Below are 55,357 nucleotides of genomic sequence, written 5' to 3' on the forward strand. Positions count from 1 at the left end.
CTTCGACCAGCGGCTCACCGTCGTCGGCGGCGCGGAGGTGCCGGCGAACGCCGTCACCAACGTCACCGTCTCGCCCACCCACCGCCGCCGCGGACTGCTGAGCCGGATGATGCGCACCGACCTGGAGGCCGCGCGGGACCGGGGCGACGTGGTGTCCACCCTGATCGCCGCCGAGTACCCGATCTACGGGCGGTACGGCTTCGGGCCCGCCACCTGGACAACCGAATGGGAAGTCGACGTCACGCGGTCCGCCCTCGACCCGCGCTGGGCCGGACCGGACGACGGCGGACGGATCGACCTCGTCGACCAGGCCGAGATCCGCAAGACCGGGCCCGAGCTGCACGACCGCTTCCGGGCGGCCCAGCCCGGCGCGATCAGCCGCGAGGAGCGCTGGTGGGAGCGGACCACCGGGGAGATCCAGGTGCCGAGCATGCCGTGGACCGAGCCGTACTGCGCGGTGTACCGGTCGGCGGCCGGCCAGGTCGAGGGCATGCTTCGCTACCGAGCGGACGAGAAGTGGGGCGACGCCAAGCAGCCCCTCAACACGGCGACGGTGAGCGAGTCGATCGCGGTGACCCCTGCCGCGCAACGCGCTCTGTGGCACTACGTGTGCGCCATCGACTGGATCGCCACGGTCCGTACCGGCGTCCGCGCTCCCGACGACCTGCTGCCGCTGCTGCTCCCCGACCCGCGTGCCGCACGGATCGTCACGCACGCCGACTTCATGTGGCTGCGTGTCCTGGACGTCGTCCGGGCCCTGGAAGCCCGTACGTACCCGGTGGCCGGCTCGCTCGTACTGGACGTGCACGACGAAGCCGGGCTGTCCGGCGGCCGTTTCCTGCTGGACGCCTCGCCTGCCGGGGTCTCGTGCACCCCGACGTCCCGCCCGGCCGACCTCACGCTCGGCGTCTCCGAGCTGGGCGCGCTGTACCTCGGTGACGAGTCGGCGGTGCGGCTGCGTGCGCTGGGTAGGCTCGACGAGGAGAGGCCGGGCGCGGCGGACGTGGCGGAGGGGCTGTTCCGCACGCCGCGGCGGCCTTGGTGCCCCGACTGGTTCTGAGGGCGGGGGCGTGGGGCGGTCGCCCCGCGGGGACGCTGCTGGCGGGGTGCCGTCGGCGGATGTGCTGCGAGCGCATGTGCCGCCGGCGGACGTGCCGTCGTCAGACGTGGAACTCCGGCGGCAGTCCCGTCCAGCGCAGGTCCTCCGTCAGATGCCGTGTGTCGTTGAAGACCAGCAGGCCCGGCGGCCGTCGCGGCTCGTAACGGATCACCGTCAGCGCTGCGTTGCCGTGGACGAGGCCCATCCAGCGCCAGGCGGGCGCCTGCATGGCCTCCCGCACCAGCCAGGTGGCGAGGAAGTTGTGGGTGACGACCAGCTCGTGCCGGGGTGCGTCACCGGCAACCGGTCCGGTGAACCGCGCGACCGCCTCCGCGGCCAGTGCGGGCCCGCGTTCCTTGTCCTCGTCCGGGAACTGCGCGAGCCGCTGCAGCATGCCGTCCGCGGCGTCCGGCGGGAGCTCCGCACGCTGCGGGACGTAGGGCACGTAGTCCCCGGCGGCCTCCGAGGCCACGAGTGGCACGTCCCCGATCTGCTCCACGGCGAGCCGTGCCGTCTCCTCGGCGCGCGCCAGCGGTCCGTGGTGCACCGAGGCCAGCGGCACGCCCTTCAGCCGCTCACCCAGCAACGCGGCCTGTCGGCGCCCGCGTTCGGTCAGCCCGCTCTCGTCGGGCGTCGCCTCGGCGTGGCGCGCGATGTAGAGGTACCGAGTGGCTGCTGAGGACATACCGGTGGGCTCCTGTGCGTCGTCCCGGGCAGATGATCACGAACGGTGGGGGAGACGGGCGGACACCTGCCCGCGGTTCCCCGGGCGGGATCAACTCCTTTGCGCGACAGGCGGGATGGTCGCCGGCACGGCCTCATGAACCTGCGTAGACATTGTCTACTCGTCCTGGTAGACAGTGTCTATGGCTCAACGAAGCGAACACGACGCCGGGTTGTGCGACCGGCTGGTCGATGCCGGTGTCGACCTGGTGACCAGGGAAGGGATGCAGGCGCTGACCCTGCGCGAGATCGCCCGCCGGGCGGGGGTCTCGCACGGGGCGCCGCGCCGCTACTTCCCCACACATCTCTCCTTGCTGTCGGCCATCGCCCGCCGGGGTTTCACCGACCTGGCGGCGAAGGCGGGTGAGGCCCTCGGCGGGACGGCCGGACGGTCCGCCGCCGAGAGCGACGGTGGTGATGAGGTCTCGCCCCGCGACCGGCTCACGGTGCTCGGGCGGGTCTACCTCGACTTCGCGTCCTCCAACCGCGGCATGTACGAACTGATGTTCCGTCATGACTTGCTGGAGAGCGGTCATCTCGGACTGCGCGACACCAGCCTGCCGCTCTTCGGCCTGTTCGTGGACCTGGTCGACCGGGCGCGGCCGGTGCGCGACCCGGCGCCGGCCGTCGTGGCGGGCGCGCTGTGGGCGAACCTCCACGGCCTCGCCCAGCTGTGGGGATGGGGCAGCCTCCAGCTGGCGACGGGAAGCGACGACGTCGAACCGCTGCTGCGGGCCGTGTTGGACGCGCACCTCGGACCGGACCGGTGAGCCGGGGACGACGGCAGCGACTCACGCTCGCGTGCAGCGTCACGGGTGCGGTGATCGTCGCGCTCGACGGGACCGTACTGACCGTCGCACAGCCCGCCCTGCAGCGGGACCTCCAGGCGTCGTTCGCGGAGGTCCAGTGGACCAGCACCGGATACCTCATCGCCGTGGCGAGCCTGCTCGTCCTCGCGGGCAGGCTCGGCGACCGGTACGGGCACCGGCGGCTCTTCGCCGTCGGCATTCTCGGATTCGGCGCCGTGTCGGCCGCGATCGGACTCGCCCCCACGGTCGGCTGGGTGATCGGCCTGCGCGTCGCCCAGGGGATCTTCGGGGCGCTCCTGCAACCGGCCACCCTCGGGATGCTGCGTGCCGCCTATCCGCCCGACCGGCTCGGTACGCCCATCGCGGTGCGCACCAGTGCCATCGGGGTCGCCGCCGCGGCCGGGCCGGTCATCGGCGGCACGCTGGTCCACCACCTCGGCTGGCGGGCCGTCTTCCTCCTCAATGTGGCGCCCGCGCTCCTGGTGGGCATGTCGGCGCTCGCCGACCGGGCGTGGTCCCGGGCCTCGCACGCCCACGGTTCCGGAGTCCCGGCCGACTCGTCTCCGGGGACGCCGGAGTCCCGGGACGCCTCCCTCCAGGGGCCCGCCGCCCGGCTCGACCTGCCCGGCGCCTTCCTGCTCGCGGTGTCCCTGGTGTCCCTGGTGCACACGCTCGTCGCCGTACCGGGGACCGGCTGGACTCCGGCGACCGTATGGGGACTCCTCGCCGTGGCCGTCGCCGGCTCGCTGTTCGTCCTGCACGAGCGACGCACTGCGGGCCCCCTGGTGCCCCCGGCGCTGCTCGGGTCGCCCGCCGTCGCCTCCGCGCTCGGCACCCTGGTGTGCGCTTCGGCCTCCCTGTTCGGCGCGCTGTTCGTCGTCACGTACTTCCTGCAGGACGTACTCGTCATGGATCCGCTCCAGAGCGCGCTGTGGGCACTGCCCCTCCCGGTGGCGATGGTCCTGAGCGCCCCCGCCACGGCCGTCGTGATGCGCCGTCACGGCCCGCGTCGCACGGCCACCGCGGCGATGGCGCTGCTCGCCCTCGGGGTGTTCCTGCTGTCCCGTCTCGACGAGGCGGCGACGGTGACCGCGATCGGCAGCGGTTTCCTCCTCCTGGGCGCGGGCTTCGGCACGGTGATGGTCACCGCCACGGCCGTCATCGTGCGCCGGGCGTCCGTCGGCCACGCCGGTGTGGCCGGCGGGCTCCAGCAGACCGCGCTCAACATCGGCCCGGCGCTCGGCGTCGCCGCGGCGACCACGCTCGTCACGTTCACCGCGCCGCGCGTCGCCGACGGCCGTGCCGGGCCGCACTGGACGGGGGAGGCCTTCACCTCGGCGATGGGCCCCACCCTCCTGGTCCTCGCCGCGGTCGCCGTGCTCGGCGTGCTGCTCGCCACCGGGCTGCCCGGCCGGCGCGACGACGCCGGCTCACCTCCGCGAGAGGCCGCCGCGCGGTCCGCCGTCGAAGCGGGCAAGCCCGGCCGCCGCTGACACCGCCGGGCCGGGCCGTCGGACGGGTCGGCCGATCTTTACGCGGTGATTCTCCCGACCTGCCCGTCGCCCGTACGGCAATCACCGGCTTGCGCAGAGCGGGATGGCGCGCTTGGCCCGCTCGTCGACCGCTACCTCGTCGGTGTCCGGAGGGACAGGGCCGTCCCGCCGAAGGCGGACATGACAGCACTCCCGTGACGCGCAACACTATTGCAAGCATGTGCTTGCAATAGTTAGCGGGAGGTTGCAGTATCGGACCATGGCATCACTCAACGTCGGCAATCTCGGTGACTACCTGCGCGAGCAGCGGCGCACGGCGCAGCTGTCGCTGCGGCAGTTGGCGGATGCCGCCGGGGTGTCCAATCCGTACCTCAGTCAGATCGAGCGCGGGCTGCGCAAGCCGAGCGCGGAGATCCTCCAGCAGCTCGCGAAGGCGCTGCGGATCTCCGCCGAGACGCTGTACGTGCAGGCCGGGATCCTCGACGAGCGGGACCGGGACGAGGTGGAGACGCGCAGCGCGATCCTCGCCGATCCCTCCATCAACGAGCGGCAGAAGCAGGTGCTGCTCCAGATCTACGAGTCCTTCCGCAAGGAGAACGGACTCGACAAGGACACTGCCGGGGAAGGCCCCGGCACTGCCGGCGGCAGTGATGCCTGAAACACCTCACACCGATCCGTACTGATCCGGGAGGACCAACAGCGATGGCGCTCAACGAAGACCTGCGGAAGACCATCACCGACCCGACCCCGCTGTACTTCGCGGCCGGCACCGCCGACCTCGCCTACCAGCAGGCGAAGAAGGTGCCCGCGCTGCTCGAGCAGATCGCGGCGGAGGCGCCGGCACGCTTCGAGGCCGTGCGCAGGACGGACCCCAAGGTCGTGCAGGAGAAGGTGGCCACGCAGGCCAAGGAGGCGCAGGCCGTCGTCCAGGCGAAGGTCGCCGAGGTGCTGGGCGGGCTGGACACCGACCTGAAGAAGCTCGGTGAGCAGGCCCAGGACCTGGCCCTGCGCGGCGTGGGCGTGGCCGCGGAGTACGCGGTGAAGGCGCGCGAGACCTACGAGCGGGTCGCCGAGCACGGCGAGCAGGCCGTGAAGACCTGGCGCGGCGAGGCCGCCGACGAGCTCGTGGAGATCGCCGCGGCCGTCGAGGGCGACGAGGAGACCAAGCAGTCGCCCGCGGAGGTTCCCGCTCAGGCCGACGCGTCGTCCGGCACCAAGCCCGCCCCGGCGAAGAAGACCACGGCGCGCAAGACCGCCGCGAAGAAGACCTCGCCCTCGGCCAAGTGAGCCGCCGGGCGACGAACGCGCGGCATACGGTGGGCCGGCCCATGTGCCGGGCACTTCACGGGTGCCCGGCACGTTGTCGGAGTACCTTGGCCGCGAGGCGCTCCATCCCTTCATGAGGCGGTGCTCACATGTTGTTCGAGGACGATCTCCTCTGGAAGCTGCTCAGCGCTGGGCTGATCGTGTTCGCCCTCGTGGCGCTCTTCATCGCCGCGATGGTGCGTGAGGACGCCTTCCGGGCCACCGACAAGAAGACCAAGCCTTTCTGGCTGGCGGTGCTCGGCGTCACGGTCGTGCTCAACCTGATCACGACGTACCTGCTGGTGATCCTCGCGAGCCTGGTGGCGGTCATCGTCTTCATGGTCGACGTGCGTCCCGCGATCCTCGGGGTGTCGGGCGGCCTCGGTCTCGGCAAGGCACGCCGACGCCGTCCGGGAGGCGGTGGCTCGAGCAGCGACGGTCCGTACGGGCCCTACAACGGCAGGCGCTGACCGGCGGGCGGGGGAGCGGTGCGGGCTCGGTGAGGGACCCGTCTCGGTGAGGGACCCGGGTGGTCCCTCCGCCGTCAGCGCCCCACTCGCGCCGCCCGGCGCTGTGGGAGGGGCTCCGTCAGGCCCGTCCCCGGTCCAGCAGCACCAGAGCCACGTCGTCCGTGAGGTCGCCGCCGTTCAGTTCGCGGGCCTCGGCGACCGCGGCCTCCAGCAGCGGCTGGCCGCGCAGGCCGGAGGCCAGACGGCGGTTGATCATCTCGGTCATGCCTTCCAGGCCGAGGCGCCGGCCGCTCTCCGGGCCCACCCGGCCCTCGATCAGACCGTCCGTGTACAGCAGCAGGCTCCAGGTGCCGCCGAGCTCGACATGGCGGCGCGGCCAGCGGGCGTTCGGTATCAGACCGAGCGCGGGGCCGCCGCTCTCGTACGGCAGCGGCTGGGCGGCCTGCCCGCCGCGGGCGATCAGCGGTGAGGGGTGACCCGCCAGGCACAGCCCGGCCCTGCGGCCGTCTGGCGCGATATCGACCGTGCACAGCGTCGCGAAGATCTCCTCGCTCTCCCGCTCGTGCTCCAGGACCCGCTGGAGCGTGGAGAGCAGCTCGTCCCCGCACAGGCCGGCGAAGGTCAGGGCGCGCCACGCGATGCGGAGCTCCACACCGAGGGCCGCCTCGTCGGGGCCGTGGCCGCAGACGTCGCCGATCATGGCGTGGACCGTGCCGTCCGGGGTGCGGACGGTGTCGTAGAAGTCCCCGCCGAGCAGTGCGCGGGAGCGGCCGGGCCGGTAGTGCGCGGCGAACCGCAGGTCGGAGCCCTCCAGCAGGGGGGTGGGCAGCAGGCCGCGTTCGAGGCGGGCGTTCTCCTGGGCGCGGAGGCGGGACTCGGCGAGTTTGTACTGGGCGATGTCGGCCCGTTTGCGTTCGACGGCGTAGCGGATGGCGCGGCTGAGGACGCGGCCGTCGAGCTCGTCGCGGGAGAGGTAGTCCTGCGCACCGACCCGTACCGCTTCTGCGGCGCGTTCTGCGTCGGCCTCGGCGGTGAGCGCGAGCACGGCGTGCCGCGGCGCGAGCTGGAGGACGTGCCGGAGTACGGCCAGCTCGTCGTCGGAGGCGGTCCGCGCGGGCAGTGCGAGGTCGACGAGTATGCAGTGCACGTCGTCGGTGAGCAGCCGCTCCGCCTCGGTGACGTTCCGGGCGGTGCGGATCCGGACCCTGGTACCCGCCGCCCCCAGAAGTTCGGGGACGGTGAAGGTGCCCATGGGGTCGTCCTCGATCACCAGCAGGGTGAGGTCGCCGCCACCGGCGTTCTCCGCGCTCGGGACGGGGCGCGGCCGCGGAACGGGTACGGACATCTCTCTCGGTTTCCTTCCCTCCCCCCGAGGGTGCGGTGGGAACCATAGCGGTGTCCTGCGCCCGAGTGGAATGACGTACACCAAACCTCGGCTGGCATATGCCGCAATCCCGTTGTGACCGACCTCACCTGAGTGCCCGACGGTTGATCCTTGCCGCGCAAGGCCCGTACGGCAGGCCGTTGCCACGTTCGTGGGGCACCTCACATGGTTCCTATGTCTTTCATATGGCCCCGTGTGTCGTCCGGCGGAAGGGCCCCATATGACATCACTAACAGCATCCGTGATGTGTTTTCTGTGGATATGTTCCGTGTGGGGGCTGCGAGTCGGCGTCGACGGGGGCGGGCTTCGCCGAACCGTGAAGGCCGAGTGCCGGCCGGTGTGATGGCCGGCGCCTCCCGGTGCCGTTCCCGTGGCGCTCCCGTGTTGCTCTCGTGCCGCCCCGTGTCGTGTCGCGTCGACCCGTGTTGCTCCCGCGCCGCCCCGTGCCGTGTCGTGTCGGCCCGCGCCGTTCGCCGCTGCCGGTGTCAGCCCGCGTCGGGCCGTACGACGCCCAGGATCGGCATCGAACCGGCGCCCGCGATGGTGACGTTGCGGCCCGGCCGTGGCGCGTGCACCATCGCGCCGTCTCCGATGTACATCCCGATGTGGCTGGCGTCCTTGAAGTAGACGATGAGGTCGCCGGGCCGCATGTCCTTGACATCCACCTTCGGCAGCAGCCGCCACTGCTCCTGCGACGTACGGGGAATGCCGCGTCCTGCCGCCGCCCACGCCTGCGAGGTGAGCCCCGAGCAGTCGAAGGAGTCGGGGCCCTCGGCGCCCCACACGTACGGCTTGCCGATCTGGGCCGTGGCGTAGGCGATGGCCGTCTTGGCGCTGCCCGTCGCCGCGCTGCCCGTGTTCTTCAGCGCACCGGAGTTCAGCCAGGCCGTCTGCGCCTTGTGCTGCGCCTCCCGCTCCAGCTGGAGGAGGCGTTCGCGCTCCTTCTCCTCCAGCCGGCTCTCCAGCTTCTCGGCGGCCGCGATCTGCTTGGTGATCTCCTTCTTGGCCTTCTCCTTGGCCACCCGGTTCGCTTCGAGCTTCTTCCAGTACGCGCTGGCGTCCGTCGAGTACACCTTCAAGTCCTGTTCGGACTTGGCGAGTTCCCCGAGCAGCCCCTTCGCGGCGTGCTGCTCCCGGCGGAACTGGCCGGCCCCCTCCAGGAATCCGTCGGGGTCGCCGCTGAGCATGAGGTGGGCGCTCGGCGGGAGGCCGCCGGTGCGGTACTGCGCGGCCGCCGCGGCGCCGGCCAGGGTCTTGAGACGGTTGATCTTCTCCTGGACCCTGACGATCTCCTTGGCCAGTCGCACGATCTCCGCCGACTGCTTCTTCGTCTGCTCCTCGGCGAGGTTGTACGCGTCGGTGGCCGCCGCGGCGTTGCGGTAGAGGCCCTCGATCTCCTTGCGGACCTCCTCCAGGCTCCTGCCCGCGGTGGGCGAGGAGGACGCGGACGGCGACGGTGATGCCGGGGGAGCGGGTGCCGCATACGCCATGGGTGACGCAACTACCGTCAGGGCGCAGACCAGGCCGATCGCAGTGGCCAAGCGGCGTCCGTTCACGGGCTCCCCCTTCAGAAATCTGATTTACCGTCAGTAACTTGTCGATGACGTGGTGATGATGCCATGACCGGAGTCAAAACGACAGGGGGCGGGCCGAGCTGACGGCATCACACCCGCCACTGGGACGAACCACAGTCCCATCGCGTTCCACGGAACCCATGCTTCCGGCCGAATAGGCCGAAGAATCCGGCCCATTCACCGGATGAAAAGGTCATATCCCCCGAAGAAGCGCTAACTCGCCGGGGCCAGTGACGCCCACTCCACCGTGACCTCGCCCTGCCGCCAGCGCGACACCCCGTCCACGACCGGCCAGTCCGCCCGCAGGTCCTTCACGGAGCGGATCCAGCGCTGCCGGGCGCCCAGGGACGCGAACGGCGCGGCAGCGGCCCAGGCCCGGTCGAAGTCGCGGAGGAACGCGTGCACCGGCTCGCCCGGCACATTGCGGTGGATCAGCGTCTTCGGCAGCCGCTCCGCCAGATCGGAGGGGCGCTCCAGCGATCCCAGGCGGGCGGCGAACGTCACCGTGCGCGGACCCTCCGGCCCGAGCGTGACCCACACATGCCGGCGGCCGATCTCGTCACAGGTCCCCTCGACCAGCAGCCCGCCGGGCGCGAGCCGTGCACACAGTCGCCCCCAGACCGCCGCCACCTGGGCCTCGTCGTACTGGCGCAGCACGTTCGCCGCGCGGATCAGCACCGGACGGCGTCCCCCGGGAAGCGGGATCTCGAAGCCGCCGTGCAGGAACGTCAGCCCGTCGCGGGCGTACGGGACGGCCGCCGCGACCCGCGCCGGCTCGATCTCGATGCCGACGACGCCCGCGCGCGGGTCCGCCGTGCGCAGTCGTCCGAGCAGCTCGACCGCCGTCCAGGGCGCCGCCCCGTACCCGAGGTCGACCGCGACCGGATCATCGCTGCGGCGCAGCGCCGCGCCGTGGACGGCGGCGATCCAGCGGTCCATACGGCGCAGCCTGTTCGGGTTGGTGGTCCCGCGGGTCACGGTGCCCACCGGGCGTCTGGGGGGTGCTGCGGCCATGCATCGAGCTTATGCGGCTCCGGAAGCGGCACCGGACGTCCTGATCCGGTGACGTAATGATTTGGCAAAGTGGAAATGTGGCGGCACCCCGTGTGGGTTGGCACCTTTGCAGGGGTGCCGAGGGCACCTTCACCGGCATGCCCTGGTCATGCCCCGCGCGAGAGGACCGTCGTCGTGACCCAGTACGTGTCCCGGCTGGGCGGCCGCCGTTCCGTGCTCCCCGGGCCGCCACGGCTGAAGTTTCCCGGTACGCATCACCGCAGGCCACGCCGGGTGGCCATGCTCAGCGTGCACACCTCTCCGCTGCACCAGCCGGGCACCGGTGACGCCGGCGGCATGAACGTGTACATCGTCGAGCTGGCCCGGCGTCTCGCGGCGCACGGCATCGAGGTGGAGATCTTCACCCGGGCCACGACCGGGGGCCTGCCGCCCGTGGTCGAACTCACACCCGGCGTACTCGTCCGGCACGTCGACGCCGGCCCGTACGAGGGCTTGGCCAAGGAGGACCTGCCCGCGCAGCTGTGCGCCTTCACCCACGGCGTGATGCAGGCCTGGGCGAGCAGGCGGCCCGGGCACTACGACCTGGTCCACTCCCACTACTGGCTGTCCGGCCAGGTCGGCTGGCTCGCCGCGGAACGCTGGGGCGTCCCCCTGGTGCACGCCATGCACACCATGGCCAAGGTCAAGAACGCCGCACTGGCCGAGGGCGACACCCCCGAGCCGGCCGCCCGGGTCATCGGCGAGACCCAGATCGTCCGCGCCGCCGACCGGCTGATCGCGAACACCGCCGAGGAGGCCGACGAGCTGGTGCGGCACTACGGAGCGGACCCCGCCAAGGTCGCCGTCGTCCACCCCGGCGTCAATCTCGAACGCTTCGGCGTCGCCGACGGCCGCGCCGCGGCGCGCGACCGGCTCGGGCTGCCGCAGAACGCCCTGATCCCGCTCTTCGCCGGCCGCATACAGCCCCTCAAGGCGCCGGACGTGCTGCTCCGCGCGGTCGCCGCGCTGCTCGACGAGGACCCCTCGCTGCGCTCCCGGCTGATCGTGCCGGTGGTCGGCGGGCCCAGCGGCAGCGGGCTGGCCAAACCGGAAGGGCTGCAGAAACTGGCCGCGCGGCTCGGCATCACCGATGTGGTGCGGTTCCGGCCGCCGGTCGGCCAGGACCGGCTGGCGGACTGGTTCCGCGCCGCGTCCGTGCTGGTCATGCCGTCGTACAGCGAGTCCTTCGGGCTGGTGGCGATCGAGGCCCAGGCCACCGGCACACCGGTCGTCGCGGCCGCGGTCGGCGGGCTGCCGGTCGCGGTGCGGGACGGGGGGACCGGATTCCTCGTCGAGGGCCACGACCCGCGCGACTACGCACGGGCGCTGCGGCGGTTCCTGGACGATCCGCGGCTGGTCGAGCGGATGGGCGCCGCGGCCGCCGCGCACGCGCAGTCGTTCGGCTGGGACACCGCCGCGTCCGCCACCGCCGACGTGTACACCGCGGCGATGCACGACCACCGCCGTCGCGTACGCTCGGCCCATGGCTGACGCGGGGCAGGTCGAGCAGGTCGTCGAACAGACGCTGGACGAGGCGGGGCTGGAGTGGGAGAGCCCCCGCGCGGGTTCGTACGTCGTGAAGCTGCCCGGTACGCGGAAGTTGTCCACGACGTGTTCGCTGATCGTCGGTCAGCACTCCCTGTCGGTCAACGCCTTCGTCATCCGGCACCCCGACGAGAACGAGGCGGGCGTGCACCGGTGGCTGCTGGAGCGCAACCTCAAGCTGTACGGCGTCGGTTACGCCGTCGACCCGCTCGGCGACATCTATCTCGTGGGCAGGATGCCGTTGTCGGTGGTGACGCCCGAGGAACTCGACCGGGTGCTCGGCACGGTTCTGGAAGCGGCCGACGGCAGCTTCAACACGCTCCTGGAGCTGGGTTTCGCGAGCGCGATCCGCAAGGAGTACGCGTGGCGGGTGTCGCGCGGCGAGCCCACGCGCAACCTCGACGCGTTCAAGCACCTGATCGAGCGGCCCACCGGGTGACGGGGCGGCGTACCGGCGGCTGACGCCCGGAACGGGCGTGGACCCGCGGGCGACGCCACGCGGGCTCGCGCAACGCGGTCGGCAAGGTGCTCATGGGCGCTGCGGCCGTACGTACCCCTGAACGTATTCACCGCTGAACCCATGCATCGCTGAACACCGCCGGACGTTTCCCCTAGCCGACCCCGTCGGACTGCGCGGCCGCGTTCGACGCCGCGACCGCTTCGGTGGCTCCCGACGACGTGGACCGTCCTGCCGGGTACTCCTCGCCCGTGGTCTTCGCCGGCCCTCCGGCAGGGGCCTCGACGACGGCCGACTCCGCCGACAGTGTGCTCATCAGCAGCCAGTAGCCGGCCGCCGCGAGGGTGCCGAGCACCGCGCAGACCCCCCACAGCCAGGCCGTGCCGTACGCGTCGATGACGAAACCGCCCATCAGCGGTGCGACCAGTGCGGCCACCGACCACGACATCGTGTACATCCCCTGGTACCGGCCGCGGCCGTGCACCGGGGACAGCCGGACGACCAGGCTCGTCTGGGTCGGCGAGTTGATGATCTCGGCCACCGTCCATACGCACACCGTCAGCGCGTACACACCGAGGGACCCCGCGAACGCGGTCAGCCCGAAGCCGTAGCCCGCGAGCAGCGCGGAGAACACCAGGAGCCGCTGCGGATCGCGGTGCTCGATCATGCGGGTGACCGGGATCTGCAGGGCGACGATCAGAACGCCGTTGACGGCGATGACGAGTCCGAAGTCGGCACTGGAGAAGCCCTCGGCACCCATGGCGACGGGCAGCGTGGTGTACGCCTGGGAGAAGACCAGGGAGACCAGGAAGGACAACGCGACCACGCCCATGAACCGGCCGTCGCGCAGCACGGTGCCCATGCCGATGCCCGCGCTGCCTTCCCCGGCGGCGGTGTCCGGGCGTTCCGGGCGGGACTCGGGGAGCTTCAGGAACACCAGCAGCGCGCAGACCAGGGTGAGCGCGGCCTCCCCGAGGAAACCGGCGAGGTAGCTGTACTCGGCGACGAATCCGGCGACCATCGAGGAGACGGCGAAGCCGAGGTTGATGGCCCAGTAGTTCAGGGAGAACGCCCGGACGCGGTCCTCGGGGCGGACGATGTCCGCCATCATCGCCTGCACCGCGGGACGTGACGCGTTCATGGCCATGCCGGTGACGAAGGCGACGGCGGCGATGGCCGACGGATCCCGCACCAGCCCGAGCACGGCGACGCTCAGAGCCGTCGAGACCTGCGCGATCAGCATCGTGGGCCGTCGGCCGAGCCGGTCCGTCATCACACCCGCGCCCAAGGAGGAGACGACCCCGCCCAGCCCGTGCAGAGCGGCGACGAGTCCCGCGTACGAGGCGGAGTAGCCGCGTTCGAGGGTCAGGTAGAGCGCCATGAACGTGGCGACGAACGCGCCGAGCCGGTTCACCAGGGTGCTGGTCCACAGCCACCAGAACTCGCGGGGAAGGCCCGAGACGCTCTCGCGTACGGCACGTCCCAGGCGCTCGACGGACATCGGATTCCCCCCACGACGTTCAGCCGCTGTAAGCGGCACTATGGCCGAACGCACGTTACAAGCGGCGTCCGGGAGAGCGCCAACGATTTACCGGCCGCCGCCCCGGACCGCCCGCATGTCCGCCCCTCGGGCGCCCCGAGCAGGCCGCCCGGCCCGTCCATTAACCTCGTACGCATGGCCGACGCACCGTACAAGCTGATCCTCCTCCGCCACGGCGAGAGCGAGTGGAACGCGAAGAACCTGTTCACCGGCTGGGTGGACGTCAACCTCACCGAGAAGGGCGAGAAGGAGGCGGTCCGCGGCGGTGAGCTGCTCAAGGACGCCGGCCTGCTCCCCGACGTGCTGCACACCTCCCTCCAGAAGCGCGCCATCCGCACCGCGCAGCTCGCCCTGGAGGCCGCCGACCGCCACTGGATCCCGGTCCACCGCACCTGGCGCCTGAACGAGCGCCACTACGGTGCCCTCCAGGGCAAGGACAAGGCGCAGACCCTCGCGGAGTTCGGCGAGGAGCAGTTCATGCTCTGGCGCCGCTCGTACGACACCCCGCCGCCGGCCCTCTCCGACGACAGCGAGTTCTCCCAGGCGAACGACCCGCGCTACGCGACGATCCCCACCGAGCTGCGCCCGCGCACCGAGTGCCTCAAGGACGTCGTCGAGCGCATGCTCCCGTACTGGTACGACGGCGTCGTCCCCGACCTGCTGGCCGGCCGCACGGTCCTGATCGCCGCCCACGGCAACAGCCTCCGCGCGCTGGTCAAGCACCTCGACGGCATCTCCGACGCCGACATCGCGGGCCTCAACATCCCCACCGGCATCCCGCTCGTCTACGAACTCGACGCCGACTTCAGGCCCGTCACCCCCGGCGGCACCTACCTCGACCCCGCAGCGGCGGCCGCGGCCATCGAGGCCGTGAAGAACCAGGGCAAGAAGAAGTAGGTTGTGTGATCATGCCCCTGAGCTGCGTGTTTGGCGCGGATCGGGGGCATGGTTGCGGTCCGGGCCTGCTGTTGTGCCCTCAGCGCCCCGAGCCCTGCGGCCGGAGTGTTTGACACGTGTACCAACAAATCTTGACCGCTCGGTCATCACCTTCCGTAGTCGGGGCTGTCGAGCGGCTGTGTCAGGGAATCGCGCCATGACAGGCAGCGTCTGCCGTGGAGCGAGCTGCAAGGTGGCGACAGAGCTTTGGGGGCGGAGTGCAGCCGGACAGCGGACCAGGTGTCGGTCTCAGCCCGAGGGAGACAGCCGCCCTCCTGCTGGGCAAGATTCGTCAGGGCAGCGGCTACGCCCGCGGCAAGAAGTTGCGCTTCAGCCGAAGCGCCTCCGTCACCAAGGTGGCGACGCTCGTACTGTCCGCTGCCTCCACCGTCATCCTAGGCCTGCAGAATCTCAACGCGTGGGCTGGTCTGGCCTTGGCATGTGTGGCGCTGGTGACGTTGCTAGGAGCCGTCGAACCGTTCTTCAACTGGCGCTCCCGATGGGTTCTGATGGAGGAAGCGCAGTACCGGTTCCAGCGGCTCGCCGATGACCTCGAGTACCTCTTGGCATCGACGCCCGCCGACGAGCTCACGTTCGATCAGCTGGGCGAGATCTTCGGCCGGTATCAGACGATCTGGGACGACCTGAGCCGCACTTGGCTGGAGCAGCGCCGGGAACCCGCGCCGTAGACCGATGCCCGGCGGCGCGCGCATCCACGGGCTGCGGCCCGGTCGGACTCATGTGACGCGCGTCTGCCGGCAGAGCCGTCGAGCGTGGACAAACGCTCCGTGGCCGCGGCGTCGGCCATGCGGATGCGGCCGGCTCGCGCGGTGGGCCGGACCGCGGTGTCGTTGACGCGGATGCCCACGGGGAGGGCAGCCGACGTCCAGGACTTCGGAGGGCAGCGGGGGCGGTCGACTGCGAAGGGACGAGGCGTGCCCATAGCCGGACACATAGTGCGTCGCACCAACCCCAGCAGTTGCATCGGGGAGCACGAGAGCCGCTACCTCGTCGACGGCACCCTCCCGTCGGCCGGGACGACGTGCCGGCAGGACAGAGCTCCCTTCTCCGCGGCCGAACCGGTCGGCGGCATCGCCACGGGCGGCGGAGGGACGGCCGGGCCGGCATCGGCCACGGACCGTCAGGTGCCCGTGGTGCGGCGGCGGTAGGTGAAGCAGGCGGAAGGGCCCGCCCGGCCGGGACGCTGTCCGGTCGGGCGGGCCCCTCGTCGTCGGCTCGGTCGTCACCTCGGCAGCGCACGCACGCGGTGCCGCGTGCGGAGCGGGGTCAGCCGCAGCAGCCTCCGCACTGGCAGGGCGAACCGGACTGGCAGCCGCAGCTGCAGCCCGAGCCGCAGCCGCAGGCGCCGAGTACGGGCAGGAAGACCACTTCGACGGAGACGTCCGCCGAAACGTCGGGAGTGGGGGAGTCGGCCATGGGGATTCCTCCTCGTCAGGGGCGAGCCGCGAACGGGCGTACCGCTTCCCATTGCATGCCCGCCCCGACGGGCGCATCAACGGCGCACCGCGGCATTCGGCGCTCGACGGGGCTTCCGGGACCGGGCAAGCGCCCCTAGGGCACCGGGCGAGCGCCCCTGGGGAACACCGGGCAAGCGCCCCTAGGGCACCGGGCGAGCGCCCCTGGGGAGCACCGGGCGAGCGCCGCTAGGGCACCGGGCGGGCGCCTCTCAGGTACCGGGCGAGCACCCCTGAGGCACCCGCCCCCCGCGTGCCTCAGGCCTCGTCGACCACCGTGGGCGCCTGCAGCTCGTCGGCGTGCTCACCGGTCACCAGGTAGACGACACGCTTGGCGACCGACACCGCGTGGTCGGCGAAGCGCTCGTAGTAGCGGCCCAGCAGGGTCACGTCGACGGCGGTCTCGATGCCGTGCTTCCAGCGGTCGTCGATCAGGTGCTGGAAGAGCGTGCGGTGCAGCAGGTCCATCTCGTCGTCGTCGGTCTCCAGCTGCATCGCCAGGTCGACGTCCTTGGTGATGATCACCTCGGCGGCCTTCGCCATCAGGCGCTGCGCGAGCTGGCCCATCTCCAGCATCGTGGCGTGCAGGTCCCGCGGCACGGCGGAGTCGGGGAAACGCAGCCGTGCGAGCTTCGCCACGTGCTGGGCGAGGTCGCCCGAGCGCTCCAGGTCGGCACTCATGCGCAGCGAGGTGACCACGATCCGCAGATCGGTCGCGACGGGCTGCTGGCGGGCCAGCAGTGCTATCGCGCGGGCCTCCAGGTCGTGCTGGAGGTCGTCGACCTTCTGGTCGGCGGCGATCACGGATTCGGCCAGTTTCAGGTCGGCGTCGAGCATGGCCGTGGTGGCGCGCCCGATCGCCGACCCGACCAGCCGGGCCATCTCCACCAGACCCTCGCCGATCGAGTCCAGTTCCTCGTGGTACGCGTCCCGCATGGGTAGTCCCTCTCTTGTGCGTCCTGGGGTTCCGACCCCACGCTCCCACGGTCGGGTGCGCGCGCGTCGGATACCGGCATCTCAAGTGAACCGCCTCCGTCACCTCGGTGAACTCTGGGCGACGACTGTCCGAGGACCGACTCCGGCGGCTGGGGGCACCTCGGCCACCATGCATAACCTGGATGCATGGACGTGAACGCGGCGGTCGCCGCAGCGGCAGCGATCGTCGGGGTGTGCACCGGCGTCATCGCCATGCTGGCGTTCCGCTGGAGCGAACGCGAACAGCGTCGCCCCACCAGGACATCGCTGCACACGGACACCGTGCTCCCGCCCGGTGTCGACACGGTGCTGTCGGTGCTCCGGTCGTCCGCCGTCGTCCTCGACGAGAGCGACAACGTGGTGAAGGCCAGCTCCGCGGCCTACGCCCTGGGCCTGGTCAGGGGCGGCAAGCTGTCCGTCGAGGCCATGCTCCAGATGGCCCGCGACACCCGGCGCGACGGCGAGATACGCCAGGTCGAACTGGACCTGCCGCGCCGCGGCACCGGCCGGGTCGAGGCGCTCGCGGTCTCCGCCCGGGTGGCGCCGCTCGGTTCCCGCCTGGTCCTGCTGCTGGTCGACGACCTGACCGAGGCGCGGCGCATAGAGGCGGTGCGCCGTGACTTCGTCGCGAACGTCAGTCATGAGCTGAAGACGCCGGTCGGCGCCCTGTCCCTGCTGTCCGAGGCCGTCATGGATGCCTCGGACGACCCCGAGGCGGTCACCCGCTTCGCGGGCCGCATGCAGATCGAGGCGACCCGGCTCACCAACCTCGTGCAGGAACTCATCGACCTCTCGCGGGTGCAGAACGACGACCCGCTGGAGGACGCCGAGCCGGTCCGTGTCGACGACCTCGTCGCGGAGGCCATCGACCGCTGCCGGCACACCGCCTCGGCCAAGCAGATCACCATGGCGGCGGGCGGCACCGCCGGTCTCCACGTCTGGGGCAACCGCAGCCAGCTCGCGGCAGCCCTGGGCAACCTCGTGGAGAACGCCGTCAACTACAGCCCGGCCCGTACCCGTGTGGGCATCGCGGGCCGCCGGGTCGCCGTGACCGGCGGCGACCTGATCGAGATAGCCGTCACCGACCAGGGCATAGGCATCTCGGAGAAGGACCGGGAACGCATCTTCGAGCGTTTCTACCGCGTCGACCCGGCCCGCTCGCGTGACACCGGCGGTACCGGCCTCGGCCTCGCCATCGTCAAGCACGTCGCGGCCTCGCACGGGGGCGAGGTCACCGTCTGGAGCTCCGAGGGCCAGGGCTCCACGTTCACCCTGCGGCTGCCGGAGGCCGGCGCCGGAAGGGACCGCAGGACCAACCCCTCCCCGGGCGGGCAGCCCGTCGGCGACCATACCGACGACGACCGTCCGTACGAGACCTTCACCGATGATCCGATCCCAGCCCCGGAGGTCCTTCCGTGACCCGAGTGCTCGTTGTCGAGGACGAGGAATCCTTCAGCGACGCCCTGTCCTACATGCTCCGTAAGGAGGGGTTCGAGGTCGCGATCGCGGCCACCGGACCCGACGGCCTGGACGAGTTCGAGCGCAACGGCGCCGACCTGGTCCTGCTCGACCTGATGCTGCCCGGCTTGCCCGGCACGGAGGTCTGCCGTCAGCTGCGCAGCCGCTCCAACGTCCCCGTCATCATGGTGACCGCCAAGGACAGCGAGATCGACAAGGTGGTCGGCCTGGAGATAGGTGCGGACGACTACGTCACCAAGCCGTTCTCCTCGCGTGAACTGGTGGCCCGTATCCGTGCGGTGCTGCGCCGCCGGGGCGAGCCGGAGGAGGTCGCGCCCGCCGCGCTGGAGGCCGGACCGGTCCGGATGGACGTCGACCGTCATGTCGTGACGGTCTCCGGCGCCAAGGTCGACCTGCCGCTGAAGGAGTTCGACCTGCTGGAGATGCTGCTCCGCAACGCGGGCCGGGTGCTGACCCGTATGCAGCTGATCGACCGGGTGTGGGGCGCGGACTACGTCGGCGACACCAAGACGCTGGACGTCCACGTGAAGCGACTGCGCGCCAAGATCGAGCCGGACCCGGGTGCCCCGCGCCACCTGGTGACGGTGCGTGGTCTCGGCTACAAGTTCGAGCCGTAGACGACGGCCGCGGGAGCCGTGGCCGTGCGGCCCCGCGGGTGAGCGGTCGAGGACAAGAGGACAAGGGGAAGACCCGCCATCCCGGCGGGCCTTCCCCTTGCGTCGTGGTGGGCCGGTTCGCCGGTCAGTGACCGGCGCTGTGCGACGCGGAGGCGTCGTCGGACGGCGTGGCCTCGCCCGACTCCTCGGCGCCGGCCGCGGGCGTGGCCGGCGTGCCGGTCGGGGAGCCCGTGGGCGAACCGGTCGGGGTGGCGGCCGGGGTCTCCGGGGCCTTGGCGGCCTCGCTGGGTCCCCAGGCGGTGAAGTAGCTGGTGGACGGGACGACGAAGGCCTCCAGCGGCACCTCGCCGGTCCGGCTGAACGAGAAGACGACGTCCTGCGCGTTGCCGTCCTCCGCGGCCTCGCTGCCGTCGGGGATCACGGCCGAGGCATTGCCCTTGCCGCCGATGACGACATAGCCGCCGGCCGGGACGACGAGCGCGCCGGAGCCGCTCGCCGGGTGGATCTCGACCTTCGCCTTGGTGCCCGGGAGGGTGATCGACTCCAGCGTCTGCGGCGCACTGGCGTTGTTGAAGACGGTCGCGGTGACGACGGCCGGTCCCTTGGCGTCGCGCTCCGGCTGCGTGACGATCGTCGCGTTCTGGACCTTGATGTCACCGACCTGGACGGCAGCGTTGTCCGGCTTGACCTGGAGGGTCTCTGCGTTGTTGCCCGCGGCGCATCCGGCGAGGGTGACGAGCGAGGATGCGAGAACGGTGGCGGCGAGGGCGCCGCGTCGAAGGCTGCGGCTCACGGCGGCGGCAACTCCTTGGACGTAAGAACGGACTAAGGGTGTGTCAGCGCGCTTAGGTTACCGATCTGTCCTGCGGGACCCGCACCCGACCCGCCCCTGGCGCCGCCGGACCGCCTCCCGCCGTGTCTCGTGCGGGCTTTTGTACGCCGTTCACATATACCGGGTGACCAATTCCCCGGGCGGCCACGCATTCCTTACCGAATATCCACCGACGGGGCGCCGAGAAGCCGGAACCCGATCACCGGTCCCGTGCCGCGGCCGATGCCGCAGGGGATCAACGGTGATCAATTACCGGTGCTCCGCACGAGGTCCCGCGCGAAAAAAAGATCGCTGGATCCGGACGGGTGACCTAGGCTCGAACGGAGTACGTGACGTTCACCGCTTTGAACCCGACAAATCGGGACTTTCCGCCCCTTCGATCAGTGTTCAGCAGTCGGCAACCTCTGCGTTTCCGTGGCCCCGCAGAGCCGCTCCGACCTGCGAATACCCCCTTCCGTTAGGCCTCCGCAGCACGTTCCAGTCGCTGTTGTCAAGCCCCGAGATATGCCCTGACCTGCGAAAACGCCATTCAGAAGAAGCCGTTCTCGTGTTACCCTGGATAGCCACGGAAGGGGTACCTGTCACATGACGTTCAAGGTTGGCGACACCGTGGTCTATCCCCATCACGGGGCCGCGCTGATCGAGGCCATCGAAACTCGCCAGATCAAAGGCGTGGACAAGACCTACTTGGTGCTCAAGGTCGCTCAGGGCGATCTGACGGTTCGCGTGCCTGCGGACAACGCGGAGTTCGTGGGTGTGCGCGACGTGGTCGGGCAAGACGGGCTGGACCGGGTCTTCGAGGTGCTGCGCGCGCCGTACGCGGAAGAGCCCACGAACTGGTCCCGTCGCTACAAGGCAAATCTCGAGAAGCTCGCCTCGGGCGACGTCATCAAGGTCGCCGAAGTGGTGCGCGACCTGTGGCGCCGCGAGCGGGAGCGCGGTCTTTCCGCAGGTGAGAAGCGCATGCTCGCCAAGGCTCGGCAGATCCTGGTGAGTGAGCTCGCCCTCGCGGAGAACACCAACGAGGACAAGGCCGAGGCTCTCCTCGACGAGGTCCTCGCGTCCTGACGCAGCAGAGCATCACACCGTGCCGCGGTGCCCGCTGACGCACATACGCGTCGCCGGGCACTGCGGCATGTTCATACGACATGTCCGTACCCGGCGTACTCCGCGAGCCACCGGTGACCGGTCCCGAAACGACCGTCCCGGGAACGCCGTCCCCGGACGCATTCGCGGCGCACCCGGAGTGTCCGCCATTTGACCAGCTGTCACGGAAAGGGTCCGGTCGAATTCGGCCCCCGGGCACGCTCTGGCCATACCCATGTCGGCCGCGGACACAAACCTGCCGCACCGATGCCGCACCGATTCGGAGCGGCGACCCGCTTCCCGGAGTGCACATTCATGTCAGACGAATTCCGGCCGGACGGCGCGAGTCCCGCGCCCGCCGCCGCACGCACCGCCGCGGTGATCCCGGCAGCCGGACGCGGTGTCCGGCTCGGCCCCGGCGCCCCCAAGGCGCTCCGCACGCTGGGCGGCACCCCGATGCTGATCCACGCGGTGCGGGCCATGGCCCGGTCCCGGGCCGTCTCGCTCGTGGTCGTCGTCGCCCCGTCCGACGGCGTCGCCGAGGTGAAGGGCCTGCTCGACGAGTACCCGCTCCCCGAGCGGACCGACGTCCTCGTCGTCCCCGGCGGCCGCACCCGCCAGGAGTCCGTCCGGGCGGGCCTCGAAGCGCTCCCGGAGGGCGTCAGCACCGTCCTGGTCCACGACGCGGCCCGTCCCCTGGTGCCCGTCGACACCGTCGACGCCGTCATCGAGGCCGTACGCGACGGCGCCCGCGCGGTCGTTCCCGCGCTGCCCCTCGCCGACACCGTCAAGGAGGTCGAGCCGGCCGCGGACGGCAGCCCCGAGCTGGTCCTCGGCACGCCCGAGCGGGCGAGGCTGCGCGCTGTGCAGACCCCGCAGGGCTTCGACCGCGCCACCCTGCTGCACGCCCACGAGACCGTGGCGACCGGCGGCGAGGGCGCCACCGACGACGCCGGCATGGTGGAGCGGCTCGGCGTCCCCGTGGTCGCGGTCCCCGGCCACGAAGAGGCCTTCAAGGTGACCCGTCCCCTGGACCTCGTCCTCGCCGAGGCCGTACTCGCCCGCAGGAGGGCCCATGACGGCTTCTGACCGCCCCGGACTCCCGGCGCTCCCGCTGGTCGGCATCGGCACCGACGTGCACGCCTTCGAGCGCGGCCGCGAACTCTGGTGCGCCGGCCTGCTCTGGGAGGGCGAGGAGTACGGCCTGGCCGGGCACTCCGACGGGGACGTGGCCGCGCACGCCGCCTGCGACGCCCTCTTCTCCGCGGCGGGTCTCGGCGACCTCGGTGCCCACTTCGGCACCAGCCGCCCCGAGTGGTCCGGCGCCTCCGGGGTGACCCTGCTCGCCGAGGCCGCGAGGATCGTCCGCGCCGAGGGCTTCGAGATCGGCAACATCGCCGTCCAGGTCGTCGGCGTACGCCCGAAGATCGGCAAGCGGCGCGACGAGGCGCAGAAGGCGCTGTCCGCGGCTGCCGGCGCCCCGGTGTCCGTCTCCGGTACCACCACCGACGGACTCGGCCTCACCGGCCGCGCCGAGGGGCTGGCCGCGATCGCGACCGCGCTGCTGGTCCGCGTCTGACGAGCTGCACGGCGGCCGTCGGTCGCTGGTCGTCGGTCCCCGGCCGCCGGTTGCCGGCCGCTGCATGCCGGGCGTCGGCCGCCGTTCGCCGGACCGCGTCAGGCGAACCGGCCCCGGACCCGGCTGCCGTGACGGCCGGGATGCGGCAGTCCCCTCGCCGACGGGGCAGCCGGAGGGTACGGGACCGGCCGATCCTCGCCCGCATTCCCGGGAGTTCGCCCCGCAGGTGCCGCCGCCGACGCGGGGTGGTCCGTGCGCCTGCGGTCCTCGGTGGTTCGTCCGTTCGTGACCCGGGAAGGTCGTCCGCCCCGTTTGCGGCGGGTTCGCTCGTTCGCAGTTCGGGACGGCCCTGCGCGCCTGCGGGCCTCGATCGGTTCGCCCGTCCGTGACCCGGGAGGTCCATCAGCCCGCGGCGCGGTGGCTTCGCTCGTTCGCGGCCAACGGGAAGCCCGTCCCCCGCGGCCTTCGCTGGTTCACCCGGCCCCGCCCCGGGAAGCCCCTCCGTCGGCAACGCGGTGGGTTCATCCCGGTTTCACCCCTGGGGGTGGAGCCGGGCCGGGACCGCCGGCACCCGGCAGCCGCAGCAACCGCACGTGGCCCCAGTAACAATCGAGCCCTCCCGCCACAAGGGTCGCGGGGCACTGGTGCCGGACCACTACCCTGGAGTGGTGACTATTCGCCTGTACGACACCAGCGCCCGGCAGATCCGCGACTTCGCCCCGCTCACGCCGGGCTGTGTCTCGATCTACCTGTGCGGCGCCACCGTGCAGGCCGCACCGCACATCGGGCACATCCGCTCCGGCCTCAACTTCGACATCATGCGCCGCTGGTTCGAGTACCGCGGCTACGACGTGACGTTCGTCCGCAACGTCACCGACATCGACGACAAGATCATCGCCAAGTCGGCCGAGCAGGGCCGCCCCTGGTGGTCCATCGGTTACGACAACGAGCGCGCCTTCAACTCCGGCTACGAGGCGCTCGGCTGCCTCCCGCCCACCTACGAACCGCGTGCCACCGGCCACATCACCGAGATGGTCGAGATGATGCGCGGCCTCATCGAGCGCGGCCACGCCTATGAGGCGGACGGCAACGTCTACTTCGACGTGCGCTCCTTCCCCGGCTACCTGGCGCTGTCCAACCAGGACCTCGACGATCTGCGCCAGCCGTCCGGCGAGGGCGAGACCGGCAAGCGGGACCAGCGCGACTTCGCCATGTGGAAGGCCGCCAGGCCCGGTGAGCCCAGCTGGGAGACGCCGTGGGGCCGGGGCCGTCCCGGATGGCACCTGGAGTGCTCGGCGATGGCCCACAAGTACCTCGGCCGTGAGTTCGACATCCACGGCGGCGGCCTCGACCTGATCTTCCCGCACCACGAGAACGAGATCGCGCAGGCCAAGGCGTTCGGCGACGTCTTCGCCCGCTACTGGGTGCACAACGCCTGGGTCACCATGAGCGGCGAGAAGATGTCCAAGTCGCTCGGCAATTCGGTGCTGGTCTCCGAGATGGTCAAGAACTGGCGCCCCATCGTGCTGCGCTACTACCTGGGCACCCCGCACTACCGCTCGATGATCGAGTACAGCGAGGACGCCCTGCGCGAGGCCGAGTCGGCGTTCTCGCGCATCGAGGGCTTCGTGCAGCGAGTGATCGAGCTGGCCGGAGGCGTCGTCGAGCCCGCCGGGACCGTCCCGCCGGCGTTCGCCGAGGCCATGGACGACGACCTCGGCGTCCCTCAGGCGCTCGCCGTCGTCCACACCACCGTCCGCCAGGGCAACTCCGCACTGGCCGCCGACGACAAGGAAGCGGCCGTCGCCCGTCTCGCCGAGGTCCGCGCGATGCTCGGCGTCCTCGGCCTCGACCCGCTCGCCCCGCAGTGGGCCGGTGAGGGCGACCGCGGGGAGGACCTCCACGGCGTCGTCGACTCGCTGGTCCGGCTTGTGCTGGAGCAGCGCGAGGCCGCCCGGTCCCGCAAGGACTGGGGCACCGCCGACGCCATCCGCGACCAGCTCCAGCAGTCCGGTCTGGTGATCGAGGACAGTCCGTCCGGCCCGCGCTGGAGCCTCGGCCCGCGCTGACGTGCTCGGGTGTGCCGCTCGGAGGCCCGGGCGGCACACTTTCTTACATACGTACGCATTCAGCTTTCACGTTTTACAGAAACAGGTAGGTCATGGCCGGGAACAGCCAGCGCAGGAACCGCCGCACAGCGAACAAGAAGGGCGCGACGGTCGGCAGCGGTGGCAAGCGGCGCCGCGCCCTTGAGGGCAAGGGCCCGACCCCGCCCGCCGAGATGCGCAAGGGCCACGCGAAGAACCGCCTGGCCAACGCCAAGGCACGCAAGACCGCCGGCCGCCGCCCCGTCGTCCGGCGCGGCGGCAAGGGCTCCGCCGAGATGGTCGTCGGCCGCAACCCCGTCTTCGAGGCGCTGCGCGACGGCGTGCCCGCCACCACGCTGTACGTGCAGCAGTTCATCGACAACGACGAGCGGGTCCGGGACGCGCTCCAGCTCGCCACGCAGCGCGGCAACATCAATCTGATGGAGGCCCCGCGCGCCGAGCTCGACCGTATGACGAACGGCCTCAACCACCAGGGCCTCGTCCTCATGGTCCCCCCGTACGAGTACGCCCACCCCGAGGACCTGGCGGCCGCCGCGTTCGACGACGGCGAGGACCCGCTGATCGTCGCCCTCGACGGCGTCACCGACCCGCGGAACCTGGGTGCCGTCGTCCGTTCCGTCTCGGCGTTCGGCGGCCATGGCGTGGTGGTGCCCGAGCGCCGCGCGGCCGGGATGACGGCTGGTGCGTGGAAGACGTCCGCGGGTACCGCGGCGCGTACGCCGGTCGCCCGTGCCACCAACCTCACCCGCGCCCTGGAGGCATACCAGAAGGCCGGAATCACCGTCGTCGGTCTCGCCGCCGACGGTGAGACCGAGGTCGGCGACCTCGAGGCGCTCGAGGGCCCCGTGGTGATCGTCGTGGGCAGCGAGGGCAAGGGCCTGTCCCGCCTCGTCGGCGAGACCTGCGACTTCCTGGTGCGGATCCCGATGCCGGGCGGCGCGGAGTCCCTGAACGCGGGTGTCGCCGCGGGCGTGGTCCTCTACGAGGCGGCCCGGCGCCGCGGCTGAACGCCGCCGCGGGCGACCGAGGCGTCCGGCCCCTGCGGGTCCCGTACCTGCAGGGGCCGGACGACCCGCAGGCCACCCCCCCGGAGGCCACAGATCCGCACGCCACACACCCGCAGGCCACCCACGCGCAGGGCCCCGCACTCGCAGATACACGCATCGCCGCCGGGGTGACCGTGCGGCCGATCGGCCCGCGCCCGGGTGGCGGCACCCGTGGGCGGTCCGGTCGCCGCGGGTCGGCCGGAACGGCGTGGCGGTGGGCCCGGAACGCCTTCCTCGGGCCTCCGACCTGCGGGAACAACCGGCACAACCGGCCTTGACGGGTCTCGGACACATACGTCCCGTCAAGGCAGTGTCCTAAACACCCATCACTCGGTTAGATGAGTGTGGACACGAGAACGCCCCGGTTCGACGACCAACCCGCCCTGAGCATGGTCAAGGTGCCCTGCGACCCCGCGCAGGTCATCGTCAACCACGCCAGCTTCCGGGTTCAGCTCGCCGCGGGCCAACGCCCGCGCCCTGTACGGGGGGCGGCGGACACGGCCCGTATTCCGGCCATGGGCAGCACCGGGGGGCGCCGCCGCGCACCCGTCGTGTGGAGCGGGCGCTCGGCTCCGGGGGACCCCGGAGCCACCGGCCTGCTGCAGGCCGTACGGCAGTCCGCCGTGGCCGAGCGCTACGACGCCGGGGCCACCCAGGTCATTCCGCGCGTCGGCGTCCGGCACGACACCGACACCCTGCCCACCCCCGTCGTGGGCCACCAGCGCGGTCCGGACACCCGCACGATGCCGCCGGTGCGCCCGGCCGCCGGCGGGTACGACGGCGTCTACGGCGGGCCGGGCGGCTACGGGCCCGGCGGACACGGCGGCGGTGGCCACCGGCCGGACGCCTACGACGCCCCGTACCGCTCCGACGACGAGTCCCTCGTCGGAGGCCCGCCCACCCTGCGGCACGGCTCGGACACGGTGCGGCACGCCTACTACCCCGGGCGCCGGATGAACCTCGGCGTCGTCCTGCTGCCGCTGCGGGTGTTCCTCGGCTTCATCTCCGTCTACGCCGGCATGGGGAAGCTCTGCGACCCCGTGTACTTCGACGGCGGCGAGCGCGGCTCCATGGTGAAGTGGCTCAGTTCGCTCCACCCCTGGGCGCTCGGTGAGCCGCTGCGCGACTTCGCGCTGGCCCACCCGGTCGGCGCGGGCCTTACCGTCGCCTTCCTCCAGGTCGTCGTCGGCGTCCTGACGGTCCTAGGACTGTGGCAGCGGATCGCCGCGGTCGTCGGCACCCTGCTGTCCGCCGCGCTGCTCATGACGGTGAGCTGGAAGTCCGTCCCCGTCTACGACGCGCCCGACATCATCTTCCTCGCGGCCTGGAGCCCCCTGATCATCGCGGGCGCTCCGGTCTACTCGGTCGACGGCCGACTCGCCGGGGAGGCCTGGCGCACCCTCGGTCCGCGCTCCGAACTGTGGGAGCTCCGCCGCCGGGTGCTGCGCCGGGGAACGATGGCCGCCGCCGTCGTGGTCGGCCTGACCCTGCTCACCGGGTCGCTGCTCGGCGGTGCGGTCCGCTCGTCCGAGATGATCACCGTACCGGGCCCGGACGACGACCCCACCAACTACCTCCCGGGCGTCTCGCTGCCGCAGGAGAAGACCTCCCGGCGTCCCTCCCGGCCCGCCGCCCAGCGGCCGGTGCCGTCCGCCAGCGACTCGCCCAGCGCCACGACCGAGGAGGAGCCCACTCCCGAGACGACGGTCCGGGAGACCTCGACGGGCGGCACGACGAACGGCACCCGGCCCAGCGCCTCCCAGGGCGCCGGCGGCCAGACGCCGACCCGCCGGGACGCGCCGCCCCCGCCCTCGTCGACCGGCTCGGGCCCCTCGTACTCGCGAGGCGGCAACGGCGGCAGCAGTGGCGGTCCCACGGGCGGCACGCCCGGTGGCGCCGGCGGTACGGACGGATCCCAGGGCGGCGGCTCCGGAGGCCCGCAGAACCCCATCGGGGGCCTGCTCGGCTGACGTGGCGGCGGGCGCGTACGGACACCCGGCACGCGCCCCGTACGGCGATGTGCGGAGGGGCGGTCACCGGGCACGGCGACCGCCCCGCCCTCGTGCGTCGTGCCGGCGATGCCGGTGTGCCGCCCGTCTCACGGACGGTGGGCGGCGAGCTCCTTCGCGGCCTCGGTGAGGTCCTTCGCGGTGTCGATGGCCCGCCAGTAGGCGCCCTGCGGCAGTGGGAAGCCGGCCAGCCTCCGTTCCCGGGCCAGCCGCGGGAACGTGGTGCGCTCGTGGTCGCCGCGGTCCGGCAGCAGCTCCGTGAAGGCCGAAGAGAACACGTAGACACCCGCGTTGATCAGGTACGGCGAGGGCGGCGACTCGATGAAGTCCAGTACGTGCCCGAACTCGTCGGTCTCCACGGCCCCCCATGGGATCCGCGGCCGGGCGAGGGCGAGCGTCGCCAGGGCGTCGCGCTCGGCGTGGAACTCGGCCATCTCACGCAGCGAGAAGCGCGTCCAGATGTCGCCGTTCGTGGCGTACCAGGGCCGGTCCGGGTGCGGGAGCCGTGCCGCGGCGTACTTGAGGCCGCCGCCGCGGCCGAGCGGCTCGCTCTCCACGACGGTGGTGACACGCAGGGGGAGATCGGTGGACGCCAGCCAGTCCTGGAGCACGCCGGCGAGATGGCCGCAGGACACCACGGCGTCGGTGACGCCCTCGGAGGCCAGCCAGGCAAGCTGATGGCCGATGATCGGGGTCCCGGTTCCCGGGATCTCGACCATCGGCTTGGGGCGGTCGTCGGTGTACGGGCGCAGTCGTGAGCCCTGGCCGCCGGCCAGGACCACGGCCTGCGTCGGGTGAACAGTCATGCCGCGCACCATATGCGGCGCGCTCGGGCCGTCTGCGGGCGGCACCCTCTTCCGCACCCGGACCGGCCGTGCCGCACGGCCGGGAACGGGGGCCTCCAGGCCTCGGGGAGGCGCTGATGGCGGCTCAGTGGGCCTGGGCGACGCCGCCGGCGTACGACGTGTCGCAGACCGGCCGGGAGAAGGAATGGGCGCGGGTGGGACCGTAGTACTGGGCGGCCGCACGGCCCAGGGCGCGGGCGATCGTCATGCAGTGCTCGGCCAGAGAGGGCCTGCGCTCCACCTCACGCTGGAGCTGCGTCAGTGCGGTGCCGGGGTCCTTCTCCTGGAGCTCGACCAGAAGGCGGTCGCGCAGGACGTCCTGCGGTGCGCGGGACTTGGCGGGCACCGACACGTCCTCGGAGGAGGCGGTCAGGATCTGCGCGTCGCCGGTCCCGGACCAGGGGACGTGGGTGACCGCGAGCGTCCCGGAGAGGACCAGGACGACGGGCAGGACGAGCGCGAGGGTTCGGCCGATTCGGCGGGCTGCTGTGTGCGTCACGCAGCGAGCGTAGCGGGGGGTGATGATTTGGCGACATTTAGTCACCCTGTCGAGCGATGGTTCGATGCGGCTTTTCGAATCGGGCGTTGACGAGTCGAGAGTGAAATGTCCGACCTGGCACGGTATTTACCGATGGTGGGCGGAACCGTCATCTCGTCCCGTAAACCTCCCCGGCGGAAACCACCCTTCGTTCTCACCGGATTCGGCCGGGCCGGCCGAACTCCCGACGGGTGCCGGGGCGCTGATGGGGCGAGCCCCCGGCCATCGGCCGGGGGCTCGGGGAACTCCTGCGCGTCCTTCGCTGGGACGCTCGGGGCGTTCAGTCGCTCAGTCGCTCAGTCGCTCGCCGGTCGACGTCGAGAAGACATGGGTCTCGCCGGAGCGCGGCACCACGTGCAGCACGGAGCCCTTCGCCGGCACGTCACGGCCGCCGACCCGGATGACCAGGTCCTTCCGGTCGCCGCCGACCTCGGCGGTGCCGTAGACGTAACCGTCCGCGCCCAGCTCCTCGACCACGTTCACGGTCACGGCCAGGCCCTGGTCGCTCTCCGCGCCCGCGACGTCGAAGTGCTCCGGACGCACGCCGACCGTGACCGTCCGGTCGCCCTTGTCCGCCGCGGCGGACAGCGCCTCACGGGACACCGGCACCACGCTGTTGCCGAACTTCACGCCGCCGTCGGCGATCGGAACCTCGACGAGGTTCATCGCGGGCGAACCGATGAAGCCGGCGACGAACAGGTTCGCCGGGCGGTCGTACATGTTGCGCGGCGAGTCGATCTGCTGGAGCAGACCGTCCTTGAGCACGGCGACCCGGTCGCCCATCGTCATGGCCTCGACCTGGTCGTGCGTGACGTACACGGTCGTGATGCCGAGCCGCCGCTGCAGCGAGGCGATCTGCGTACGCGTCGAGACGCGCAGCTTCGCGTCGAGGTTCGACAGCGGCTCGTCCATCAGGAACACCTGGGGCTCCCGGACGATCGCCCGGCCCATCGCGACACGCTGCCGCTGACCGCCGGACAGCGCCTTCGGCTTCCGGTCCAGGTACTCGGTCAGGTCGAGGATCTTCGCGGCCTCCTCGACCTTCTTGCGGATCTCGGCCTTGTTCACGCCGGCGATCTTCAGGGCGAAGCCCATGTTGTCGGCGACGGTCATGTGCGGGTACAGCGCGTAGTTCTGGAACACCATGGCGATGTCCCGGTCCTTCGGCGGCAGGTGTGTGACGTCGCGGTCCCCGATGCGGATCGCGCCGCCGTTGACGTCCTCCAGCCCCGCGAGCATCCGCAGCGAGGTGGACTTCCCGCAGCCCGACGGGCCGACGAGGACGAGGAACTCGCCGTCCGCGATCTCGATCTCGAGCTGGTCGACGGCGGGCTTCGACGAACCGGGATAGATCCTGGTCGCCTTGTCGAACGTGACAGTGGCCATGGTGATGGGCCCCCTTCACCGGCAGGAACGTGCCGGACGATCCGAGTAAAGGAAGGAAACGGTGCATCCGCCGGAGCGGACTCCCCGGGACGCTACCCGGCGATGTCCGGTCTGTCAGCACTCTCGGGCGGTGAGATTTTCGACCATGGTCGACTTCGTCCGGTTACACTGCTCGGGCATGCCTCCTTAGCTCAGCTGGCCAGAGCAACGCACTTGTAATGCGTAGGTCGTCGGTTCGAATCCGACAGGGGGCTCTGAACTTCGAGCGAAACCGTGTCCCGGATCACACCCGATCCGGGACACTTGCTTTTGCGGGGTTTCGGGGTGTTTCGGGGTGTGCCTGGGGAGGGGTGCGTCGGATGGGTCGTCGTTCCGGTGGGCTGGTCGGGGTCTGGGCGGAGGCGAAGCGACAGCAGCAGCGGGAGCGCGAGGCTCGGGCGCGGGCCGCGATCAGGCAGCAGGCGGAGGCGGAGCGGCAGCAGCGGGCGTACGAGCGGGACATGGCCCGTATGCACCGGGAGCAGCAGGCCGCGTACCGGCGGCAGCGGGAGGCCGACGTGTTGCGGCGCACCCGGGAGCTGGAGGCGCGGGTGGAGCTCCTGGAGGGGCTGCTCGCGGCGGGGTGCCGGACGGCTCCGTTCCGGGTCGGTGCGCTGCGGCGTGACGAGGTGGTCGAGCCGTTCGCCCCCGGGGCGTTGGGGCAGCCGGTGGCGATGCCGGACCCCGGCATGTACCAGGCTCGGGGCGGATGGACCCCGGCGGGGCGGACGGAGGCCCAGCGGGAGGCGCGGGCGCGGTACGAGCGGGACCGGCAGGCGGCGCAGGCCGCGGAGTCGCGGCGGCTGCGGCAGCTCGCGGAGTACCGGGCGCAGTACGACGCATGGGCGGCGGCCCGGCTGGCCGAGATCCGGGAGCACAACGCGGGGATCGCGGGAGTGGCCGAGGAGCTGGGCTCGGGCGATCCGGAGACCGTGGTGGACGTCTTCTCCGAAGCCCTGCGGGTATCGGAGGCGTGGCCTGAGGGTTTCCCCCGCGAGGTGACCGCCGCTTACGACCGGGCGGCCCGACAGCTCGTCGTGGACTGGGCGCTGCCCGGCTACGAGGCGGTGCCGGAGGCGAAGGGGGTGCGCTACCTGGTCGGCACGGACCAGGAGAAGGAGGTCGCCCGGCCGGTCACGCAGCGGCGCGCGCTGTACCGGGACGTACTGGCGCAGTGCGTGCTGCTGGCGCTGCGGGAGCTGTTCGCGGCGGACGAGTTCGGTGTGCTGGAGTCGGTGGCGCTGAACGGGTTCGTCGACCACCTGGATCCGGCGACGGGGCGGCCCGCGCGGGTGGTGCTGGCGTCGGTGACGGCCGGGCGCGCGGAGTTCGACGGGCTGCGGCTGGAGCTGGTCGGCGCGGTGGAGTGCCTGACGGAGGGGCTGCGCGGGCAGCTGTCGGCTCGTCCCGACCAGCGGGTTGCCGTGCGGCCCGGGCGGGTTCCGGAACAGGTGGGGTCGGGTGTGGTGTCGCACGGGGAGGGCGAGGAGCCGGACCTGCTGGCGATGGACCCGTTCGCGTTCGAGGAGCTGGTCGCGCAGCTTTTCCGGGCCCGCGGGCTCCAAGCGGTGACGACGCAGCGGTCGAACGACGGCGGGGTGGACGTGGACGCCGTGGACGGCGACCCGATCAGCGGCGGGAAGATCATCGTCCAGGTGAAGCGGTACCGGAACACGGTGCCGCCGGGCGCGGTGCGCGATCTGTACGGGACGGTGCAGGCGGCGGGTGCCAACAAGGGCGTGCTGGTCACCACGTCGGGGTTCGGCCCCGGTTCGTACGCCTTCGCCAACGGCAAGCCGCTGGCCCTGGTGTCGGGGCCGGAACTGGTGGATCTGCTGCACCAGAACGGGCTGCGCGGGCGGCTGGGCGGTCCGGCAGGACCGGCGGGACCCACGTCCGGTGGAGCGGCGGCGCCGGACGGCAGCGGGACGGCGCGTGGCGCGCTGTCCGACGGGGGGATGCCCGGTGACGGGACGTCCGGCGGCCCGGTCTCCGATGACGCGATGCCCGACGACTTCAATGTGCTGGGCATGGACTGGTCGGGGCCGGTGGCGCTCGACGTATGCGCTCTGGTGTGCGACGGGAACCGGGTGCTGGGCGATTCCCATTTCGTCTTCTACAACAACCAGCGCACCCCGGACGGTTCGGTGCGGATGATGCGCGCTCTGGCCGGGGACCGGGCCTCGATCCGGGTGGCGTTCGACGCGCTGCCGGAGCGTTCGGACCGGCTGGTGCTCGTTGCCGCGGTGGATCCCGCGGTGAACCCCGGCGCGGATCTGGCCGGGTTCACCGATGCCGGCATCCGGCTGCGCGACGCGTCGGGCACGGAGCTGGACCGGCTCGTGGTGTCCGACGGCCGCTCCGGCGAGACGGCGCTGGTGCTGGGCTCGTTCCGCCGCCGGGCCGGCGGCGACTGGGACTTCGTGGTCGGCGGGAAGGGGTACGGGGGCGGTCTGGAGGAGCTGGTCGGGGACTTCGGGATCGAGGTCGAGTAGTCGGATGGGGCGGTGGGACCCGGGCCGCCCGGGTCCCACCGGGGTCAGCGGCCGGAGATCCTGTCCGCGAGGACGGCGAGGCGGTCCGTGCTGCCGGTGCGGGCGCGGAGTTCCCGTCGGTCGGCGCTGCGGTAGGCGGCGTAGAGGGCGTGGACGCCGAGCCAGCGGAAGGGTTCCGGCTCCCATTTGCGGACGGCGTGTCCGACCCAGGGAAGGGTCGTCAGCTCGGTGGGCCCCGACTGCCCGGAGTCCTGCTGGATGAGGTCGCGGAGGGTGCGGGCGGCGAGGTTGGCGGTGGCGACGCCGGAGCCCACGTAGCCGCCGGCCCAGCCGAGGCCGGTGGAACGGTCGAGGGCGACGCTCGCGCACCAGTCGCGGGGCACGCCGAGCACACCGGACCAGGCGTGGTCGATACGGACGCCGGCGGTGGTGGGGAAGAAGCGGACCAGGATCTCGCGGAGGGCCTCGATGGTGGCCGGCTGGGTGCGGCCGTCGTTGTCGGTCCGGGAGCCGTAGCGGTAGGGGATGCCGCGGCCGCCGAGGGCGATGCGGTCGTCGGCGGTGCGCTGGGCGTACATGTAGGCGTGGGCCATGTCACCCAGGGTTTCGCGGCCTTCCCAGCCGATGGTGTCCCAGAGGGCCTCGGATAGCGGTTCGGTGACGATCATCGAGGAGTTCATGGGGAGCCAGGCCCTCTTCTGGCCCTTGAGGTTCGCGGTGAAGCCTTCGGTGCAGCGCAGGATGTACGGGGCGCGGACCGTGCCGTACGGGGTGACGGCGTGCTTGGGGCGGATCTCGGTGACCGGGGTCGACTCGTGGATGGCGACGCCGAGCGCCTCGACGGCCTCCGCGAGGCCCTTCACGAGCTTCACGGGGTGGATGCGCGCGCCGTGCGGGGTCCAGGCGGAGCCGACGGCGCCGGCCACCCGGACGCGCTCGGCGGTCTCACGGGCGCCGTAGAGCTGCCGGTCGGTCTCGCCGAAGGCGACCTCCACGGAGTGGAAGTCGCGGAGCCGTGCCAACTGGGCAGGGGTGTAGGCGACTTCGAGGACACCGCCCTGGTGGATGTCCGCGTCGATCTTCTCGTCCGCGGCCACCCGCACGACTTCCGCCACGGTGGCGTTCATGGCCTGCTGGAGGCGTACGGCGGCGTCGTGTCCGTGGAGTCCGGCGTACCGGCCGCGGCCGGCGACGCCGTTGTAGAGCCAGCCGCCGTTGCGGCCGGAGGCGCCGTAGCCGCAGAAGCGGGCCTCGAGCACGGTGATGTTGAGGAACGGCACGGCCTTCTTCAGGTAGTACGCCGTCCACAGTCCCGTGTAGCCGCCGCCGACGATGCACACGTCGGCCGCGGCGTCGCCGGGCAGGGGCTCGCGGGGGACGGGGATGCCGTCCTGTGCGTACCAGAAGGAGATACCGCCGTTGATCGTGCTGCTCATGGGGCTGTTCGTACACCGGGTGCCGCGACGGTGTCCAGATGTGATCGGCGGCCTGTGCGCGCCCGGGCCGGTGGCCCGTCCGCGCCCGGCCGGTGGCTCGTCCACGGTTGCCGGGCGAGGGGGTGGCCGGGCCCGGCGCTCCGGGTGCGGGCGTGGTGGTGCTGTGTGAGGCTGGCCGCGGGGCCAGGTCGTCGGTGACGAGGGAGTCCGTCGTGAACCAGCTCGGAGACAAGCCGGAAGAGGTCCGCAGGCACCTGGCGGAGGAGAAGCGGCAGGGGCGGGGCCGTCCCGGGGAGCGCGGCGGGCCCGACGAGCGGCGCAGGGGCGTCGCCGACCGGGCGCGCGAGCCCGAGGAGGGCACGGCGGCCGTGGAGGAGACGATCGTGGGCGAGGGCCAGGAGCGGCTTTTCTAGGGCGGGTCCGTTTCCGCTCTTCCAGCGCGGGTCCGTTTCCAGGGGGTACGGAAGCCCTTGGGGGCTTGGGACGGGCGAGGGCCGCTCATGGGACGAGGACGACCTTTCCGATCGTGCCGCGGGTTTCGAGCGCGCGGTGCGCGGCGGCCGCCTCGGAGAGCGGGAACCGCTGCACGGCGGGGCGGAGCCTGCCCGCCGCGGCCTCGGCGAGGGACCGGGTCTCCAGGGTGCGCAGGGGATTCTCGCCGCCCGCCTTCTCCATCATCACGGGCCCGAGGACGTGCTCGGAGGTGATGCCGCGTTCGGCCAGCTCCTCGTCGCTGAAGGTGAGCGCGGATCCCCCGGTGATGCCTTCGCCGGACCAGCCGAAGACGATGTGCTTCCCGCCGGGGCCGAGCAGGTCGACGGCGGCCCGGCCGGTGTCGCCGCCGACGGAGTCGAAGACGACGGTGGCGGTGCGGCCGTCGAGGAAGGCCCGGACCTGCTCCGGCCAGTCCGGCTGTGTGTAGTCGACGGCGAGGTCGGCGCCGTTGGCATCGACGCGGTCGGTCTTGTGCGGGCCGCCGGCCAGACCGATGACGGTGGCGCCCGCGTTCCCGGCGTACTGGACGAGGAGCGTGCCGATGCCGCCCGCGGCGGCGGGCACGACGACGATGTCGTCGGGGCCGAGATCGGTGAAGAGCACGATGCCCATCGCCGTGCGGCCGGTGCCGATCATCGCGACGGCCTCGCCCTCGTCGAGTCCGTCGGGGATCTCGTGGAGCCGGTCGGCGTCGGTGACCGTGAGTTCCGCGTAGCCTCCGGGGTTCATGCCGATGTGGGCGACGACGCGCTTGCCCAGCCAGGCGGGGTCGGTGCCCTCGCCGAGGGACTCGACGATGCCGGCGATCTCGCGGCCGGGAACGGTGGGCAGTCCTGCCGTGCCCGGGAAGGGGCCCGGCGCGCCTTCGCGCAGGGCGGCGTCGAGGAGGTGGACGCCGGCCGCGGCCACGGCGATCCGGACCTGGCCGGGGCCCGGTACGGGGTCGGCGGTCTTCTCGTAGGTCAGGTTCTCGGCAGGGCCGAAGGCGTGCAGACGGATGGCGTGCATGGCGGTCTCCTCGGTTCGGTGCGTCCTCGGTCCGGTGTCCTCGTCGTCCCGTTGCGGCGACAGGAACAACCGTGCAACCTCGACCAGGGTCGAGGTCAATGGCGGTTGTCAGTGGCGGGGTTCACCATGGGGACATGGCGAGGAACAGCAGCAGACCGGTGTCCGCCGCGCGTCGTCCCGACGTGCGGCTGCCGTCGCTCGTGCCCTTCGAAGACCCCGGTCTGGAGCCGGACGGGGACTACGACGGGATGGATTTCGCGTCGCTCGACCTGTCGGGCCAGGACGGCGCGGGCGCGCGGTTCCTGGACTGCGCGATACGGGACTGCGTGCTGGACGGGACGGCGCTGGTCGCGGCGCGGCTGCTGGACTCGTGCTGCACGGGGGCGCGGGGCGTCGGCACGGACCTCGCGGGTGCCTCGCTGCGGGACGTGGAGCTCGTCGACGTACGGCTCGGCGGACCGCAGTTCCACGGGGCGGCGCTGGAGCGGGTGCTGGTGCGCGGCGGGAAGATCGACTACCCGAACTTCCGCACGGCCCGGCTGAAGGACGTCGTCTTCGAGGGCTGTGTGCTGGCGGAGGCGGACTTCTCCGGGGCGGCCCTCGAACGGGTGGAGTTCCGCGACTGCGTCCTGCGCCGGGCGGACTTCACGGGCGTGCGGATGAAGGACGTCGATCTGCGGGCGGCCGCGGATCTGGACATCGCCCGGGGGGTGGACCGGCTCGCCGGAGCGGTCATCACTCCGGCCCAACTGATCGATCTGGCCCCGGCGTTCGCCGCGCAGACCGGCGTGCGGGTGGAGGACTGACGGGGCGGCGGGCGGACCGCACCCGCGTTCGCTGCCGCCTGCCGTGCGCTCTGCGGGCGTTCCCGTCGCGCGTGCTGCGGTACCTCCCGCCGCGCCTCCCGCCGTGCGTTCCGGCCGGGGGCCGGGCGCCCCGCCCGCTAGGGGAGGCGGGGGAAGCGTGCCTGGAGGTCCCAGACCGCCGGGTTGTCGGCGAGTCCGTCGTGCATGTCGATCAGGTCGGCGATCAGGTCGTGGAGGAAGTCGCGTGCCTCCCGCCGCAGTTCGGTGTGGCTGAAGGTGAGCGGGGGCTCGTCGCCCGGCATCCAGTCGGCCTCGACGTCCACCCAGCCGAAGCGGCGCTCGAAGAGCATGCGGTCGGTCGACTCGGTGAAGTCCAGCTCGGCGTACTGCGGGCGGGCGGCACGGCTGCCGCGCGGATCGCGGTCGAGCTGCTCGACGATGTCGCACAGCGCCCACGCGAAGTCGAGCACCGGAACCCATCCCCAGGCTGTGGACACCTCGCGGTCCGCCTTGGTGTCGGCGAGGTAGACGTCACCGCAGAACAGGTCGTGCCGCAGGGTGTGGATGTCCGCGCGGCGGTAGTCGGTCTGCGGGGGGTCGGGGAAGCGCCGGGAGAGGGAGTAGCCGATGTCGAGCACGTGGTCGATGGTGTCATGCCCCACCGGCTCCCGTACGAGCGGACGACTGCGGCGACTGCGGCCCGGAGGGGCGCCGGCCCCGAGACGTGGTGGCCCGGTGGCTCCTGGACGTGGTGGCCCGGTGGCTCCTGGAGGTGGCTCGTGCGGCGGGTGGCTCCCGGACACGGCGGCCCGAGACGCGGCGGCCCGAGACGCGGCGTCCCGAGACGCGGTGGCCGGGCACGGGGATGCCACGGGCGTGCGGGGCCGCGGAGGCCCGGGTGCCTACGGGAGGAGCCGCTGCTCCTTCGCCACCGCGACCGCGCCGGCCCGGGTGTCCACACCCAGCTTGGCGTAGATGCGGCCCAGGTGGGTCTTCACCGTGGCCTCGCTGATGAACAGCGCACGGGCGATCTCCCGGTTGCCGAGGCCGTGGGCGAGCTGGCCGAGGATGTCGCGCTCGCGGTCGGTGAGGGCGGGGCGTGCCGCGCCGCGCATCCGGTCCATGACCCGGCTGGCGACGGGCGGCGAGAGGGTGGTGCGGCCCTGCGCGGCGGAGCGGATCGCCGCGAAGAGCTCCTCGGGGCGCTCCGCCTTCAGGAGGTAGCCGGTGGCGCCCGCCTCTATCGCGCGGGTGATGTCGGCATCGGTGTCGTACGTCGTCAGGACCAGGACGTGCGGGCCCTTCGGGGCGATGCGCCGGGTCGCCTCCACCCCGTCGATGCCCTCGCCGAGCTGGAGGTCCATCAGGACCACGTCCGGTTCCAGTTTGGCGGCCATCGCGACGGCCTCCTCGCCGCTGCCCGCCTCCCCGACGACCTCGATGCCGGGTTCGCTGCCGAGCAGCGCGAGCAGTCCGGCGCGGACCACGGCGTGGTCGTCGCACAGCATCAGACGGACCCGGGGCGTCGGGCGGTCCGGGTTCGCGGGGTTCATGGTGCCTCCAGCGGGATCGCGGCGGACAGTACGGTGCCCTCGTCGGGCGCCGATTCGACGGTCAGGGTTCCGCCGAGCTGCCGCACCCGGGCCCGCATCGCCGGCAGGCCGTGTCCCCGGCCCGGTCCGGGCGACTCCGTGGCAGGGACGAAGCCGCGGCCGTCGTCGGCGACGTCCAGGACGACCTGGTCGCCGAGGTAGCTGAGGGTCACCGCCGCGGTCCGGGCTGCGGAGTGCTCCCGTACGTTCGCCAGGGCGCCCTGGGCGATGCGCAGCAGCCCCGACTGGACCCGGTCGGGCAGCACGGCCGGGGTGCCCTCCAGATGGAAGCGGACCGTGAGGGACGGCGTCGACTCCCGTCCGGCGAGGGCGCGCAGGGCCTCGTCCAGCCCGCCGCCCTCGGCGAGATCGGCGGGGGCGAGGTCGTGCACGAAGCGGCGCGCCTCCGCGAGGTTCCGTTCGGCGATGGACGCGGCGGTCCGGACGTGTTCCCGGGCCGCGGCCGGGTCCGTGTCCCAGGTGCGGTCCGCGGCCTGGAGCAGCATCCGCTGGCTGGACAGTCCCTGGGCGAGCGTGTCGTGGATCTCCATGGACAGCCGCTGCCGTTCGGCGAGGGTGCCCTCGCGCCGCTCGGTGGCGGCGAGCTCGCGCCGGGTGCTGATCAGGTCGTCGATCAGGACGCGCTGCCGGGTGGCCTGCCGCTGCATGTGGACGAACACGGCGGTCGCGATCGCGGCGACGGCGGGCGGGGCGAGCAGCAGGTTCGGGTCGAAGCCCTCCTCCGAGAGTCTCAGCTGCGCGGCCACCACGAACGCGGTGATCAGCCCGACCAGCACGATCGCCGCGCGCGCGGGCAGGGTGCGCAGCCCGGTGTAGAAGAGGGGGACCGCGCACCAGGCGAAACTCGGCGCGAGGACGACGAGCACCATCCACACGGCGACGACCGTGCCGAGCCAGGCGAGCCGCCGTGGGGTGGCGTGCGAGCCGAGGGCCGGCCCGAGCACGTAGAGCAGGGCCAGGGCCAGGGACAGGGCGATGATCCACGGGGTGCGTTCCTCACCGGGGTGCCGGATGAGGAAGCGCGCGAGCGAGGCCCCGAGCAGCAGGAAGAACGCGGTGTGCATGACGAGTGCGAGGCGCCGGGCGTCCGGTGCCTCCGCCTCGTCGGAGCCGGGACGGGGGCGGCCCGGGCCCCGGTGGGGCTCCCGGTACCGGTCCTGTCCGGCTTCGTGCTGGTGGCTCACCGTGCGTCCTTCACTGGTGGTTCCGCGGTTCCGACCTGCGGTGATGTGGCCATGGTGACCCGAGGGGGCCACATCCGCATCAACCGATCGGCTGACCTGCGGGTCGTCCGAAGCGTCCGCCCGGTGCAGCCGGTCCGTCGACCACGGCGGGCCGGCAGCGGGCCGAGGATCGATTGCGGAGCGAACGGCACGGCGCGGCGGAACGACGGGCTGCGGGCCGCGGGCGCAGCGCAGGTGACCGCTCCGACGAACAGCCGAACAGCCGACGTGGATCGGCACGGAACCGAAACCCGAGGAGTCCCTCATGAAGAAGACGTCATCCCTGCGTGCCCGTGTCCTCACCGGGTCCGCCGTCGCCGTCGCGCTCGGTGCCGGCACGTTCGGCGCGGTCTCCGCGACCGCGGCGCCCGCCCCGGCGGCCGTGCCCGCGCAGGCCGTCGTGAAGAGCGACGCGCAGCAGCAGAACCTCCGCGAGACCACGCACCTGACCGTCGCCGCCGCCACGAAGGCCGCGCAGGCGGTACTGGACGCCGCGGCGGCCGAGAACCAGCGCGTGTCGGTCGCGGTCGTCGACCGCAACGGCAACACCATCGTCACGCTCCGCGGTGACGGTGCCGGCCCGCAGTCCTACGAGTCCGCGGTGCGGAAGGGCTTCACCGCCGTCTCGTGGAACGCGCCCACCTCCGAGCTCGCCAAGCGGCTGACTGCGGTGCCGAACCTCAAGGACATCCCCGGCACGCTCTTCCTGGGCGGCGGTGTCCCGGTCCAGGCGAAGGGCGCCCCGGTCGCGGGCATCGGCGTCGGCGGTGCGCCGAGCGGGGACCTGGACGAGAAGCTCGCGCGGGCGGGCGTGGAGGTGCTGGCCCGGCAGTCTTCGTAGGATCGGTGCATGGATCATCGAAGGCTGGCCGCCGGTGCTGCGCTGCTCCTGCTGACCGCGTGCACGGGGAGCGGCGTCCAGGGGACGCCGGGGGCCTCGGGGGTGCGGGACCCGTATTTTCCCAAGGCCGGCAACGGCGGCTACGACGTCGCCCGTTACGGGCTGACGCTCGACTACGACCCGGCCTCCCGGCGGCTGTCCGGGACCGCGGAGATCACGGCCCGCGCCACCCAGGACCTGAGCGCGTTCAACCTCGACCTGTCGGGGCTGAAGGTCGAGTCGGTGACCGTCGAGGGGAAGCGGGCGGCCGTGAACCGGGCCGGGACGGAGATGACGGTCCGGCCGGCCTCGGACCTGGAGGAAGGCGAAACGTTTCGGGCCGTGGTCCGGTACTCCGGGGTGCCCGAGAAGGTGACCGACCCCGACGGGTCGGAGGAGGGCTGGCTGAACACCACGAACGGAGCGCTGGCGCTCGGCCAGCCGGCCGGGTCCATGACGTGGTTCCCGGGCAACCACCACCCGTCCGACAAGGCCGCGTACGACATCTCCGTGACGGTCCCCAAGGGTGTGAAGGCCGTCTCCAACGGGGAACCGGCCGGCGAGAGCACCGCGCACGGCCGGACCACGTACCGCTGGCACACGGCCGAGCCGATGGCGAGCTACCTGGCGACGCTCGCGGTCGGCCGCTACGACACCGCCACGTCCAGTACGCCGTCGGGCCTGCCGGTCCTGAACGCCGTCGATCCGGGCTCGGCCGCCGAGGCCGGGGACGTGCTGGCGGAGCTGCCCGAGATGGTGGAGTGGGGAACGGACAACTTCGGCCCGTACCCGTTCTCGTCGGCGGGAGCGGTCGTCGTACCGGAGGGCGCCGCTGCGTACGCGCTGGAGACGCAGAACCGTCCCGTGATCCCGGCGGACATGCTCGACACCGAGACCCTGGTGCACGAAGTCGCCCACCAGTGGTTCGGCAACTCGGTGACGCCGCGTTCCTGGCGGGACATGTGGCTCAACGAGGGCTTCGCCCAGTATGCGGAGTGGCTCTGGGACGAGGACCAGGGCGGCAGCAGCGCGCAGGAGCACTTCGAGGAGGAGTACGCGGCGGGCGAGGACGCGGAGGTGTGGTCGTTCCCGCCGGCCGAACCGCCGGGCGCGGAGGAGGTCTCCGGCGATCCGGTGTACCTGCGCGGGGCGATGGTGGTCCATCAGATCCGGCGCGCGGTGGGCGACGACGCCTTCTACGACATCGTGCAGAGCTGGACCAAGGCGCACCGGCACGGCAACGCCTCGACGGCCGAGTTCACGGCCCACGTGGAGAAGGTGTCGGGCAAGGACCTCACGCGGCTGTGGGACACCTGGTTGTACGGGGAGGGCAAGCCCGCCGCCCCGTGAGCGCGGCGACGGCTGACGCCTGAGCCGGCTGCCGGACGCGGAGTGCCGGACGCCGGTGGGCGGTTCCCCGGGCGGGGAGCCGCCCACCGGTGTCAGCGGTCCGGGTGCGCTATGCGCGCCGCGGTGGTCAGACGTTGACGCCGAAGTCCTGGGCGATGCCCACGAGGCCGGAGGCGTAGCCCTGGCCGACCGCGCGGAACTTCCAGTCCGAGCCGTTGCGGTACAGCTCGCCGAAGACCATCGCGGTCTCCGTGGCGGCGTCCTCGCTCAGGTCGTAGCGGGCGATCTCGGCGCCGCCGGCCTGGTTGAGGATGCGGATGTAGGCGTTGCGGACCTGGCCGAAGTTCTGCGAGCGGGTCTCGGCGTCGTAGATGGACACCGGGAAGACGATCTTGTCGACGTCGGGGGCCAGCGCGGCCAGGTTGACGTTGATCTGCTCGTCGTCGCCGCCGCCCTCGCCGGTGCGGTTGTCACCCGTGTGCACGATGCTCTGGTCGGGCGTCGACTTGTTGTTGAAGAACACGAAGTGTCCGTCGGAAACGACCCGGCCCGCCGTGTTCACCGCGATCGCGGACGCGTCGAGGTCGAAGTCGGTGCCCGTGGTGGTACGGACGTCCCAGCCGAGGCCCACCGTGACGGCTGTCAGGCCCGGCGCCTCCTTGGTCAGCGAGACGTTGCCGCCCTTGGACAGGCTTACAGCCATGGGGAGTCCCTTTCTCTGTGCGTGCTCCGGAGTGGTACCCCGCAAGCTACCGTCACCCCTCCTAACGCGGGCGGAGGACTCGAAGGTTCCACTCGGGCCGGAGGAAAAGCGCGTGACGCGGACCCGGTCGCCGCGGGACCATGGCCGACATGTCCGGGCCCTATCCGATCCGTGGCTCGGTCTCCCTGCCGGAGGCCGAGCTGATGTGGCGTTTCTCGAGGTCGTCCGGGCCCGGCGGTCAGCACGTCAACACCAGTGACTCGCAGGTGGAGCTGCGCTTCGACCTCGCGGCGACGGAAGCGCTGCCCGCGGTGTGGAAGGAACGCGCGCTCCAGCGGCTCGCGGGCCGCATGGTGGACGGGGTCGTCTCCGTACGGGCCTCGGAGCACCGCTCCCAGTGGCGCAACCGCGAGGCGGCCGCGGTCCGTCTGGCGGCGCTCCTCGCGGAGGCGACGGCGCCGCCGCCGAAGCCGCGGCGTCCCACGAAGATTCCGCGTGGCATCAATGAACGACGGCTGCGCGAGAAGAAACAGCGCGGCGAGACCAAGCGCGGCCGCTCCCCGCGCGGCTGGGCCTGACGGGCGCGGCACGTCCGATTCGGGCGCCGCGCCAGTGCCTCGGCTCCGTCCGGCGGGCCGGGTCGCTCGCGCGGACCCGGTCGCCGTCCGGCGCCCCGGCCGCCGGTGCGGATCGCGACGGCCGCCTGCGGCCCCGGGTCGCCGCACCTGCGACGTCGCCGCGGGTGTGGACCACGCCGTCCGCGGCCGAGGGGCCGAACCCGTGACCCCGCCGCCGGGAGCGCCCCGTGACGGCCGCCTGCGGCCCCGGGTCGCCGCACCTGCGACGTCGCCGCGGGGGCGGACCACGCCGTCCGCGGTACGAGGGGCCGAACCCGTGACCCCGCCGCCGGGAGCGCCCCGTGACGGCCGCCTGCGGCCCCGGGTCGCCGCACCTGCGACCTCGCCGCGGGTGTGGACCACGCCGTCCGCGGCCGAGGGGCCACACCGGCGACCTCACGACTGGGGCGGCACACGACGGCCGCGCGTGGCCGGGGCCTACCCCCGCGACCCCGCCGCCGACTCACTGCGCCGCCGGCCCGACGGGCCACGCCCGCGCCCCGGACCAGTCCGTCGGCCCCGCCTCGGGAGGCCGTCAGGCGAGGCCCCGGTACCGGCCCTTGAAGTACGTGAGCGGTCCGGCGTCGGGCGAGGGGAGACCGACCGCGAGGACGCGGCCGATGACCAGCGTGTGGTCGCCGGCCTCCACGCGCTGTTCCGTGCGGCACTCCAGGGACGCGAGCGCGCCCTCGATCAGCGGCGCACCGCTGACCTTGCCGAGCGTCCAGGAGACCTCCTGGAAGAGGAGCCGGTCGCTGATCCGGCCCTTCATCGAGAAACGGCCGGCGATCTGCCGCTGCTGTTCCGAGAGCACCGACACCGCCCACAGGGGCTGTTCCGCCAGCAGGTCGTCCATGCGGGAGCCGGTGCGCAGGCTCACCAGGACCAGGGGCGGGTCGAGGGAGACGGACATGAAGGCCGTCGCGGTCATGCCGGCCGGACCTTCGTCCGGTTCGTGGGCCGTCACCAGCACCACGCCCGCGGCCAGCCGGGACATGGCGGCGCGGAACTCGTCGTTGCTCACCCCCTCAGAATGGGGGATGGCCACGGCGGCGGAGGGCTGCTCCGGGAGACGGGCGGAAGCCGCCTCGGTCTGGGGACTCGTCTGCAACACACCCGGAACGCTAGCCTCGGCCACCGCGGACCGGCATCGGACCGGGGACCCAGCCGGGTCCTAGGTCCGGCGGCCGATTTGCGTTCAGAAAAACACCCAAGCGCTTTCTCCCGGCCGTGCACAGCCGTCCTCGGTCTCTGCGACACCGCCTCCAGTGGTGTGACTTGAGTCACAGAGGGCGGTAATTGTTGACCCTGTGTACCGGGTGAACAGCTCGCTGTGATTCAGTGGCGGGAACAGTGCGCAAAAGTGCAGAGTCAAGTGATCGGGAAGAGAGCCTGTCGAAACCCCTGGAGTTGCTGTCGAAGTCTCGGGGAGAGCGAGCGATGGACACAGAGTCGGAGCCCTATGTCCGTCTTGCGACCCTGCGGCAGCTGCATCAGGTGGTGGCGGAGCTGAATACGGCCCGCAGTCTGGCGGACACCCTTCAGGCCGTCGCCGACGGGGTCGTGGGCGGCCTTGGCTACGAACTGGCCTGCGTGAACCTGGTGCGCCCCGACGGTGACCTGGTCGTCGCCGCCTTCGCCGGCAACCACGCCGCCGAGGCCCTGATCATGGGGCGGGTCGGCCCCCGCAACTCCTGGGAACGCCGGCTGACCATGGGCGAAGCCTGGGGCGACCTGGTCTTCATCCCGCACACCGAGGGCTGGGTCCTCATCGACGACGACGTGCCCCAGTGGCACACCGAGGGTCCGGAGCCGCGCTTCGACGACGAATGGCACCCCCAGGACCGGCTCTACGCCCCGATGTACACCTCGGGTGGCGGACGCGAACTCCTGGGCGTGATCTCCGTCGACAAGCCGCGCAACGGGCGCCTGCCCGGTGCGTGGGGGCGCGAGGCGCTCCAGATGTACGCCTCCCAGGCGGCGATTGCGATCAGCAACGCCCGGCTGCGTGCAAACATGCAGCGCGCCCTGGTCCGGCTGGAGCGCGAGCAGCAGGCACTGCGCGCGAGCGAGGAGAGCTTCCGGCAGGCCTTCGAGTACGCGCCGAGCGGCATGGCCATCGCCGAGCTGGGCGGCGAGCAGCACGGCCGGCTGCTGCGCACGAATGACGCGCTGTGCCGGCTGCTCGGCAGACCCGCGTCCGTGATGCGCCGCTACTCGTTCGCGGACCTGGTGCACCCCGAGGACATCGGGACGCTGCTGCGCACGTCGGCCGAGGGGGGCCGTGCCGAGCTCCGTCTGGGGCGCCGCGACGGTACGTACGTGTGGGTGTCGCTGCGGAACTCCGTCGTCGCGGACACCGCCGACGGGCCCCGCTTCCTGCTCACCCACGTCGAGGACATCGAGGAACGCAAACGGCACGAGCTCCAGCTCGCGCACCGGGCGTCGCACGACTCGCTGACCGGTCTGCCCAACAGCGCGGAGCTGCGCTCCCGGCTGCAGTCCCGCCTCTGCGAGCGCCCGCACTCTACGCGCGGTGCGGCCGCGATCGAGGCGCTGGACGCGGCGTACGACGCGCACGGCGGCGTTCCCGGGCACGGCTTCGACTTCGAAGCGATGTCCGGTATCGACGCCTATGACCACCATGTGCACATGGTTGCCCCCTCCGGGGACCCGGAGGACGGCGCCAAGGGGCTCGCGGTGCTCTTCTGCGACCTCGACGGCTTCAAATCGATCAACGACCGCTTCGGGCACAACACCGGGGACGCCGTCCTCATCGAGGTCGCCCGCCGGCTCACGTCCGGAGTGCGGGACGGCGACACGGTCGCCCGGCTCGGCGGTGACGAGTTCGTGGTCCTCGCGGACGGTCTCGGGGCCGCCGACGCCGCCGATCTCGCCGTGCGTCTGCGGAACGCGATCATCCCGCCCATCAGGGTCGACGGGCGGGCCGTCCGGGTCGGCGCCAGCTTCGGCATCGGCTGGGCGAGCTGCGGGATGTCCGTCGAGGAAGTGCTGCAGTCCGCCGACCAGAGGATGTACGTCGAGAAGCGCTCGCGCGCCGAAGGCAGGCGCCGCGCCGGATAGCACCCCGCCGTTCACGGTAGGCTCGCCACGGTCGGCGACATGGTGAGGGAGTGAGCTGGGGATGCCCGGCAGCAACGGCGAGAGCAAGCCCGAGGACGAGGATCCGTTCGGCTATCTGTACGCCGACGGGCAAGCGGCAGGCGCCACACCGCCTGGCGGTGGCGGCTACGGCTACCCCCGCCCGGCGCAGCCCGGCGTGCCCAGAACGTCGTACAACCAGGTGCGCACGGTCGGCCAACGGCAGTACGGCCAGCAGGTCCCGCAGCAGCCCGGTTACGGATACCCGCCCCAACAGGCGCCGGGGCAGCAGCAGTACGCCCAGTACACCGCCCCCGAGAACCTGCCGGGCGGTGCTCCCGCGCACCCCGCGCCCCCGGCCGACCCGGCCGGCCGCGCCGCCCGCGGCCGCGGCCCGAACACCAAGGGCCTGCTGATCGGTGCGATAGCGGTCGTCGCCGCGGTCGTCATCGGCATCGGCATCGCCCTCGCCGGCAAGGGAGAGGACAAGACCGGGGGGAACACGGCCGGGCCCGCCCCGACCGGAAGGGCCGGCAACACCGGGGGACCCACCGAGGAGCCGACCGAGACCGCCTCGTCCGACCCCGCCGGCCTCCCGTCGCAGGACGCCGCCACGCTCCAACTGGGCGGCGGCGCGGCCGTCGACAAGACGATCCCCGGGGCGAAGTCGGACAGCGGCTCGTACGTCACGATCAACGCGGTGGGTGCGTCCGTCACCTGGCAGGTGAAGGTGCCCGAGGCGGGCAAGTACACCCTGTACGTCGAGTACGGCGTGCCGGGCAAGGACGCCAGTGCATCGCTGGACGTGAACGGCCAGAAGCACAACACAGGACTGCGCCTGGCGAACTTCGCGAATGCCCCCGGGGGTGCCTGGGACAAGGGCTGGACGCACAGCTACGCGTGGATGGACCTCAAGAAGGGCGACAACACGCTCAAGATCTCCTGTGAGCAGGGGAACCAGTGCGAGGCCGCCATCGCCAAGGTCGTGCTCAAGGCGGGACACGTCAAGAGCTGACCTCCCCGCTCCTAGGCGACGGCGTCCAGGAAGTGAGCCACCGTCAGGGCCATCGCCTCGCGGGCCGCGGAGAGGCAGGGGCGCGGGTCGGCCGCCTTCGGGTGGGCGCCGTCGAGGCGGGCGCGGAGGGCGGCCGTGAAGGACGCGTTCAGGGCCGTGCCGATGTTGATCTTGGTCATGCCCGCGGTGACCGCCGTGCGGAGGACGGTGTCGGGGAGGCCCGAGGAGCCGTGGAGGACCAGCGGCACCGGCACAGTGGCGTGCAGGGCTGCGATCAGCGCGTGGTCGACGGTCGCCGTGCGCTCGGTCATCGCATGGGTGGAGCCGACGGCCACCGCGAGGGCGTCCACGCCGGTCTCGGCGACATAGGCGGCGGCCTCGGACGGGTCGGTCCGGACCAGGGGCGAATGGGCGTCGAGTGACGGTTCGCCATGCTTGCCGCCGATCCTGCCCAGTTCGGCCTCGATCCAGAGGTCCCGTTCATGGGCCCAGCGCGCCGCGTCGGCGGTGGCCTTCACATTGTCGCCGTAGGGCAGTCTCGACGCGTCGAACATCACGGAGCTGAAGCCTTCGGGGTGGGCCGCCCGCAGCAGTTCCGGCGACTCCACGTGGTCGAGGTGCAGCGACAGCGGGGCGGACGAGCAGCGGGCGACCGCGGCCGTCGCCGCGGCGATGCCCGACAGCCGGCCGCCGTGGTACTTCACGGTGTTCTCCGAGATCTGCAGGATCGCCGGCGCACCCGCCTGCTCGGCACCCTCCGCGATCGCCTCGGCGTGCTCCAGAGTGATCACGTTGAAGGCGGCGACCCCGCGCCTCTCGGCCCTGGCCCTGGTCACGAGTTCACCGGTGCTGACGAGGGGCATGGCAGGTGCCTTTCTGTCGTCCTGGGCGTCGTGTCCTACGGATCCTGCCGGGCGGCCGCTCCGCGGGACCTCAGGCGGCGCGGGCGTGTTCGGTGACCCGCACGTGCGGCAGCAGCTCGGCGTAGGCGGTGCGGTCGAACTCACCGGCGGCCGGGGCCAGTACGGTCGCCGCGGACAGGGCGACGGCGCGGGCGAGCCGCTCCGGCCACGGCAGGCCCTCCACGAGACCGGACAGCAGCCCGGCGACCGCGGAGTCGCCCGCGCCCGTCGGGTTGCCGCGGACCGGGGCGGGCGGCACGGCCTGCCAGACGCCCTCGGGTGCGGCCGCGATCAGCCCCGCGGGGCCGAGGGAGGCGACGACGGTCTGTGCGCCACGGCGGCGGGCGTCCCGGGTGGCGGTCAGCGGTTCGCGGGAGCCGGTGAGCGCGGCGAGTTCGGTGCTGTTCGGCTTGACCAGGTCGGGGCGCGCCGCGATGCCGCGGCGCAGCGGCTCCCCGCTGGTGTCGAGGAGCACGGGCGTGCCCGCCGCCCTGGCCCGGCGTACCAGCAGGGCGTACGCGCCGACGGGCAGGCCGGGCGGCAGGCTGCCGCACAGGGCGACGGCGTCCGCGGCCGGCAGCAACTCCTCGTAGGTGCCGAGGAAGGCGTTCCATTCGTCTGGGCCGATGACCGGGCCCGGCTCGTTCAGTTCGGTCGTGGCGCCGGTCGCGTGGTCGACGACGGCGACCGTGCGGCGGGTGTCGCCCGCCACGGGCACCAGCGCGTCGACGGGGCCGGGGGTCTCGCGGGCGAGCAGTCCGCGCAGCACCGCTCCGTTGACGCCGCCCGCGAAGCCGGTCACCACGGTCTCGTGGCCGAGAGCGGCCAGCACCCGTGCCACGTTCAGGCCCTTGCCGCCGGGCCGTTCGGCGACGGACTCGACGCGGTGTGCCGTGTGCGGGGTGAGCGACGGAACGCGATAGGTGAGGTCGAGGGCGGTGTTCAGTGTGACCGTGAGGATCACCGGTGCCCCACCCCCGATGTGTGTGCGTCGTTCCGTGCGACGCCGACCGTTCGTACGGGCCCCGATCATGCCAAACGGAAGGCGGTTGGCCCAGACCCCCTGGGACCGGCCGCCTTGACCGAACGTGCCCCCTTTTAGGGGCACTTGGCGGCAATCACCCCACTTGGGGCTCGACCACCCATTCCCCTTTGCGCAACACGCCCTTGAGGGCGAAACCGGCGTCCAGGACCACCAGATCGGCGTCCTTGCCGGGCTCCAGGGAGCCCACCGTGTCGTACACGCCGAGCAGCCGCGCCGGATTGACCGAGATCGCCCGGACCGTGTCCTCGACCGACAGGCCGTCCACGGTCACCGAACGCCGGAAGGCCCGGTCCAGGGTGAGGGTGGAGCCGGCGATCGCGCCGCCCTCGACGAGCCGCGCGACCCCCTCGGTGACCTCGACCTCCAGGGGCCCCAGCAGATAGCGGCCGTCCCCGAAGCCCGCGGCGTCCATCGCGTCGGTGATGAGCGCGACCCGGTCCGCGCCCGCGTGACGGAACGCCAGTTCCAGGGCGGCGGGGTGCAGATGGGTGCCGTCGTTGATCAGCTCGACGGTGACCCGCTCGTCCTCCAGCAGCGCCGCGATCGGCCCGGGGGTGCGGTGGCCGAGCGCGGGCATGGCGTTGAACAGGTGGGTGGCGACGGTCGCGCCGGCCTCGATCGCCTCGACGGTCTGCTCATACGTCGCGTCCGTGTGCCCGATCGCGGCGATCACCCCGTGCTCGGTGAGCAGCCGCACCGAGTGGAGGCCGCCGGACAGTTCGGTGGCCAGCGTCACCATCTTCGCGGTGCCGCGGGCCGCGTCGACGAGCTTGCGGACCTCGGCCGGGTCCGGGGCGCGGAGCAGCTTCTCGCTGTGCGCGCCCTTGCGGCAGGGTGAGATGAACGGCCCCTCGAAGTGGATGCCCGCCAGGTCGCCCTGCTCGACCAGCTCCGACAGTTCGCCCGCCCGGTGCACGAGGAAGTCCATCTCGCCGGTGACGGTGGACGCCACCAGTGTGGTGGTGCCGTGCTGCCGGTGCGTGGCGATGCCGCGGAGGACCTCCTCCATGGTGCCCGAGGTGAAGGAGGCGCCGCCGCCGCCGTGGTTGTGCATGTCGACGAAACCGGGGACCACCCAGTGCCCGGACAGGTCGACGACCGGGGTGCCGTCCGGCGCGCTCCCGGCGATCCGCCGGCCCTCGACGATCACCCGGCCGTTCTCGGCGACCCCGGTGGGCAGTACGACCCGGGCGCCGGAGAGCACCATGCTTGCGGCCATCAGGCGGATACCTCCGTGGGTGTCGTGGAACGTGCGGCCTCCGCGGCCTCCGCGGCCTCCGCGGGCCCGCGCGACGAGCCGTCCGGCACCGGCCCGCCCCCGGACGCCGGGGCGTCCGTGGCGTCCGGGCCGTCCGGGCCGTCCGGACCGGGGTGCGTCGCGAGGAGGTCCAGGGCGAGCAGCCCGGCGCCGAGGCAGCCCGCGGTGTCGCCGAGCTCGGCCGGGACGATGCACGGGGGGCTCTGGAAGGTCACCCGGGCCTCGACGGCGATCCGCAGGGGCGTGAACAGGGTTTCCCCGGCCTCGGCGAGCCCGCCACCGATGACGAGGGTGCCGGGGTCCAGCAGGGTGAGCGCGGTGACCAGGCCGTCGGCGAGCGCGTCGACGGCATCGCCCCAGACCTCCGCCGCCCGCGGGTCCCCGGCCGCCACGGCCGCGGCGCAGTCCGCCGCGCCGGCCTCCGGGTCGCCGCTCGCGGCGGCCCAGGCACGGGAGACGGCCGACGCGGACGCGAGGGTCTCCAGGCAGCCGCGCTGCCCGCAGCCGCACTCGGGACCGCCGGGGCGTACGACGATGTGGCCGATCTCGCCCGCGCTCCCGTGCGCCCCCGCCTCGATGCGCCCGTCGATACCGATCGCGCCCGCGATGCCGGTGCCGAGTGCCACGAAGAGGAACCGGTCGGCGTTCCGGCCCGCTCCGACGCGGCCCTCGGCGAGGCCTCCGGTGCGTACGTCGTGGCCCAGGGCGACGGGGATGCCGCCCAGCCGGTCGCGGAGCCGGTCGCGCAGCGGTACGTCCCGCCAGCCGAGGTTCGCCGCGTAGACGGCGATGCCGTGTTCGGTGTCGACGATGCCGGGCACCGCGACGCCCGCCGCGGCAGCGGGCTCGCCGAGGTGCTCCTCGCCGTACGCGCGCAGCTCCGCGGCGAAGCCGAGGACCGACTCGACGACGGCGTCGGCGCCCCGCTCCCGCCCGGTGGCCCGGCGGGCCCGGTGGAGCAGCGTGCCGTCCGCCCCCACCAGGGCGGCCTTCATGCCGGTGCCGCCCACATCGAGGGCGATGACGTGTCTCACGGGAACAGTTTCACCTGCCAACGGCAACAGGTCTAGTCCACTCGCGGGATCGGGGTGTGTGAGTGCTTGGCGATGGGGCCGAGAAGGCTGTTGTGGAAGTGATATCCAATGGTGTAGACCGCACTCCTCGATTTGTAGGAGAATCACACCTCATGCCGAATGTGGATCAATAGAGGGTGGTACGGGCTGTGCATCGGCGCATGGTGGTTCTGACCGCGGCGATGAGCGCGCTGGGGATGGCGGCGACGTTGTCGGGCTGCGGGGGCGAGAGCGGCACGGGGGACGTCACCCTCAGGCTCGTCGCCGCCGACTACGACCTGAACGGCGGGGACTCCACGAAGGAGTACTGGAGCGACCTCGTCGCCGCGTTCGAGACGAAGAACCCCGGCATCGAGGTCGAGGTGGACGTCCGCTCCTGGGACACCGTCGACGCCGACGTGGCGAAGATGGTCGCGGACGGACAGGCCCCCGACATCGCGCAGATCGGCGCGTACTCCGACTACGCCGCCGAGGACAGGCTCTACAGCGCCGACAGCCTGCTTTCGGTCACCGTGCAGAGCAACATGATGAGGCCGCTGGCCGAGGCAGGCGAGCTCCGCCGTATGCAGTACGGCATGCCGTTCGCCGCGAGCACGCGACTGCTCTTCTACAACAAGGACCTCTTCAAGAAGGCCGGTGTCCCGAAGCCACCGGAGACCTGGAACCAGCTCCAGGCTGCCGCGAAGAAGCTCAAGGCCGAGGGTGTGAAGTACCCGTACGCGCTCCCGCTCGGCAGCGAGGAGGCCCAGGCCGAGACGATGATGTGGATGCTCTCCGGCGGTGGCGGCTACACCAACACCAGCAACGCCTACATGATCGACTCGCCGTCGAACATCGACACCTTCAAGTGGCTGAAGGACGAGCTCGTCGACAAGGAGCTGACCGGACCCGTCGCCCCGGGCAAGCTCAACCGCATCAAGGCCTTCGAGGAGTTCGCGAACGGTGAGGTCGGCATGCTCAACGGGCACCCCTCGTTGATGCAGCAGGCCGTCAAGAAGGGCGTCGACGTCGGGATGGTGCCGCTGCCCGGCCGCGAGGGCCAGTCCAAGGTGACCATGGGCGTCGCCGACTGGATCATGGGCTTCAAGCAGAACGGCCACCGCAAGGAGATCGGCCTGTTCCTCGACTTCGTCTTCCACGACGAGAACGTCATCGCGTTCGCCGACAAGAACGACCTGCTGCCGCCCACCATGACCGCCTCCCAGGAGATGGCGAGCGAGCCCCGGCACAAGGACCTCCGCGCCTTCCTGGAGGCCCTGCCGGCGGCCGAGATCTACCCGGTCGGCAAGACGTCCTGGCCGCAGGTCAGCGAGACCGTCAAGAAGGAGATCGGCAAGGCCGTGGAGCCGGGGGCGAGCCCGGCGACCGTCCTCGGCGACATAGCCCGCAAGGCGGAGGAGGCCGAGTCCGCCGAGTGACCCGGGCGGTGTCGGCCCCGGGGGATAGGTTGCCCGTATGACTGACCACTCCGGGGCCGGCGAAGGGCCGTCCGAGCAGGAGCGGCTGCCCGAGCGGGAGCGGTCGCCCGAGGAGGGCCGGTCGCCTGAGAAGGGCCGGCCCCCCGAGGAGGAGCGCTCGCCCGAGCAGGCCCGGCCCCCCGCGCCGGACCGGCTGCCCGAGCACGCGCTCGCCGTGCTCGCCATGGAGCGCCGGTCCTGGTCCGGTGCCGGAGCCAAGGAGCGGGCCGTCCGGGAGACCCTGGGGATGTCCCCCACGCGGTACTACCAACTGCTGAACGCGCTGCTCGACGATCCGCGCGCACTGGCCCACGACCCCGTGACGGTCAACCGCCTGCGGAGGGTCCGGGAGGCGCGAAGGGCCCGGCGCTGACCTCCTGAAGGTTCTCCGCCCCGTTCGGCGGAGCACCTGAGCACGGCGGGGTCGCGCCGGTAGGGTCGAGGCATGGGCAGCACAGCGCACGTGCCGAATTCACTGCCGACGCCCCGCACCGCCGCCGGGCGGGACGGGCTCGCCGCCATCCTGGACCGCGCCGGCCGGACCGTCGTGGGACTGGACTTCGACGGGACGCTCGCGGAGATCGTGCCCGACCCCGAACAGGCCCGCGCCCACGCCGGCGCCGTGCCCGCGCTGCGGGCACTCGCCCCGCACGTCCAGTCGGTCGCCGTGATCACCGGCCGGCCGGCCGGCGTCGCCGTGCGGTACGGGGGATTCGCGGGAGTGCCGGAGCTGGAACACCTCGTCGTGCTCGGCCACTACGGCGCCGAGCGCTGGGACGCCGTCAGCGGCGCCGTGCACGCCCCCGCCCCCTTCCCCGGCGTGGCCGCCGCCCGCGCCGAGCTGCCGGGCGTCCTGGAACAGCACGGGGCCTGGCCCGGCACCTGGATCGAGGAGAAGGGCCGCGCCGTCGCCGTCCACACCCGGCGCGCAGCCGAGCCCCAGGCCGCGTTCGAGGCGCTGCGCGGACCGCTGGCCGAGCTGGCGGTGAAGCACGGACTGGTGCTCGAACCGGGCCGCATGGTGCTGGAACTGCGCCCGCCGGGCATGGACAAGGGCGTGGCACTGGAGGAGTACGTCCGCGAGACCGGCGCCGAGGCGGTCCTCTACGCCGGCGACGACCTGGGCGACCTCGCCGCGTACGCCGCCGTGGACAAGCTCCGCTCGGACGGACTCGCCGGTCTGCTGGTCTGCTCGGGCACCAACGAGGTCCCCGAACTGGCCGAGCGCGCGGACCTGGTGCTGCCGGGTCCGGCAGCGGTGGCCGCCTTTCTGTCGGACCTGGGCAAGACCCTCGCGTCCCGGCCGGCCTGACCGGACCCGGCATCCGCCTCGGCCGGCTCCGGGGGCTGCCGTCCCTCCCTGTGGGGCCGCTGCGCCCCGCCGCGGTCCCGGGCCGGCCTGCCCGACGCGCGGGCACGCGAGCCCGACGGTCTCGTGGTTCGCCGGCCGGTGCGGCCACGACCACCCGGGGCTGCCCCCGGGGAACTATCAGCCGGTGCCCCGCCTGAGCGCGTCCAGTTGGTCCAGGAACCACTTCTGCGGCGGCAGCGCGGTCGCCGCCGCGGCGAGGCGCTTGGTGCGTTCCGCGCGTTCGGCGTCCGTCATCGTCAGCGCCTCGTGGAGGGCGTCCGCGGTCCGGGAGACGTCGTACGGGTTGACCGTGATCGCGTCCTCGCCGAGGTCCTCGTGCGCGCCCGCCTCGCGGGACAGGACCAGCGCGCAGCCGTTGTCGGAGACCACGGGGATCTCCTTCGCGACGAGGTTCATGCCGTCGCGGATCGGGTTGACCAGGGCGACGTCCGCCATGCGGTACGCGGCGAGGGAGCGCGCGAAGTCGTCCTTGATGTGCAGGACGACGGGCGTCCAGGCGGTCGTGCCGAACTCGGTGTTGATCTCGGCGGCCAGCCGGTACACCTCACTGGTGTAGTCGCGGTAGACCGCGAGGTCCTGGCGGGAAGGGTAGGCGAGGGCCACGTGCGTGACCCGTTCGTGCCACTCGGGGCGCCGCAGGAGTTCGCGGTAGGCGAGCAGGCCGCGGACGATGTTCTTGGACAGCTCGGTGCGGTCGACGCGGACGACGACCTTGCGGCCCGGCCCGGTCTGCTCGCGCAGTTCGGCGAGGCGGTGCTCGACGTCGGCCTCGCGGGAGCGCCGCCGCAGGAAGTCGCCGTCGGCGCCCAGGCCGTGCACCCCGATCCGGGTGCCGGCGGGGATGCCGGGCCCGAGGACGGTGTGGCAGCAGTCGGTGAACGCGTCCGCCCAGCGCCGGGTGAGGAACGCGGCCCGGTCCGCGCCGAGGATGCCGCCGAGGAGCTGGGCGGCGATGTCGTCGGGCAGCAGCCGGAAGTACTCGGGCGGCGCCCAGGGCGTGTGCGAGAAGTGGCCGATCGTCACGTCGGGCCGACGCTCCCGGAGCATCCGGGGCGCCAGCGACAGGTGGTAGTCCTGGACGAGGACCGTGGCGCCGGGTGCCGCC

Annotated in this window: 52 protein-coding genes and 1 tRNA gene (2 of these 53 only partly in view); 30 read left to right on the top strand and 23 right to left on the bottom strand. The window is 72.3% G+C overall.

What is annotated here, in order from left to right; translation table 11 throughout:
* A protein-coding gene (locus ACZ4Z5_RS24130; RefSeq protein ID WP_468266054.1) for a GNAT family N-acetyltransferase crosses the window boundary here: on the top strand, positions 1-1,060 show its 3' portion. 185 nt of this gene lie to the left of the window's left edge; 1,060 of the gene's 1,245 nt are visible here — the last part of the coding sequence; its start codon lies beyond the left edge, outside the window; it ends in the stop codon at positions 1,058-1,060.
* Between the two features lie 100 nt (positions 1,061-1,160).
* Here ACZ4Z5_RS24130 and ACZ4Z5_RS24135 read toward each other — a convergent pair whose 3' ends face one another.
* A complete protein-coding gene (locus ACZ4Z5_RS24135) occupies positions 1,161-1,784 on the bottom strand; it encodes a histidine phosphatase family protein (protein ID WP_468266056.1) in 624 nt (207 codons plus the stop codon).
* Positions 1,785-1,965: 181 nt separating this feature from the next.
* On the opposite strand from ACZ4Z5_RS24135, the gene ACZ4Z5_RS24140 reads away from it, so the two are divergent.
* From ACZ4Z5_RS24140 to ACZ4Z5_RS24160, 5 genes are all read left to right on the top strand, one after another.
* Positions 1,966-2,592 (top strand): TetR/AcrR family transcriptional regulator, encoded by a 627-nt coding sequence (locus ACZ4Z5_RS24140; RefSeq protein WP_468266058.1) that lies wholly within the window; start codon positions 1,966-1,968, stop codon positions 2,590-2,592.
* A complete protein-coding gene (locus tag ACZ4Z5_RS24145; protein WP_468266060.1) occupies positions 2,589-4,124 on the top strand; it encodes an MFS transporter in 1,536 nt (511 codons plus the stop codon). The genes ACZ4Z5_RS24140 and ACZ4Z5_RS24145 overlap by 4 nt, the downstream gene beginning before the upstream one ends.
* A gap of 259 nt (positions 4,125-4,383) precedes the next feature.
* Complete coding sequence (locus ACZ4Z5_RS24150; RefSeq protein ID WP_468266062.1) at positions 4,384-4,782, top strand: helix-turn-helix domain-containing protein; 399 nt, start codon at positions 4,384-4,386, stop codon at positions 4,780-4,782.
* Positions 4,783-4,826: 44 nt separating this feature from the next.
* Positions 4,827-5,411: a hypothetical protein gene (locus ACZ4Z5_RS24155; RefSeq protein ID WP_468266064.1), complete on the top strand. Its 585-nt coding sequence runs from the start codon at positions 4,827-4,829 to the stop codon at positions 5,409-5,411.
* A 128-nt stretch (positions 5,412-5,539) separates the two neighbouring features.
* Entirely contained in the window at positions 5,540-5,899 is a 360-nt protein-coding gene (locus ACZ4Z5_RS24160; protein ID WP_468266066.1) for a DUF2516 family protein, read from the top strand.
* Positions 5,900-6,017: 118 nt separating this feature from the next.
* Here ACZ4Z5_RS24160 and ACZ4Z5_RS24165 read toward each other — a convergent pair whose 3' ends face one another.
* The 3 genes from ACZ4Z5_RS24165 to ACZ4Z5_RS24175 form a co-directional block, all read right to left on the bottom strand.
* Positions 6,018-7,244, bottom strand: coding sequence for a PP2C family protein-serine/threonine phosphatase (locus ACZ4Z5_RS24165; RefSeq protein WP_468266068.1), 1,227 nt, complete (start codon positions 7,242-7,244; stop codon positions 6,018-6,020).
* A 524-nt stretch (positions 7,245-7,768) separates the two neighbouring features.
* Positions 7,769-8,773, bottom strand: a complete 1,005-nt coding sequence (locus ACZ4Z5_RS24170) for a C40 family peptidase (RefSeq protein ID WP_468266244.1) — start codon at positions 8,771-8,773, stop codon at positions 7,769-7,771.
* Positions 8,774-9,070: 297 nt separating this feature from the next.
* Entirely contained in the window at positions 9,071-9,871 is an 801-nt protein-coding gene (locus tag ACZ4Z5_RS24175) for a class I SAM-dependent methyltransferase (protein ID WP_468266070.1), read from the bottom strand.
* Positions 9,872-10,045: 174 nt separating this feature from the next.
* On the opposite strand from ACZ4Z5_RS24175, the gene mshA reads away from it, so the two are divergent.
* Both mshA and ACZ4Z5_RS24185 read left to right on the top strand, forming a co-directional pair.
* Positions 10,046-11,401 carry a D-inositol-3-phosphate glycosyltransferase gene (mshA, locus tag ACZ4Z5_RS24180; RefSeq protein ID WP_468266072.1) on the top strand — a complete coding sequence of 452 codons (1,356 nt, stop codon included), beginning with the start codon at positions 10,046-10,048 and terminating at the stop codon, positions 11,399-11,401.
* Positions 11,394-11,894: a type III secretion system chaperone family protein gene (locus ACZ4Z5_RS24185; RefSeq protein ID WP_468266074.1), complete on the top strand. Its 501-nt coding sequence runs from the start codon at positions 11,394-11,396 to the stop codon at positions 11,892-11,894. The genes mshA and ACZ4Z5_RS24185 overlap by 8 nt, the downstream gene beginning before the upstream one ends.
* Positions 11,895-12,066: 172 nt before the next feature.
* Here the strand turns inward: ACZ4Z5_RS24185 and ACZ4Z5_RS24190 are convergent, their stop codons facing one another.
* Positions 12,067-13,413, bottom strand: coding sequence for an MDR family MFS transporter (locus ACZ4Z5_RS24190; RefSeq protein WP_468266076.1), 1,347 nt, complete (start codon positions 13,411-13,413; stop codon positions 12,067-12,069).
* Between the two features lie 174 nt (positions 13,414-13,587).
* Between ACZ4Z5_RS24190 and ACZ4Z5_RS24195 the strand changes: the two genes are divergently transcribed.
* Positions 13,588-14,349 (top strand): phosphoglyceromutase, encoded by a 762-nt coding sequence (locus ACZ4Z5_RS24195; protein ID WP_468266078.1) that lies wholly within the window; start codon positions 13,588-13,590, stop codon positions 14,347-14,349.
* A gap of 257 nt (positions 14,350-14,606) precedes the next feature.
* Complete coding sequence (locus ACZ4Z5_RS24200) at positions 14,607-15,077, top strand: SLATT domain-containing protein (protein WP_468266079.1); 471 nt, start codon at positions 14,607-14,609, stop codon at positions 15,075-15,077.
* Between the two features lie 598 nt (positions 15,078-15,675).
* On the opposite strand, the gene ACZ4Z5_RS24205 is transcribed toward ACZ4Z5_RS24200, so the two are convergent.
* Entirely contained in the window at positions 15,676-15,825 is a 150-nt protein-coding gene (locus ACZ4Z5_RS24205) for a hypothetical protein (protein WP_468266081.1), read from the bottom strand.
* A gap of 296 nt (positions 15,826-16,121) precedes the next feature.
* On the bottom strand, positions 16,122-16,799 hold the full coding sequence (gene phoU / locus ACZ4Z5_RS24210) for a phosphate signaling complex protein PhoU (protein ID WP_468266083.1): 678 nt from the start codon (positions 16,797-16,799) through the stop codon (positions 16,122-16,124).
* Positions 16,800-16,985: 186 nt separating this feature from the next.
* On the opposite strand from phoU, the gene phoR reads away from it, so the two are divergent.
* The gene (phoR, locus tag ACZ4Z5_RS24215) at positions 16,986-18,257 is read left to right on the top strand and encodes a two-component system sensor histidine kinase PhoR (protein WP_468266085.1); all 1,272 of its coding nucleotides are present in this window, start codon (positions 16,986-16,988) and stop codon (positions 18,255-18,257) included.
* 5 nt (positions 18,258-18,262) lie between these two features.
* A complete protein-coding gene (phoP, locus tag ACZ4Z5_RS24220) occupies positions 18,263-18,934 on the top strand; it encodes a two-component system response regulator PhoP (RefSeq protein WP_468266246.1) in 672 nt (223 codons plus the stop codon).
* A 124-nt stretch (positions 18,935-19,058) separates the two neighbouring features.
* Here phoP and ACZ4Z5_RS24225 read toward each other — a convergent pair whose 3' ends face one another.
* On the bottom strand, positions 19,059-19,727 hold the full coding sequence (locus ACZ4Z5_RS24225) for a copper chaperone PCu(A)C domain-containing protein (protein ID WP_468266087.1): 669 nt from the start codon (positions 19,725-19,727) through the stop codon (positions 19,059-19,061).
* A 624-nt stretch (positions 19,728-20,351) separates the two neighbouring features.
* Between ACZ4Z5_RS24225 and ACZ4Z5_RS24230 the strand changes: the two genes are divergently transcribed.
* The 6 genes from ACZ4Z5_RS24230 (at position 20,352) to ACZ4Z5_RS24255 (ending at position 27,555) form a co-directional block, all read left to right on the top strand.
* Positions 20,352-20,834 carry a CarD family transcriptional regulator gene (locus ACZ4Z5_RS24230; RefSeq protein WP_003953493.1) on the top strand — a complete coding sequence of 161 codons (483 nt, stop codon included), beginning with the start codon at positions 20,352-20,354 and terminating at the stop codon, positions 20,832-20,834.
* Between the two features lie 333 nt (positions 20,835-21,167).
* Positions 21,168-21,941: a 2-C-methyl-D-erythritol 4-phosphate cytidylyltransferase gene (ispD, locus tag ACZ4Z5_RS24235; protein ID WP_468266089.1), complete on the top strand. Its 774-nt coding sequence runs from the start codon at positions 21,168-21,170 to the stop codon at positions 21,939-21,941.
* Entirely contained in the window at positions 21,928-22,431 is a 504-nt protein-coding gene (ispF, locus tag ACZ4Z5_RS24240) for a 2-C-methyl-D-erythritol 2,4-cyclodiphosphate synthase (protein ID WP_468266091.1), read from the top strand. The genes ispD and ispF overlap by 14 nt, the downstream gene beginning before the upstream one ends.
* A gap of 668 nt (positions 22,432-23,099) precedes the next feature.
* Positions 23,100-24,500 carry a cysteine--tRNA ligase gene (gene cysS / locus ACZ4Z5_RS24245; protein ID WP_468266093.1) on the top strand — a complete coding sequence of 467 codons (1,401 nt, stop codon included), beginning with the start codon at positions 23,100-23,102 and terminating at the stop codon, positions 24,498-24,500.
* A gap of 92 nt (positions 24,501-24,592) precedes the next feature.
* Positions 24,593-25,546 (top strand): 23S rRNA (guanosine(2251)-2'-O)-methyltransferase RlmB, encoded by a 954-nt coding sequence (rlmB, locus tag ACZ4Z5_RS24250; protein WP_468266095.1) that lies wholly within the window; start codon positions 24,593-24,595, stop codon positions 25,544-25,546.
* A gap of 377 nt (positions 25,547-25,923) precedes the next feature.
* Positions 25,924-27,555 (top strand): DoxX family membrane protein, encoded by a 1,632-nt coding sequence (locus ACZ4Z5_RS24255; protein WP_468266097.1) that lies wholly within the window; start codon positions 25,924-25,926, stop codon positions 27,553-27,555.
* A 128-nt stretch (positions 27,556-27,683) separates the two neighbouring features.
* Here the strand turns inward: ACZ4Z5_RS24255 and ACZ4Z5_RS24260 are convergent, their stop codons facing one another.
* The 3 genes from ACZ4Z5_RS24260 to ACZ4Z5_RS24270 all read right to left on the bottom strand — a co-directional run bounded on the left by ACZ4Z5_RS24260 (position 27,684) and on the right by ACZ4Z5_RS24270 (position 30,363).
* A complete protein-coding gene (locus ACZ4Z5_RS24260; RefSeq protein ID WP_468266099.1) occupies positions 27,684-28,400 on the bottom strand; it encodes a nucleotidyltransferase family protein in 717 nt (238 codons plus the stop codon).
* Positions 28,401-28,524: 124 nt separating this feature from the next.
* On the bottom strand, positions 28,525-28,938 hold the full coding sequence (locus tag ACZ4Z5_RS24265) for a hypothetical protein (RefSeq protein ID WP_468266101.1): 414 nt from the start codon (positions 28,936-28,938) through the stop codon (positions 28,525-28,527).
* A gap of 327 nt (positions 28,939-29,265) precedes the next feature.
* Positions 29,266-30,363, bottom strand: a complete 1,098-nt coding sequence (locus ACZ4Z5_RS24270; protein ID WP_468266103.1) for an ABC transporter ATP-binding protein — start codon at positions 30,361-30,363, stop codon at positions 29,266-29,268.
* A 180-nt stretch (positions 30,364-30,543) separates the two neighbouring features.
* Between ACZ4Z5_RS24270 and ACZ4Z5_RS24275 the strand changes: the two genes are divergently transcribed.
* Together ACZ4Z5_RS24275 and ACZ4Z5_RS24280 are read left to right on the top strand one after the other, a co-directional pair.
* A tRNA-Thr gene (locus ACZ4Z5_RS24275) sits at positions 30,544-30,617 on the top strand.
* 105 nt (positions 30,618-30,722) lie between these two features.
* Entirely contained in the window at positions 30,723-32,897 is a 2,175-nt protein-coding gene (locus ACZ4Z5_RS24280; RefSeq protein ID WP_468266105.1) for a restriction endonuclease, read from the top strand.
* 44 nt (positions 32,898-32,941) lie between these two features.
* Here the strand turns inward: ACZ4Z5_RS24280 and ACZ4Z5_RS24285 are convergent, their stop codons facing one another.
* Complete coding sequence (locus ACZ4Z5_RS24285) at positions 32,942-34,333, bottom strand: NAD(P)/FAD-dependent oxidoreductase (protein ID WP_468266107.1); 1,392 nt, start codon at positions 34,331-34,333, stop codon at positions 32,942-32,944.
* Between the two features lie 212 nt (positions 34,334-34,545).
* On the opposite strand from ACZ4Z5_RS24285, the gene ACZ4Z5_RS24290 reads away from it, so the two are divergent.
* The gene (locus ACZ4Z5_RS24290; protein WP_468266109.1) at positions 34,546-34,746 is read left to right on the top strand and encodes a hypothetical protein; all 201 of its coding nucleotides are present in this window, start codon (positions 34,546-34,548) and stop codon (positions 34,744-34,746) included.
* Positions 34,747-34,831: 85 nt separating this feature from the next.
* Here ACZ4Z5_RS24290 and ACZ4Z5_RS24295 read toward each other — a convergent pair whose 3' ends face one another.
* The gene (locus tag ACZ4Z5_RS24295) at positions 34,832-35,836 is read right to left on the bottom strand and encodes a zinc-binding dehydrogenase (RefSeq protein WP_468266111.1); all 1,005 of its coding nucleotides are present in this window, start codon (positions 35,834-35,836) and stop codon (positions 34,832-34,834) included.
* Positions 35,837-35,970: 134 nt separating this feature from the next.
* Here ACZ4Z5_RS24295 and ACZ4Z5_RS24300 point away from each other — a divergent pair, with 134 nt between their 5' ends.
* Positions 35,971-36,642 (top strand): pentapeptide repeat-containing protein, encoded by a 672-nt coding sequence (locus tag ACZ4Z5_RS24300; RefSeq protein ID WP_468266113.1) that lies wholly within the window; start codon positions 35,971-35,973, stop codon positions 36,640-36,642.
* Positions 36,643-36,779: 137 nt separating this feature from the next.
* Here the strand turns inward: ACZ4Z5_RS24300 and ACZ4Z5_RS24305 are convergent, their stop codons facing one another.
* The 3 genes from ACZ4Z5_RS24305 to ACZ4Z5_RS24315 all read right to left on the bottom strand — a co-directional run bounded on the left by ACZ4Z5_RS24305 (position 36,780) and on the right by ACZ4Z5_RS24315 (position 39,319).
* Positions 36,780-37,280 (bottom strand): hypothetical protein, encoded by a 501-nt coding sequence (locus ACZ4Z5_RS24305; protein WP_468266248.1) that lies wholly within the window; start codon positions 37,278-37,280, stop codon positions 36,780-36,782.
* Between the two features lie 264 nt (positions 37,281-37,544).
* Positions 37,545-38,195: a response regulator gene (locus ACZ4Z5_RS24310; protein WP_468266115.1), complete on the bottom strand. Its 651-nt coding sequence runs from the start codon at positions 38,193-38,195 to the stop codon at positions 37,545-37,547.
* The gene (locus ACZ4Z5_RS24315; RefSeq protein WP_468266250.1) at positions 38,192-39,319 is read right to left on the bottom strand and encodes a sensor histidine kinase; all 1,128 of its coding nucleotides are present in this window, start codon (positions 39,317-39,319) and stop codon (positions 38,192-38,194) included. The genes ACZ4Z5_RS24310 and ACZ4Z5_RS24315 overlap by 4 nt, the downstream gene beginning before the upstream one ends.
* A gap of 424 nt (positions 39,320-39,743) precedes the next feature.
* Between ACZ4Z5_RS24315 and ACZ4Z5_RS24320 the strand changes: the two genes are divergently transcribed.
* Both ACZ4Z5_RS24320 and ACZ4Z5_RS24325 read left to right on the top strand, forming a co-directional pair.
* Positions 39,744-40,319, top strand: a complete 576-nt coding sequence (locus ACZ4Z5_RS24320) for a GlcG/HbpS family heme-binding protein (RefSeq protein ID WP_468266117.1) — start codon at positions 39,744-39,746, stop codon at positions 40,317-40,319.
* A 9-nt stretch (positions 40,320-40,328) separates the two neighbouring features.
* Complete coding sequence (locus tag ACZ4Z5_RS24325; RefSeq protein ID WP_468266119.1) at positions 40,329-41,708, top strand: M1 family metallopeptidase; 1,380 nt, start codon at positions 40,329-40,331, stop codon at positions 41,706-41,708.
* 127 nt (positions 41,709-41,835) lie between these two features.
* Here ACZ4Z5_RS24325 and ACZ4Z5_RS24330 read toward each other — a convergent pair whose 3' ends face one another.
* Positions 41,836-42,411 (bottom strand): TerD family protein, encoded by a 576-nt coding sequence (locus tag ACZ4Z5_RS24330; protein ID WP_468266121.1) that lies wholly within the window; start codon positions 42,409-42,411, stop codon positions 41,836-41,838.
* Positions 42,412-42,560: 149 nt separating this feature from the next.
* Here ACZ4Z5_RS24330 and arfB point away from each other — a divergent pair, with 149 nt between their 5' ends.
* Entirely contained in the window at positions 42,561-42,989 is a 429-nt protein-coding gene (arfB, locus tag ACZ4Z5_RS24335; RefSeq protein WP_468266123.1) for an alternative ribosome rescue aminoacyl-tRNA hydrolase ArfB, read from the top strand.
* A gap of 574 nt (positions 42,990-43,563) precedes the next feature.
* On the opposite strand, the gene ACZ4Z5_RS24340 is transcribed toward arfB, so the two are convergent.
* On the bottom strand, positions 43,564-44,142 hold the full coding sequence (locus ACZ4Z5_RS24340; RefSeq protein ID WP_468266125.1) for a flavin reductase family protein: 579 nt from the start codon (positions 44,140-44,142) through the stop codon (positions 43,564-43,566).
* 326 nt (positions 44,143-44,468) lie between these two features.
* On the opposite strand from ACZ4Z5_RS24340, the gene cdgB reads away from it, so the two are divergent.
* Both cdgB and ACZ4Z5_RS24350 read left to right on the top strand, forming a co-directional pair.
* A complete protein-coding gene (cdgB, locus tag ACZ4Z5_RS24345; RefSeq protein WP_468266127.1) occupies positions 44,469-46,112 on the top strand; it encodes a diguanylate cyclase CdgB in 1,644 nt (547 codons plus the stop codon).
* Between the two features lie 61 nt (positions 46,113-46,173).
* Positions 46,174-47,145, top strand: coding sequence for a carbohydrate-binding protein (locus ACZ4Z5_RS24350; RefSeq protein ID WP_468266129.1), 972 nt, complete (start codon positions 46,174-46,176; stop codon positions 47,143-47,145).
* Positions 47,146-47,156: 11 nt separating this feature from the next.
* On the opposite strand, the gene ACZ4Z5_RS24355 is transcribed toward ACZ4Z5_RS24350, so the two are convergent.
* The 4 genes from ACZ4Z5_RS24355 to ACZ4Z5_RS24370 form a co-directional block, all read right to left on the bottom strand.
* Complete coding sequence (locus ACZ4Z5_RS24355; protein ID WP_468266131.1) at positions 47,157-48,008, bottom strand: class II fructose-bisphosphate aldolase; 852 nt, start codon at positions 48,006-48,008, stop codon at positions 47,157-47,159.
* A gap of 70 nt (positions 48,009-48,078) precedes the next feature.
* On the bottom strand, positions 48,079-49,011 hold the full coding sequence (locus ACZ4Z5_RS24360) for a 1-phosphofructokinase family hexose kinase (protein WP_468266133.1): 933 nt from the start codon (positions 49,009-49,011) through the stop codon (positions 48,079-48,081).
* Positions 49,012-49,165: 154 nt separating this feature from the next.
* Positions 49,166-50,311, bottom strand: a complete 1,146-nt coding sequence (gene nagA, locus ACZ4Z5_RS24365) for an N-acetylglucosamine-6-phosphate deacetylase (protein ID WP_468266135.1) — start codon at positions 50,309-50,311, stop codon at positions 49,166-49,168.
* Positions 50,311-51,384 carry an ROK family protein gene (locus ACZ4Z5_RS24370; protein WP_468266137.1) on the bottom strand — a complete coding sequence of 358 codons (1,074 nt, stop codon included), beginning with the start codon at positions 51,382-51,384 and terminating at the stop codon, positions 50,311-50,313. The genes nagA and ACZ4Z5_RS24370 overlap by 1 nt, the downstream gene beginning before the upstream one ends.
* Before the next feature lie 200 nt (positions 51,385-51,584).
* Between ACZ4Z5_RS24370 and ACZ4Z5_RS24375 the strand changes: the two genes are divergently transcribed.
* The 3 genes from ACZ4Z5_RS24375 to otsB all read left to right on the top strand — a co-directional run bounded on the left by ACZ4Z5_RS24375 (position 51,585) and on the right by otsB (position 54,192).
* On the top strand, positions 51,585-52,841 hold the full coding sequence (locus ACZ4Z5_RS24375; RefSeq protein ID WP_468266139.1) for an extracellular solute-binding protein: 1,257 nt from the start codon (positions 51,585-51,587) through the stop codon (positions 52,839-52,841).
* A 193-nt stretch (positions 52,842-53,034) separates the two neighbouring features.
* On the top strand, positions 53,035-53,253 hold the full coding sequence (locus tag ACZ4Z5_RS24380; RefSeq protein WP_468266252.1) for a DUF3263 domain-containing protein: 219 nt from the start codon (positions 53,035-53,037) through the stop codon (positions 53,251-53,253).
* 72 nt (positions 53,254-53,325) lie between these two features.
* A complete protein-coding gene (gene otsB / locus ACZ4Z5_RS24385; protein WP_468266141.1) occupies positions 53,326-54,192 on the top strand; it encodes a trehalose-phosphatase in 867 nt (288 codons plus the stop codon).
* 177 nt (positions 54,193-54,369) lie between these two features.
* On the opposite strand, the gene ACZ4Z5_RS24390 is transcribed toward otsB, so the two are convergent.
* Positions 54,370-55,357, bottom strand: partial view of an alpha,alpha-trehalose-phosphate synthase (UDP-forming) gene (locus ACZ4Z5_RS24390; protein ID WP_468266143.1) — the 3' portion only. It continues 410 nt past the right edge of the window; the window shows 988 of its 1,398 coding nt (coding positions 411-1,398); its start codon lies off the right edge, out of view; its stop codon occupies positions 54,370-54,372.

It is taken from the genome of Streptomyces sp. NPDC030222 (assembly GCF_055573115.1).

Bases quoted from the DNA above. Each gene is read 5' to 3' on its own strand.
- ACZ4Z5_RS24135 (WP_468266056.1), bottom strand. From the start codon at position 1,784: ATGTCCTCAGCAGCCACTCGGTACCTCTACATCGCGCGCCACGCCGAG.
- ACZ4Z5_RS24140 (WP_468266058.1), top strand. From the start codon at position 1,966: ATGGCTCAACGAAGCGAACACGACGCCGGGTTGTGCGACCGGCTGGTC.
- ACZ4Z5_RS24150 (WP_468266062.1), top strand. From the start codon at position 4,384: ATGGCATCACTCAACGTCGGCAATCTCGGTGACTACCTGCGCGAGCAG.
- ACZ4Z5_RS24155 (WP_468266064.1), top strand. From the start codon at position 4,827: ATGGCGCTCAACGAAGACCTGCGGAAGACCATCACCGACCCGACCCCG.
- ACZ4Z5_RS24160 (WP_468266066.1), top strand. From the start codon at position 5,540: ATGTTGTTCGAGGACGATCTCCTCTGGAAGCTGCTCAGCGCTGGGCTG.
- ACZ4Z5_RS24165 (WP_468266068.1), bottom strand. From the start codon at position 7,244: ATGTCCGTACCCGTTCCGCGGCCGCGCCCCGTCCCGAGCGCGGAGAAC.
- ACZ4Z5_RS24170 (WP_468266244.1), bottom strand. From the start codon at position 8,773: ATGGCGTATGCGGCACCCGCTCCCCCGGCATCACCGTCGCCGTCCGCG.
- ACZ4Z5_RS24175 (WP_468266070.1), bottom strand. From the start codon at position 9,871: ATGGCCGCAGCACCCCCCAGACGCCCGGTGGGCACCGTGACCCGCGGG.
- ACZ4Z5_RS24185 (WP_468266074.1), top strand. From the start codon at position 11,394: ATGGCTGACGCGGGGCAGGTCGAGCAGGTCGTCGAACAGACGCTGGAC.
- ACZ4Z5_RS24190 (WP_468266076.1), bottom strand. From the start codon at position 13,413: ATGTCCGTCGAGCGCCTGGGACGTGCCGTACGCGAGAGCGTCTCGGGC.
- ACZ4Z5_RS24195 (WP_468266078.1), top strand. From the start codon at position 13,588: ATGGCCGACGCACCGTACAAGCTGATCCTCCTCCGCCACGGCGAGAGC.
- ACZ4Z5_RS24205 (WP_468266081.1), bottom strand. From the start codon at position 15,825: ATGGCCGACTCCCCCACTCCCGACGTTTCGGCGGACGTCTCCGTCGAA.
- phoU (WP_468266083.1), bottom strand. From the start codon at position 16,799: ATGCGGGACGCGTACCACGAGGAACTGGACTCGATCGGCGAGGGTCTG.
- phoR (WP_468266085.1), top strand. From the start codon at position 16,986: ATGGACGTGAACGCGGCGGTCGCCGCAGCGGCAGCGATCGTCGGGGTG.
- ACZ4Z5_RS24230 (WP_003953493.1), top strand. From the start codon at position 20,352: ATGACGTTCAAGGTTGGCGACACCGTGGTCTATCCCCATCACGGGGCC.
- ispD (WP_468266089.1), top strand. From the start codon at position 21,168: ATGTCAGACGAATTCCGGCCGGACGGCGCGAGTCCCGCGCCCGCCGCC.
- ispF (WP_468266091.1), top strand. From the start codon at position 21,928: ATGACGGCTTCTGACCGCCCCGGACTCCCGGCGCTCCCGCTGGTCGGC.
- rlmB (WP_468266095.1), top strand. From the start codon at position 24,593: ATGGCCGGGAACAGCCAGCGCAGGAACCGCCGCACAGCGAACAAGAAG.
- ACZ4Z5_RS24255 (WP_468266097.1), top strand. From the start codon at position 25,924: ATGAGTGTGGACACGAGAACGCCCCGGTTCGACGACCAACCCGCCCTG.
- ACZ4Z5_RS24260 (WP_468266099.1), bottom strand. From the start codon at position 28,400: ATGACTGTTCACCCGACGCAGGCCGTGGTCCTGGCCGGCGGCCAGGGC.
- ACZ4Z5_RS24270 (WP_468266103.1), bottom strand. From the start codon at position 30,363: ATGGCCACTGTCACGTTCGACAAGGCGACCAGGATCTATCCCGGTTCG.
- ACZ4Z5_RS24280 (WP_468266105.1), top strand. From the start codon at position 30,723: ATGGGTCGTCGTTCCGGTGGGCTGGTCGGGGTCTGGGCGGAGGCGAAG.
- ACZ4Z5_RS24285 (WP_468266107.1), bottom strand. From the start codon at position 34,333: ATGAGCAGCACGATCAACGGCGGTATCTCCTTCTGGTACGCACAGGAC.
- ACZ4Z5_RS24295 (WP_468266111.1), bottom strand. From the start codon at position 35,836: ATGCACGCCATCCGTCTGCACGCCTTCGGCCCTGCCGAGAACCTGACC.
- ACZ4Z5_RS24300 (WP_468266113.1), top strand. From the start codon at position 35,971: ATGGCGAGGAACAGCAGCAGACCGGTGTCCGCCGCGCGTCGTCCCGAC.
- ACZ4Z5_RS24310 (WP_468266115.1), bottom strand. From the start codon at position 38,195: ATGAACCCCGCGAACCCGGACCGCCCGACGCCCCGGGTCCGTCTGATG.
- ACZ4Z5_RS24315 (WP_468266250.1), bottom strand. From the start codon at position 39,319: ATGCACACCGCGTTCTTCCTGCTGCTCGGGGCCTCGCTCGCGCGCTTC.
- ACZ4Z5_RS24320 (WP_468266117.1), top strand. From the start codon at position 39,744: ATGAAGAAGACGTCATCCCTGCGTGCCCGTGTCCTCACCGGGTCCGCC.
- ACZ4Z5_RS24325 (WP_468266119.1), top strand. From the start codon at position 40,329: ATGGATCATCGAAGGCTGGCCGCCGGTGCTGCGCTGCTCCTGCTGACC.
- ACZ4Z5_RS24330 (WP_468266121.1), bottom strand. From the start codon at position 42,411: ATGGCTGTAAGCCTGTCCAAGGGCGGCAACGTCTCGCTGACCAAGGAG.
- arfB (WP_468266123.1), top strand. From the start codon at position 42,561: ATGTCCGGGCCCTATCCGATCCGTGGCTCGGTCTCCCTGCCGGAGGCC.
- cdgB (WP_468266127.1), top strand. From the start codon at position 44,469: ATGGACACAGAGTCGGAGCCCTATGTCCGTCTTGCGACCCTGCGGCAG.
- ACZ4Z5_RS24350 (WP_468266129.1), top strand. From the start codon at position 46,174: ATGCCCGGCAGCAACGGCGAGAGCAAGCCCGAGGACGAGGATCCGTTC.
- ACZ4Z5_RS24355 (WP_468266131.1), bottom strand. From the start codon at position 48,008: ATGCCCCTCGTCAGCACCGGTGAACTCGTGACCAGGGCCAGGGCCGAG.
- nagA (WP_468266135.1), bottom strand. From the start codon at position 50,311: ATGGCCGCAAGCATGGTGCTCTCCGGCGCCCGGGTCGTACTGCCCACC.
- ACZ4Z5_RS24375 (WP_468266139.1), top strand. From the start codon at position 51,585: ATGGTGGTTCTGACCGCGGCGATGAGCGCGCTGGGGATGGCGGCGACG.
- otsB (WP_468266141.1), top strand. From the start codon at position 53,326: ATGGGCAGCACAGCGCACGTGCCGAATTCACTGCCGACGCCCCGCACC.